This is a genomic window from Erwinia sp. 1181_3 (genome assembly GCF_052824965.1).
On the sequence record NZ_VTDE01000016.1, the window covers coordinates 1 to 57671 of the forward strand.

Consider the following 57671-nt stretch of genomic DNA (forward strand, 5'->3'; position numbering starts at 1 on the left):
GCGAAGCGCGTTTTTTTACTGCGATTTGTTCGGTAATTCAGCAAATTCATGGGCAAAACGGGCCACTTGTTGCCAGTCGGTATACTCCACTTCTTTACTGGCATCGGTTTCTCCCTTTGTCATACGCATAATCAACTGGATCATGATGCGATCGAAGAAACTGTAGCGCGGATACCGCAGCGCGCCCGCAAAGACAGCACAGCAGTCAGGCTCCCACGGCGACTGAATCAAAAACTTTCGAGTATAAGCATTGGTCTGCGGTGTACGCTTCTCAGGCTTACGTGCCGTCAGGTTTACCGAGAAAAAACCACTTGAACGCTGCTGCAGTGCATTAAGGTGTGTTTTCACAAATTTGGCCACCGCTGGATGGAAGTGACCATAACGAATAGAAGCACCAATCAACACCCGATCGTACTGCGCCCAGTCAATCTCGTTAATAAGCTGGATGTTGAACACATCACACTCCCGAACCTCCTTTAGCTGGTTAGCTATATAGAAGGCAATCTCGCGGGTCTGCCCATCACGGCTGGAAAACAGGATTAACGCTTTCATTATTCCACTCTCACTTATTCACGCCAGAATGTCGGCGTAAACAGAACTAATAAGGTGAAGACTTCAAGACGCCCGAACAGCATCGTCAAAATCAGTATCCATTTGGCGGTATCATTCATTGAGGTAAAGTTGTCCGCCACCACACCAAGGCCCGGGCCAAGATTATTCAGCGTTGCTGCCACCGCCGCAAATGCAGAGAAGTCATCAACACCAGTAGCGATGATCGCCAGCATGCTGAGGATGAATACTAATGCATAGGCAGAGAAGAACCCCCACACCGCTTCAAGAATGCGTTCAGGCAGCGCACGGCTACCCAATTTAATGGTGTATACCGCATTAGGGTGTACCAGCCTTTTCAGTTCTCGCGACCCTTGCTTAAACAACAGCAGAATACGGATCACCTTCAGGCCACCGCCCGTCGAACCCGCACAGCCACCAATAAAAGCAGAACAGAGTAACAATACGGGTAAAAAGAGAGGCCAGCGCGCAATGCTGTCCGTCGTGAAACCTGCGGTGGTTGCCATCGATACCACCTGGAAGAAAGCCTGATTAATGGTCTGCATTCCTGTCTGATAGACATTATGAAACCACAGCACCAGAGTACAGATAATCACCAGTGTAATCTGTACGCCGATAAACATACGAAATTCAGGGTCACGCCAGTACACGCGTAAGTTGCGCCCGCTCAGTAACGAGAAGTGCAGGCCGTAGTTACAGCCAGAAATCAGCAGGAAGACGGCGATGATGGTATTAATAGTCGGACTATTAAAGTAGCCAATGCTGGCATCATGGGTAGAGAACCCCCCAATGGCGATAGTTGAGAAACTGTGCCCAATGGCATCAAACAACGACATACCCGCCATCCACAGCGACACTGCACAGGCAATCGTCAGCAGCACATAAATCAGCCAGAGCGTTTTCGCTGTTTCAGCAATACGCGGCCGCATTTTATTGTCTTTCAACGGGCCAGGCATTTCGGCACGGTAGAGCTGCATTCCCCCCACCCCAAGAATAGGCAGGATCGCTACGGCGAGTACGATGATCCCCATCCCCCCCAGCCACTGCAGCATCTGGCGATAAAACAAAATCGCCTTCGGCAATGCATCCAGCCCCACCAACGTGGTGGCTCCGGTGGTCGTCAGAGCGGAGAACGATTCGAAAAAGGCATCGGTCAGCGACAGATTAGGCTGCTCTGCGAAGATAAAGGGCATAGCACCCACACTACCCAGCACCGTCCAGAACAATACGACGATCAGAAACCCTTCCCGTGGCTTCAGCTCGCTCTTCTTTTTACGGTTGGGCCACCACAGTAACGTCCCAATCATCAGCGCCATGAAAAACGTCTGAGTGAATGCTCGCCCTGCCCCATCGCGGTAAATTAACGCCACCAGCCCGGGCACAATCATGGTGCCTGAGAACAAAATGACCAGTAAACCCACTATGCGGGTAATGGCGCGAAAATGCATTCTGCCGTTCCTTTCCTGACATGAAGTGTTATGTGAGCGAGGCTAAGTGCAAAGCGCCCCGGCTAAAGTCTGACAGATTTTGCCTGAAGCCCGCCACCTGCGCATGAGGCAGAGCCAGGTGAAGAGTAATGTTATGTTGGAACTCAGTATGAATCAGCTGGCCATCAAAGCGTGCGACCATCCGTTCAATATCACCCAGTTGGGCATAATCGCAAATCAGGCTGAACTGCATCATGGGAACCTTGACCTTGCGGGGCAGTAATCGCAACGCCTGCTGCACGCCACCGCCATAGGCCTTGACCAGCCCCCCCGTTCCCAGCTGGATGCCGCCATAATAACGCACAACCACCGCCGTAATTTCGCCAATATTGTTACCCATTAACTGGGCCAGCATCGGTTTTCCGGCGGTACCGGACGGCTCCCCGTCGTCGGAGAATCCCAACTGTTGCGAATCATCGGGTGCCCCGGCAACGAACGCCCAGCAGTGATGCCGGGCCGTTGGGTGCTGCTGCTTGATCTGCTGTACGAATCCCCGCGCCGCCTCCACACCTTCGGTATGTGCCAGTAGCGTGATAAAGCGGCTTTTCTTGATCTCTTCGCTAAAGCTGAATAGTTCAGCCGGGATATCGTAAGCGTCCATCAGGCCAGATGCAGATCGCGAGTCATATTTTCTACGCCGTTGGTATGAATCACGACATTATCTTCAATACGAATACCGCCGTAAGGCTTCAGCGCATCAATTTTCGCCCAGTCAAAATGCTGGCTGAACTTACCGGCACGCCACGGCGCCAGCAGCGAGTCGATAAAGTAGATGCCCGGTTCAATCGTCAGCACCATTCCAGGCTCCAGCATGCGGGTACAACGCAGGTAAGGATACTGCGCAGGGGCGGCCAGATGTGTCCCCTGGTCATCCTGCATAAAACCTGCAACGTCATGCACCTGTAAGCCCAGCGGATGGCCGATGCCATGAGGCATAAAGGGCCCCGTAAGATCCTCTTTCACCATGGCTTCCGCGCTGATGCCATTCACCAGTTGGTGTTTCAACAACAGACTGGCGATACGGTAATGCATCTGCTGATGGTATTCGGTATAGCGCACGCCCGCTTTCATCGTGGCAATCAACGCCAGCTCTTCAGCGTTCATATCCCGGATCAACTGCGCATAGTCGCTCTTCTCATTAGCCGCATAGCTGCGGGTCAGGTCTGCCGCGTAGCCGTTATACTCGGCACCTGCATCGATCAGGAAACTGCGGCGCTGTTCAGGGAGCTGATGTTCGAGTTTAGTGTAGTGCAGCACCGCTGCATGTTCGTTAAGGGCAATGATATTGCCATAAGGAACATCGGTATCGCGGTGGCCGGTCGCGCTGAGATAGGCGACATTAATGTCGAACTCGCTCATACCCGACAGAAACGCTTCTTTCGCCGCACGATGACCGGTCACGGCTGTTTTCTGCGCCTGACGCAGGCAGTGCAGCTCATAACCCGTTTTATAAGCACGGTGATAATGCAGGAAGTCGATCACGCCCTGAGGATTAATCGCTTCGGCACTGAATCCAAGCTGAGTCGCTCGTGCAGGCACCGGGCCAATGTAGGCCACATTCTGGCGCTGCACAGGCAACTGCTGACCAATGTCATCCGCGCTTTTCAGGCCGACGATGTCAATTTCGCTCGTCCAAAAACTGTGCGGTAAAGGCTCAACGTTGTGCCAGTAATCAACAGGGGAATAGAACCACAGTTTCGGTTTGTTCACACCGTCGATCCACAGCCAGCAGTTTGGCACCTGAGTGACCGGCACCCAGGCTTTGAACTGAGGATTAACCTTAAAGGGATACGTGTGATCGTCGAGAAATACCGTCAGTAATTCCCCGGAATGAATCAGCATGGCATCAAGATTGTGCCGCGCCAGTACCTGCTGTGCGCGCTGCTGTAACGTTTTAACATGCTGCTGATAAAGCGTAACCAGTGACTCCATCTTCCTGTCTCCGTTATTACGAAATTGTCGGCATCTTACCACAGCCAGCAGGGGTATGGCGTTTTGCCGCAGTTGTGATCTTGTTTGCAAATCGACAACGTATCGTTTGCAAATAAGCAACACCAATCCCACACTCACGATCATCTGGTATGACCAGATCCCCTTATCGCGGCACAGGAGACACACATGCTCTACCAAGGCGAAACCCTATCCCTCGACTGGCTGGAAGACGGCATAGCCGAACTGGTTTTTGATGCGCCCGGCTCGGTGAACAAGCTGGATACACAGACGGTTGCCAGCCTCGGTGAAGCTATCTCGGTGCTGGAACAGCAACCCACCCTGCGCGGCGTTCTACTAACCTCGCGCAAAACGGCCTTTATCGTCGGTGCCGATATCACGGAATTCCTCTCACTGTTTATCGCCCCGGAAGAAAAACTGACAGCATGGCTGGGCTTTGCTAATAGCATCTTTAATCGGCTGGAAGATTTGCCTGTCCCCACCGTTTCGGCCATCCGTGGTTATGCATTGGGTGGCGGATGCGAATGCGTGCTGGCAACGGATTTCCGTATCGCGACTGCCGATACCCGCATTGGCCTGCCGGAAACGAAGCTTGGCATCATGCCAGGTTTCGGCGGTTCCGTGCGCCTGCCACGTCTGCTGGGAGCTGACAGTGCGCTGGAGATTATTGCCGCAGGTAAAGATATTGATGGCGCTCAGGCGCTGAAAGTGGGTCTGGTAGATGCTGTCGTGGCTGCGGATAAACTGGATGCCGCCGCATTATCCGTGTTGAAAGAAGCTATCTCCGGCCGACAGCCGTGGCGGGAACGCCGCCAGTGCAAGCTGGAAGCGCTAAAACTGAATAAAATCGAAGCCGCAATGAGTTTCACCACGGCCAAAGCTATGGTGATGCAAACCGCCGGGAAACACTATCCGGCCCCACTGACCGCCGTGAAAACCATTGAAGCCGCCGCACGTCTGGGACGTGATGAAGCACTGAAACTGGAAACGGCTGCGTTTGTTCCCCTGGCACGATCGAATGAAGCCCGTGCCCTGGTCGGGATTTTCCTTAACGATCAGGCGGTGAAAGCCAAAGCGAAGAAACTGACCCGCGACGTCGAAACGCCAAAACAGGCCGCCGTGCTGGGTGCCGGCATCATGGGCGGCGGCATCGCTTATCAGTCCGCCTGGAAAGGCGTGCCGGTTATCATGAAAGATATCAGCGACACATCGCTGACGCTGGGGATGAATGAAGCCGCAAAACTGCTGAATAAGCAGCTGGTACGCGGCAAGATTGATGGTCTGACGCTCGCAGGAGTCATCAGCACCATTCAACCCACGCTTCACTATACGGGGTTCGATCGGGTTGATGTGGTAGTAGAAGCGGTAGTAGAAAATCCGCAGGTGAAAGCGGCCGTACTGGCCGAAACAGAAAGTCACATTCGCCCGGATACGATTCTGGCATCGAACACCTCGACCATTCCCATCAGCCAGCTTGCTAAAGCACTCACCCGCCCGGAAAATTTCTGCGGTATGCACTTCTTCAACCCGGTGCCCCGTATGCCACTCGTTGAGGTTATCCGGGGAGAAAAAACCGCTGAAAGCACCATCGCCAAAGTGGTGGCCTGGGCCAGCAAAATGGGCAAGACACCGATTGTCGTCAATGACTGTCCAGGATTCTTTGTGAACCGCGTGCTGTTCCCCTACTTCGCTGGCTTCAGTCTGCTGCTGCGCGACGGCGCCGACTTCCGTCAGGTTGATAAGGTGATGGAAAAACAGTTCGGCTGGCCAATGGGCCCCTCGTGGCTGCTGGATGTGGTAGGCATCGATACAGCGCATCATGCGCAACGCGTTATGGCAGAGGGCTTCCCGCAACGTATGAAGAAAGAGTACCGGGATGCCATCGATATCCTGTTTGAAGCAAAACGCTACGGCCAGAAAAACCAGCAAGGATTCTGGCGCTGGGAAACCGACAATAAAGGTAAAGCGAAAAAGGTGACGGATGCCGAAACCGATCGTTTGTTGCAGACCGTGTGCCAGCCTAAACGCGTGTTCAGCGATGAGGAAATTATCGCGCGCATGATGATCCCCATGATTAACGAAGTGGTTCGCTGTCTGGAAGAAGGCATTATTGCCAGTCCGGCGGAAGCCGATATGGCGCTGGTGTACGGCCTTGGCTTCCCACCGTTCCACGGCGGCGCGTTCCGCTATCTGGACACCCTTGGCAGCGATCAGTTTGTTGCTCAGGCTGAACCGCTCACTGTACTCGGTCCGCTTTATCATCTGCCGGACGGGTTACGGGATAAGGCAGCGCAGGGCGGAAGCTGGTATCCGCTGGCGGTTCCCCTGAATGATCTCTCTTTGAAAACGGCGTGAGGAAATCAAAATGGAAAAAGTTGTGATCGTTGATGCCATTCGCACGCCAATGGGACGTTCGAAAGGTGGCGCATTTCGCCATGTACGTGCCGAAGACCTTTCAGCTCATCTGATGCGTAGCCTGCTCAGCCGCAATTCTGCGCTGGACGCCGCGTTGCTGGATGACATCTATTGGGGTTGCGTTCAGCAGACGCTGGAACAGGGATTTAATATTGCGCGTAATGCGGCTCTGCTGGCGGAAATCCCTCATAGCGTGCCCGCGACCACCGTCAACCGCCTGTGTGGCTCGTCGATGCAGGCACTGCACGATGCCGCACGCGCCATTATGGTGGGCGATGCCCGCGCCTGCCTGATTGGCGGCGTAGAACACATGGGTCACGTACCGATGAATCACGGCGTCGACTTCCATCCCGGGCTGAGCCGCAATGTCGCGAAAGCGGCGGGAATGATGGGCCTGACGGCTGAAATGCTGGCAAAAATTCACGGTATCAGTCGTGAGATGCAGGATCAGTTTGCAGCGCGATCCCATCAGCGCGCCTGGGCAGCAACGGAAGCCGGGCATTTCGCCAGTGAAATTGTGTCTGTATCCGGGCATGACGCCGATGGTGTATTAAAACGCTATGACACCGATGAAGTTATTCGCCCGGATACCACCGTGGAAAATCTGGCAGCATTGCGCCCGGCATTTGATCCAGTGAACGGTACCGTGACGGCGGGCAGCAGTTCAGCACTCTCCGACGGCGCAGCCGCCATGCTGGTGATGAGCGAGTCACTCGCACGGGAGTCTGGCCTCACACCGCGAGCCCGGATCCGCGCAATGGCCGTTGTCGGCTGTGACCCGTCAATTATGGGGTACGGTCCTGTTCCGGCATCACAGCTGGCGCTGAAACGTGCCGGGCTGAACGCCAGCGATATCGGTGTGTTTGAATTGAATGAAGCCTTTGCGGCACAAACCCTGCCCTGTATTAAGGATCTGGGGTTAATGGATCAGCTCGACGAGAAGGTGAATCTGAATGGCGGCGCGATTGCATTAGGCCACCCACTGGGATGCTCAGGAGCGCGTATCAGCACCACACTGCTTAATCTGATGGAACGACGGGATGCGCAATTTGGCCTTGCCACCATGTGCATCGGGTTGGGACAGGGGATCGCAACGGTGTTCGAACGCGTTTAGCTTTCAACACGGGTAAAAACAAGGGGCAGCCAGGCTGCCCCTTACTATCAGATAAAGGCAAAAGCATCGCCAAACATGCGCGATTCCTGTGCACCACGTTCAGCACAGAAGCGTTCACGGGCGATTTTAGCCATCTCAAAACGACCAGCTATGTAGATATCGTGATCGGCAAGAGAGCCATAATCCTGCATGACAGCGGTCAGAACGGTGCCATTACGGCCGGTAAAGCCCTCTTCAGGTTGCTCGACCACCGGAATAACGCTCAGGTTCGGGTGCTTAATCGCCAGGGCGTTCAGTTCATCCAGATCGTACAGGTGTTTCAGCTCGCGCCCACCCCAGTAGATCGCAATATGGCGATCCGGCTGCTGCGACAATGCTGTCAGCAAAATGGAACGCGCATAGGAGAAACCTGTGCCGCCAGCAATCAATACCAGCGGACGTTCGCCCTCTTGTAGCCATGCATCACCATGAGGAATATCAACGGTGATCTGACGCTGCTGTTGGATACGTTCCATTACGGCCATCGCATAGAGGTTCAGCTCAGAGGCACCAATATGCAGCTCAATAATGTCTTTTTCCATCGGCGTTGATGCCAGTGAGAACGGACGTTTGTCGTTTTCATCCATCACCACCATCAAATACTGACCCGCCTGGAAGCTAAAATCAGCTTCAGGGATCATTCGTACGCGGTACACGGTATCGGTAATAGCCTCTACTGAGGTCACTTTACAGCTTAAGGTTGTCATGCGTTCCCTCTGTCGGGTCGTCATTATCATTTGACCGCCAGCGCTTCATCGCGCTGGTGTATCACTCAAGATGCCTAACTCATCCCAGATCGCATCAATACGTGCAGTAACGGCAGGGTCCTTACGGATTGGCGTACCCCACTCGCGCTGGGTTTCACCCGGCCATTTATTGGTCGCATCAAGCCCCATTTTTGACCCCAGACCCGAAACAGGCGAGGCAAAATCGAGGTAGTCGATCGGTGTATTTTCAATCAGCACGGTATCACGGGCCGGATCCATACGCGTGGTGATCGCCCATATGACATCATTCCAGTCTCGGGCATTAATGTCATCATCGCAGACGATAACAAATTTGGTATACATAAACTGACGCAAGAAAGACCAGACACCCATCATGACGCGTTTGGCGTGTCCGGCATACTGTTTCTTAATCGTCACCACGGCAAGACGGTATGAACACCCTTCCGGTGGTAAATAGAAATCCACAATCTCCGGAAACTGTTTTTGCAGGATCGGCACAAACACTTCATTCAGCGCGACACCCAGTACCGCAGGTTCATCCGGCGGACGCCCGGTAAAGGTAGAATGATAAATCGCATCACGGCGCTGCGTAATATGCGTGATGGTGAACACCGGGAAGTTATCCACTTCATTATAGTAACCAGTGTGGTCACCGTATGGACCTTCCGGTGCCATTTCACCCGGTTCAATGTACCCCTCCAACACAATTTCTGCACTGGCAGGGACTTCCAGATCGTTGGAAACGCACTTAACCACTTCGGTTTTCGTGCCGCGTAACAGCCCGGCAAAAGCATATTCCGACAGAGTATCCGGCACTGGCGTGACGGCCGCGAGAATGGTGGCCGGATCGGCACCCAGCGCAACAGAGACGGGAAAACGTTCGCCCGGATGCTGCTGGCACCAATCCTGGAAATCCAGTGCGCCGCCACGGTGTGAGAGCCAACGCATGATCAGTTTGTTTTTACCAATCACCTGCTGACGATAGATGCCTAAATTCTGGCGTTCTTTCAGCGGGCCGCGCGTCACGGTCAGACCCCAGGTCACCAGCGGTGCTGCGTCGTCTGGCCAGCATTTCATCACCGGAATACGGCTGAGATCGACATCATCGCCCTGCCAGATTTGTTCCTGGCAAGGTGCACTGCGCAGCCGTTTGGTCGGCATGTTCAGGACCTGCTTCCACTGCGGCATTTTATCGAAGAAGTCGCGGAAACCACGCGGCGGCTCAGGCTCCTTAAGGAAGGCCAGCAGGCGGCCAACGTCACGCAGTGCTTTAACATCCTCCTGGCCCATGCCCAGCGCCACGCGGTCCGGGGTACCAAAGAGATTGCAAAGGACTGGCATGCTGTAACCTTTCGGGTTTTCAAACAGCAGAGCAGGACCACCGGCACGCAGTGTGCGATCGGCAATTTCAGTCATTTCCAGATCGGGATCGATCTCATGTTTGATGCGTTTTAATTCCCCACGCTGTTCAAGCAGAGAAAGGAAGTCGCGTAAGTCGTGGTATTTCATGACTTTCCATCAGTACGGTCAGTGAGTCGGCCATTATAGTGCCGATCCATCGCTCAGGGTAAATTTTGTTGCAACGTTTAGCCTCTTGCGCACGGCAAAACACAGCGGACTCGCTTATTAGAATAAGGCTGATCTACCGTGCATAATAAGGATACGACACAGGTGTAAGGCGACAAGTTGATTCGATAATAACGGCGAATTCAGCGTTATCGTATGACGGAGTACCCTGTGAGCCAGGGGGATGAAACAGACTGATGCCGCCAATCTCGCTATATCTCTCAGAGCGATTTTGCTATTCTTATCGGACAGATAATTGGAAAGTGATGTTATGGAATCCTGGTATTTACTTTACTGCAAACGAGGTCAGTTACTGCGCGCAAAAGAACACCTTGAGCGCCAGGCCGTGCATTGCCTCAGCCCGATGATTGCTTTAGAGAAAACAGTGCGCGGTAAACGTACCCAGGTGAATGAACCGTTATTCCCTAATTATCTGTTTATTGAGTTCGATCCTGAATCCATTCACACCACAACCATCAGCGCAACGCGTGGGGTCAGCCATTTTGTCCGTTTTGGTACCCAGCCCGCCACCGTCCCGCTGGATGTGATTGTCGCGTTGCAAAGCCCTATCGAAACCGTCGTAGAAAGTGAGCTGCCGCAGCCAGGCGATACGGTAATTATTACCGAGGGTGCATTTGAAGGGTTGCAGGCGATATTCACTGAACCTGACGGTGAAGCCCGATCTATGCTGCTACTGAACCTGTTAAATAAACAGGTGGTACGCAGTGTGGGCAACCGCCAGTTTCAGAAGCTGTAATACGCATCATTCAGAGGCAAAAATAGCCCCAGGGCGTCTCACAGACCAAACAGTTTTCGTGCGTTTAACGCCGTTTGCTCTGCCAGTTCACCCGCATCTTCCCCACGCAGTAGTGCCACCTGTTGAACAATATGCGGTAAAAAACAGGGTTCATTGCGGCGCGATGCCGGACGTGGGTGCATATCACGCGGGAGCAACCAGGGCGCATCCGTTTCCAGCAACAGACGTTCTGCCGGGATCAACGGCATCAACTCGCGCAGCGCCTGTCCTCTTCGCTCATCGCACACCCATCCGGTAATTCCGATAGATAATCCCACTGCCAGACAGGCTTCCAGCTCTTCACGTGTCCCGGTAAAGCAGTGCAATACAGCCGCTGGTAGCTTAGGTAACCACGGCGTCAGGATCGCAATAAACCGCTCATGGGCTTCCCGGCAGTGCAGAAACACAGGCAGTGATAATTCGGCGGCCAAAGCGAGCTGGGCTTCAAAGGCGTAAGCCTGCTGTTCCGGCTCAGAAAAGTTACGGTTAAAATCGAGGCCACACTCCCCAATAGCGACAACCCGCTCGTTTTCTGCCAGTCGACGCAGCGTAGCCGCCGTTTCTCCCGACCACTCGCTGGCATGATGGGGATGAACGCCAGCGGTTGACCAGCAATACTTCGGATGCTGCTGTGCAAGGCTGCAAGCCTGCTGACTTTCCAGCGCATTGGTGCCCGTAATCAACATGCCGGTGACACCCGCTTCACGCGCACGTTTAACGACTTTTTCGCGATCTTTCGCGAACTGCGTGCTGGTCAGGTTTACACCAATATCAAACATAGTCTCTTCCATACAGTAACCGCCCTGACGGGCGGTTAATTTATTCAGATTGTTCTGCCGGTGGCAGCCGTTCGCGCATCGTTACTCCGATTCCGCGTCCTGTACTTCGTCTTCATCATCTCGACGGTTTTTACCCACGTAGAAGCGGGAAACAAAAACACCGACTTCAAACAGGCAGTACATCGGAATGGCCAGCAACGTCTGGGAGAAGATATCCGGCGGCGTCAGTAACATGCCCACGACAAATGCACCTACCAGCACATACGGGCGCTTCGCACGCAAATCTTCTGGCGTTGTTACCCCGGTCCAGCACAGCAGAACGATAGCAATCGGTACTTCGAACGACACACCAAATGCCATAAATAACGTCATCACAAAATCGAGATAGTTATTAATGTCGGTGGCAATCGTCACTCCCTGGGGCGCGGTCTTGGCAAAGAAACTAAACGCCAGCGGGAAGACAATAAAGTAGGCGAAAGCCATCCCCAGGTAGAATAGGAATGAACTGGAAAACAGCAGGGGCATAACCAGCCTGCGTTCATGGCGATACAACGCGGGCGCCACAAAAGCCCACACCTGGTAGAGGATAACCGGCACTGACAGGAACAAAGAGACAATGATTGTCAGCTTAATCGGTGCCAGAAAAGGAGAGGCGACATCCGTAGCGATCATACTGGCCCCGGCGGGCAATTGCTTGATCAATGGCGCCGAGACAAGTTGATAAATATCGTTGGAAAAATACACCAGGCACAGAAAAATGGCCAGAACAGCAATAATGCTGTTCAACAGGCGCTTACGTAGCTCAATCAGATGACTGATAAGCGGTTGGGTATCATCAACAGCCATATTTAACGTTCATCGCCTGGTTGTAGGGGTGGCACGGGTGCACGCGGAGCGGAAGACGCTGGCGGCTGTTTCGATTCAGATGGCATTGACGAGGCAGATTGCGTCACCGTGACAGGTGCCTGTGCAGGCGCACTTGCCTGGTGATCCGCTGCCGCTGGCGTGGCACCATCATGCGATTCTTGCGGATCTTTCACCAACGGATTATGGATAGTATGAGCTTCGTCATCCGCTTTTTCATTTTCGCCCAAGTAGGAGCGCTTCATTGAATCAGCCGTCTGTTTCAGCTCATCGACCGTCGCTTTCAGTTCAGGGGAGAGACTGTCTTTGCTGGCCTGTTCAATTTTTTTCAGGCCGTCCTGCAGTTCCTGAATTTTCAGTTCCTGGGCCAGCTCATTCTGAACGCTGGTTGCCAGAGAACGCATTGCGCGAATCCAGCCCATCACCGTTCTGACTGCAACAGGTAAACGCTGCGGACCCAATACCACCAGGCCAATAACGAATACCAGTACCAGTTCACCAAAGCCTATGTCGAACACGGATTACACCTTGTCGTTCTTGACGTCTTCTTTCTTCGCTTCAGTCTGCTGCGGTTCAGCCAGTTTGGCATTGAAGTCAGCATCATCATGAGCATGGTTTTTTTCTTTGTCGTCTTCATCGCTCATGGCTTTTTTAAAGCCTTTGATCGACGAACCGAGGTCAGAACCCAGTGAGCGCAGTTTTTTGGTGCCAAACAACAGAATCACCAGTACCGCGATGATCAACAAGTGTGGAAGTGTAATACCCATGATTACCTCTGATAACAATAAGTGATGCGGATTTCGAGTATATAACAGCTTATGTCTTACTTACGATGCGCAAACCTTGCCCCTTGCGCAATAAACTGCCTATTTACCTTTCATGACAATCAGTTTGTTCTGCGCCAGCCCACCAGCCAGGCAACAACGCCTGCGGCCATCAGCCCGGCAGAGAACATATCCCATTCAGGACGTGACAGCAGGATTGCCGTCCCACTGAGCAGCAATGTAGCACCGACACCAAACAGATAGCGCGACTGATGCTGCTTTGCACGCTCTCCTTTCAGATCGTTAGCCAGGCGATCAACACTGTGGCGCAAATGCTTATGCTGACGCAGGCTGTCATAAAATAGCTCTGGCAGCTCAGGCAATTTTTCTGCCCAGAACGGCGCTTTTTCTTTCAACGCACGCACAATGGCAGGAATCCCTACCTGGTCTTTAATCCAGTCTTCCAGGAAAGGCTTGGCCGTTTTCCACAAATCCAGCTGTGGATAGAGCTGGCGACCCACCCCTTCAACGTACAGCAAGGTTTTTTGCAGCAGAACCAGCTGAGGCTGCACTTCCATATTAAAGCGACGTGCCGTGTTGAACAGGTTAAGTAGCACATGTCCGAACGAAATTTCGGCCAGCGGTTTCTCAAAAATCGGTTCGCACACTGTGCGAATGGCGAATTCGAAATCTTCCACATTGGTATCGGGCGGCACCCAGCCGGAATCCACGTGCAGCTCGGCCACCTTACGGTAGTCGCGATTAAAGAAGGCAATGAAATTCTCTGCCAGATAGCGTTTATCTTCTTTGTTCAGAGAGCCAACAATACCGCAGTCAATGCCAATATATTGCGGATCTTCCGGATGTTCATAGCTGACGAAGATGTTACCGGGGTGCATATCCGCATGGAAAAAGCTGTCACGGAACACCTGGGTAAAGAAGACCTGTACGCCACGCTCGGCCAGCAGCTTCATGTTGACGCCATGCTGCTCCAGCGTCACCACATCGGAGATGGGAATACCGTAAATACGCTCCATCACCATCATATTTTCACTGCAGTAATCTGAAAAGACTTCCGGTATGTACAGCATCTTGCTGCTATCAAAGTTACGTCGCAGCTGGATAGCATTGGCGGCTTCGCGCAGCAGGTTCAGCTCGTCGAGCAGTGTTTTTTCATAGTCCGCCACCACTTCGCGTGGACGCAGACGGCGACCATCAGGTAACAAACGCGGCACCCAGCGCGCCAGGCGGTAAATCAATCGCATATCCGCTTTAATCACCGGCAAAATGTCCGGGCGGATCACCTTGATCACCACTTCACGGCCGTTCTCTTTCAGGGTTGCAGTATGTACCTGGGCGATAGAGGCAGAAGCCAGCGGGACAATATTGAAATCATCGAACTGGGTGTCGATAGGCGCACCCAGCGACTGTTCGATCAGTTTAAGCGCTTTAGCCCCATCAAATGGCGCGACGCGATCCTGCAACATCGCTAGCTGATCAGCGATCAACGGCGGAAACAGGTCCCGACGGGTCGACATCATTTGCCCAAACTTAATCCACACCGGCCCTAACTGCTCCAGAGACAAGCGTAAACGCTCGCCCAATGGCTTGTCTTTATGGCGGTTAGGCATCCAGAACAGGCATTTACGCCCCAGCCGTAACGGCAGAGTCAGGCGCATTTTCGGGATCAGTTCATCAAGACCGTAGCTGAGGAACACACGAATAATCAGATAGAGACGACGCAGTTCACCGAAGGTCATTTGACCTCCAGCTGGCTAAGGCGAGCATCTAACGCATCCAGCGAACGGGACAGCGCATCCACTTCTTCAGCAAACCACACCAGCTCAAGCGAACCCGGTGCCAGACGCCACTCTTCCGTCACCGTTTGTGACAGATAACTCTGTTTACGCTGCACATCACGGCGGACCGCGTTGAAACCACGTCGGGCGAACTGCGTGATGCCCTGGGCGGCGATATCACCGATCCAGGGCGCAAGATACTCTGCCGGGTCCAGTTCTGCCAGGTCCAGCAGGGCCGAAAACTGCTGCACAACTTGAAGGTCACCTTCAACTTCCAGCTCACCGCTGCGAATAAGTGTCGTCAGTTGCTGCCGATCACGCAGTTTTGACAGCGTGGCAAAGCGCGTCTTCACCGTACAATCCGGTGTATCACTCCATTCGCCAATCACGTCCACCTGCTGTTCACTGAAAATGAAGATAATCGGCTGCTTGAGCTCGGCCAGCACGATCGCCAGGCTGCGACCATTGAGACGTTGACGCGCCGCCTTAAGGCCACGATCGCGGTACAGCAAATGGTTAAGTGCGGTCTCCAGACTGGCGGTTAATAGCGGCGTTAATGTCATTCGTTTCCCTGCTTAAAACTTAAATCCGCGGTGCAAGGCAACAATGCCGCCCGTCAGATTGTGATACGTGGTGTTTTCAAAGCCAACGTCATTCATCATCTGTTTCAGAGTGTCCTGATCGGGATGCATACGGATGGACTCTGCCAGATAGCGATAGCTGCCTGCGTCTTTCGCGACCATTTCACCAATGCGCGGCAAAATATGGAATGAATAGGCATCGTACGCTTTGCTCAACGGTGCGAACTGCGGCTTGGAAAACTCCAGTACCAGCAAACGCCCACCCGGCTTCAGCACACGGAACATGGACGCCAGCGCTTTTTCTTTTTCAGTCACATTACGCAGACCGAAAGCGATAGTGATGCAGTCAAAATAGTTATCAGGAAACGGCAGTGCTTCGGCGTTGGCCTGCACATAATTCACGTTGCCGATAATGCCTTTATTGCGCAGCTTTTCACGGCCCACTTTCAGCATTGAGCTGTTGATATCGGCCAGCACGACTTCACCGGTTTCACCCACCAGGCGCGAGAATTTCGCCGTGAGGTCACCCGTGCCACCCGCCAGATCGAGAACGCGTTGCCCACGGCGCACGCCGCTGGAATCAATGGTAAAACGCTTCCAGATGCGGTGAATGCCGAATGACATCAGGTCATTCATCAGATCATATTTGGCCGCAACGGAATGGAAAACATCAGCAACCATATCGGCCTTTTCGTCTTTCGCAACGGTGCGGTAGCCGAAGTGGGTTGTGTCCTTTGATTCATCTGCCATTTGTTTTGCCTGCTCTACAATCAAATATTTGCCAAGTGTACCAGAGTCACGCAGGCCAGGCACTGGCCGCACGCTTATTCATTGATACGGCGTGATACTGCATCCGGCGAATATTCCGCCTTTTCTACAGGCGGCATATCATCATCGTCATCCACATCGTCATCAGCTTCTGGTAATGCCTGTTCCACCAGCCTTGGGTTAATCGGACGCTTCACTTCAACCCCCATCTGGCGGAACCCTTCTGTCTGAGCAATCAGATTGCCCCGACCTTCGGACAATTTTTTCATTGCCTGTCGATAGCTATCCTGAGCCTTATCAAGGTTCTGGCCGATGGCACTCATATCATCGACAAAAAGACGCATTTTGTCATAGAGCCGGGCGGCACGATCGGCAATACGCTGGGCGTGACGACTCTGGTGCTCATAGCGCCACAGATTATTGATGGTGCGCAGCGCCACCAGCAAGGTGGTCGGGCTGACCAGCATGATGTTCTGGTTCAACGCCTCGTTGATCAGCTCTGGCTGTCTGTCGATGGCCAGCAGGAAAGCGGGTTCCACCGGGATAAACATCAACACATAATCCAGCGAGCGTAAACCCGGTAATTGTTGGTAATCTTTTCGGCTTAGCAGGCGTAAGTGCCCACGGATCGCAGCGATATGCTCAGTGATTGCCAGTTCACGCGCTGCGTCATCATCACCGTTAAAATAGCGCTCATAGGCCACCAGCGTCATTTTGGCGTCAATCACCACATCCTTGCCCTGCGGCAGGCGTACGATCACGTCAGGCTGCATTCGCCCATTTTGCTCAAGCTGGATGTTAACCTGCGTTTCGTATTCATGGCCTTCACGCAAACCGGAAGCTTCCAGCACCCGGCTGAGGATCACTTCTCCCCAGTTACCCTGCGTTTTGTTATCTCCCTTGAGCGCCTTGGTCAGGTTGATCGCTTCCTGGGCCATCTGCGCATTCAGCTGTTGCAGGTTCCGTATTTCATGCGCGAGGGTGTGCCGTTCACGCGCCTCCTGGCCAAATCCTTCCTGAACCTGGCGGCGAAAGCCCTCAAGCTGTTCCCGCAGCGGCGTAATCAGGCCATGCAGGCTCTGACGATTTTGTTCATCCACCCGGCGGCCACTGTTTTCAAAGATGCGGTTCGCCAGATTTTCAAACTGCGCGTTAAGGCGCTGCTCACTGTTCACCAGCAGCCGCTGCTTCTCTTCCGCCGCCATGCGCGTCTCTTCCAGGCGGATGGTAACTTCGCGCAGTTCAGCCTCCTGCGAGGCATTGATCTCCAGCTGATTGCGCAGCTCACGATTGAGCTGCTCAGTTTCACCACGCCAGTGATCAAGCTGGTGCAGCTTCTCTCCGGCCGCTGCCAGTGAACCGTGCAGCTGACGCAATTCCTGCTCATTCTGTTTTTGCGTCAGGAGCTGGGCATCCAGCTGCTGCTGCTGACGCTGGCGTCCAGATTCCGCCAGTTCCACCGACTGCTGAAGCAAACGCCGCTCAGTTTCGCCGTTGGCCAGCTGCTGCTGGCTGCGGATCCCGGCGATTAACCAGCCCGCCAGCAACCCAACCAGACCAATACCGGCACCATATACGATTGTTGCATCCACCCTGCTTCTCCTGCTGAAACCCTGACAGGGGAAAAATAGAGGTGCACTGTATGAATGTCCAGATAAAAAGCAGTGAACGGGCAGCTTAGGGAGGGAATATCGAGGAGGATCTGAATTTTTTCACGGCGGAAAAGGCATTGCAGGCCGTGCGTGAGCACGGCCGAAGAAAAACGATTAGATCAGACGGCGGGCAGCCTCAACCACAATCTTCACCGCATCGCTCTCGGTGCGTTTCATGGTTTCTGCATCCGGGATTTCCTGCTGGGTGCGGTTGACGATGACCCCTGCCACCATCCCGGCACGCAGCCCCTGGCTGGCACACATGGTGAGCAGCGTGGCAGATTCCATTTCGTAGTTCAGTACGCCCATCTGCTGCCACTCTTTCATCGAGTTCTGGAAGCGGCTGACCACCCGTCCGGAGAAGGTGTCATAACGCTCCTGGCCCGGATAGAAGGTGTCTGACGAGGCGGTAATGCCAATATGGGTGGTCGCACCAGCCGCTTTAGCCGCGTCGACCAGCGCCGTGGTGCAGGTAAAGTCCGCCACAGCCGGGAACTCCAGCGGAGCAAAGTGCAGGCTGGCGCCATCAAGACGCACAGACCCCGTGGTCACCAGCACGTCACCGACGTTGATATCAGGCTGGATCGCGCCGGTGGTTCCCACGCGCAGGAAAGTACGTACTCCAAGCTGAGCCAGTTCTTCCACGGCAATCGAGGTGGACGGGCCACCAATACCTGTTGAGCAGACAATCACGGGTTTACCGGATAACTCGGCACGCCAGGTGGTGAATTCACGATGCGATGCCAGATGAACCGGATTGTCCATCAGGGCGGCAATTTTCTTCACGCGCTCCGGGTCGCCCGGCACGATGGCCAGTGTGGCGCCCTGAAGATCGGCTTTCGTTAAGCCAAGATGGAAAACGTCAGACTGTGCCATTTCAAACTCCTTTCACGGGAAGAGGGATAGTTAACGGGATGCTACTGTAAGGAAATCCGGCGAACATTTATGTGATTAACATCGATAATACAAATGAAAATTGCATTGATTACATTGTAAAAAGTGATGGATATCACATTATTAAATCCGATCATGGCACTTTCACACATCCGGGCCTGTGGTTCAGGGCTATCTGGTGATAGAGATAGCCCGTAGTGAAACCTGATCCCATCGCATTACGGGCTATAGTTAAACCCTGAATGCCGATCGTACTTGTGCATGCACGGAGAGGATAATGAAAACCGACGATAACACGACGCAAGAATCGAGCAATAAAGGGTTTGCACCCGCAACAGGTCCTGCCGCAGCCACCACGATTATCACTGACAGTACCGATATTATTTCAGGTGAGACGTCCATTCCTACTCAGGGTGAGAACATGCCGGCTTTCCATGCGAAACCGCGCCATGCCGAAGGGCTGTTGCCGGTAGTGCTGGTGGTCCAGGAGATCTTTGGCGTACATGAACATATCCGGGATATTTGTCGTCGTCTGGCCAGTGAAGGCTATCTGGCGGTGGCGCCAGAACTCTATTTCCGCCAGGGTGATCCTGCGGATTACACCGACATCTCCACCCTGTTCAATGACCTCGTCAGCAAGGTCCCGGACAGCCAGGTACTGGCCGATCTCGACCACGTGGCAAACTGGGCGTCCCGTCATGGCGGGGATATGCGCAACATGGCTGCCACCGGTTTTTGCTGGGGCGGACGTATCACCTGGCTGTATGCCGCGCACAATCCGCAGCTAAAAGCCGCGGTCGCCTGGTATGGCAAGCTGGTGGGTGAAAAAACCATGAAGCAGCAGAAGCATCCGGTGGATATTGCCGTGGATCTGAATTCGCCGGTCCTGGGCCTTTACGGCGGCAAAGATGACGGTATCCCGCTGGAGAGCGTGGAGACCATGCGCCAGGCGCTGCGTGCGGCGAATGCTGACGCTGAGATTATCGTTTACCCCGATGCCGGGCACGCCTTTAATGCGGATTATCGTCCCAGCTATCACGCGGAGTCTGCTCAGGATGGCTGGCAACGGATGCTGGCATGGTTTAAACAGCATGGCGTGGCGCCAAAAGCATAAAAAAGGGGCGCCTCTTGGCGCCCCTTTATGATCAGCAACAACATCGTCATCAGGCTTTTTGCGTGCTGCGCAGGTTCTGGGCCGCTTTCACCATGTTTGCCAGCGCCTGACGTGTTTCTGTCCAGCCACGCGTTTTCAGACCACAATCCGGGTTAACCCACAGACGTTCAGTCGGGATCCGTTGTGCCGCTTTCAGCAGCAGTGCTTCCATCCACTCCACGCTCGGAACGTTTGGCGAGTGAATATCGTAAACGCCGGGACCGATTTCATTCGGGTAGTCGAACTCTTCAAACGACTCCAGCAGTTCCATATCCGAGCGTGAGGTTTCGATGGTGATCACATCGGCATCCAGTGCAGCGATCGAATCCATGATGTCGTTGAACTCGCAGTAACACATGTGGGTGTGAATCTGAGTGTCATCCTGCGCCACGGCGGCGTTTAAACGGAAGGCATCCACAGCCCACTTCAGATAGGCAGCCCAGTCGGAGCGATGCAGCGGTAAACCTTCGCGCAGTGCAGGTTCGTCAATCTGGATGATACCGATACCGGCTTTTTCCAGATCTTCCACTTCGTCACGCAGTGCCAGGGCAATCTGTTTTGCGATGGTTTCGCGAGACACATCTTCACGTGGGAATGACCAGCACAGGATCGTCACTGGCCCGGTCAGCATGCCTTTGACCGGCTTGTCGGTCAGAGACTGCGCATACTTCGCCCACTCAACGGTAATGGCTTGCGGGCGGCTGACGTCACCGATAATCACCGGCGGTTTCACACAGCGCGAACCGTAGCTCTGTACCCAGCCATTCTGCGTAAAGATAAAGCCATCCAGGTTTTCACCGAAATATTCCACCATGTCATTACGTTCCGCTTCGCCGTGCACCAGCACGTCCAGACCTAAACGCTCTTGCTCAGCAATGGCCTGCTTAATATGTTCAGCGATGCCGGTACGGTAGTGATTGCCGTCCAGACGCCCTTGTTTGAAATCAAGGCGCAGGCCACGAATTTCGGTGGTTTGCGGGAAAGAGCCGATAGTGGTGGTGGGCCAGGCGGGCAACTGGAAACGCTGACGTTGTGCTTCAGCACGCACCAGGTAGCTGCTGTTACGCTGGCTGTCTTTGGCAGTAATCCCGGCCAGACGCTCGCCAACGGCCGCATTGTGAACACGGGTGGAGTGTTTACGGGCGCGAATGGGCGCACTCCAGGCCTCCAGTGACGCCGGATCGTTGTTGTTCAGCGCATTGCTCAGCAGTGACAGTTCAGCACACTTTTGCAGGGCAAAGGCGAACCAACTTTTTACTTCATCATCCAGACGGGTTTCCACGCTCAGGTCGATCGGGCTGTGCAGCAGTGAGCAGGAAGAACCGATCCACAGCTGTTTACGGGCAGCGCTCAGCGGCTGCAGACGCTCAAACCAGCGGCTCAGATCCGCACGCCAGACGTTACGACCGTTAATCACCCCGACTGACAGCAACCAGCTTGCCGGTACTTTGCTGTTGAGCACAGAGATATCATCGTTACCGTGGACCAGGTCCACATGCAGCCCCTGAACCGGTAGTGCCGTAATGATGTCAATGTTCTGGCCGATACTGTCGAAATAGGTGGTCAGCAACAGCTTGCTGTGCCCCTGCAATGCAGCATAGGCGGATTTGAAAGCAGCTAACCACTCGGCAGGCAGTTCCAGCGCCAGCGCGGGCTCGTCAATCTGCACCCATTCGATATCGCGTTTAGCCAGTTCGGCCAGCACCTGCTGGTAAACTGGCAGGATGTCTTTCAACAGGCTCAGGCGATCAAACTGATCCCCTTTCACTTTGCCCAGCCAAAGATAAGTTACCGGGCCCAGTAAGACAGGTTTAATTTTGTGGCCCAGCGCCAGCGCTTCGTCGACTTCGTCCAGCAGTTGGGTCCAGGTCAGTTTGAACTGCTGACCCTGAACAAATTCAGGCACCATGTAGTGATAGTTGGTGTTAAACCATTTGGTCATTTCTGCGGCGGCGGCGGGTTCACCGGTCGGAGCGCGGCCACGACCAAGACGGAACAACGTATCGAGGTCAACTGAGCCCTCTTTATTCTGGTGGCGCGCGGGTACGTTACCCAGCATCAGGCTGGTGGTCAGCACGTGATCGTACCAGGCGAAGTCACCGACCGGCAGCAGATTCACACCTGCGTCTTTCTGCTGTTGCCAGTGGCGTGCACGAAGTTCACGGCCAGTCGTCAGCAGATCGTCCTGGCTGGTGGTGCCCGCCCAGTAGCTTTCCTGCGCTTTTTTCAGTTCGCGACGCAGACCAACGCGGGGAAATCCGAGAATGTGGTTCAGAATAGTCATCAGTTGTGCCTCGTTAAATTGTTCTTTACCGGGACCATCAAAATTGGCTGATGTCAGTGTGCACACAGCCAGCGCGCAAGAACCGGAGCGTACTGAAGTACGTGAGGATTCTGAGCACTGCCCGGGATGTAAAATGACAAGTAAACTCATCAGCGAATCATTTAGACGTCCAGATGTTTACACCGCTATATTGTGCAGGTACTGTATCAACCACAAGCGCAAAATATTCACTGTCGATGTGAAGGACTCTCATGATCGAACTTAAACACCTGCGGACGCTGCAAGCGTTGCGAACGACAGGTTCACTGGCGGCGGCGGCGGCCCAGCTTCATCAAACGCAGTCAGCGTTATCTCATCAGTTCAGCGACCTGGAGCAACGTCTGGGGTTCCGGCTGTTTGTACGTAAAAGCCAGCCGCTGCGTTTCACGCCACAGGGAGAACTTTTGCTGCAACTGGCGGAACAGGTGCTGCCGCAAATCCAGCAGGCATTGCAGGCCTGCCATGAACCGCACCAGACCACATTGCGCATCGCTATTGAATGCCACAGTTGTATTCAGTGGCTGACCCCGGCGCTGAACAATTTCCGCAAGAGCTGGCCGCAGGTGGTGATGGATTTCAAATCGGGGATGACATTTGACCCGCAGCCCGCCCTGCAACAGGGAGAGCTGGATGTGGTACTGACCTCCGATATTCTGCCGCGCAGTGGGCTGTTTTATTCACCTATGTTTGATTTCGAAGTCCGCCTGGTGCTGGCACCGGATCATCCCCTGGCGCAAAAGGCGCATATTTCACCGGAAGACCTGGCCAGTGAGGTGCTGATGATTTATCCGGTTCAGCGCCAACGCCTGGATATCTGGCGTCATTTCTTACAGCCGGCCGATGTCAGCCCAACGTTGAAAAGCGTAGACAACACGCTACTGCTGATTCAGATGGTGTCTGCACAGATGGGGATTGCTGCGCTGCCACACTGGGTAGTGGAGAGTTTTGAGCATCAGGGACTGGTGGTAACGAAAACGCTGGGAGAGGGCCTTTGGAGCCGCCTGTATGCGGCAGTGCGCGACGGTGAACAGCGTCAGCCTGTAGTCGAAGCCTTTATTCGTTCCGCCCGCCAGCACGCCTGCGATCATCTGCCTCGGGTTCGTGATGCATCCCGTCCTGGCGTGCCACATCCTTCCATCAGCCATCCTTAGCATGCACGGCAGCCAGTCGACTACTGGCGTTACACGCTGACCCGCGCTCGTGACTCAGGGCAGCGCACGCCGCTAACGCAGATGCACCCTGAGGGACGACGAGTTATACTGCACTCACTGCAATTGTTTCACTACAGAGAGTCCCTATGACCAATAACGATGTCCTGCGCAGCGTGCGTTACATGCTGAATTTAAGCGATGCTAAAGTTGTGAGCATTCTGGCGCTGGCAGAGAGCGAAGTAACAGAAGCCGAAGTGCACAGCTTCCTGAAAAAAGAGGATGAAGCCGGCTATCGCCCCTGCCCTGATGTCATCATGGGTTACTTTCTGAATGGTTTGATTTTTGAACGCCGTGGCAAAAGTGAAGACGCACCTGCGCCTTCTATCGAACGCAAGATGACCAATAACATCCTGATGAAGAAGCTGCGTGTGGCCTTCGACCTGAAAACCACCGACATTCTGGAACTACTGAAAAGTGCCGATTTTGCGGTAGGACAGTCAGAAATTGGGGCGATCTTCCGTAAACCTGGGCATAAAAATTACCGCGAATGCGGCGATCAAATTCTGCGTAACTTCCTCAAAGGTCTGACGATGAAAATCCGTCCGGTGAAGAAAGCCTAAGCGATTGACTGACTGATTAACGCCACCTGCTGGCGTTAATCTTTGTTCTTCTGCCAGATCAAAACCTTCCTTTTAGAACAAAATCACTCACCAAACGAAACCCACAGCCTTTATCTGGGTTTGTATATGTGACTATCCTCACACTTTATAGTTTCATTATGAAAATAAAACACCGATTTGTGATGTAGATATAGCCATCTCGTCATAAAACTGTAACATTTGCGCCATTCTTCACAGTCAGTTGTTCTGATTACGACTACGCTATGCGCGAAATGGAACATTTATTCCTGTTTTAACAGGATCCTGTTCCTCTACTCTGCGCATTCGAAGCCGGATGTCAGTCTTTCGAGCCATGGGAGGCCAAAATGTTACGTTTTTTCAAACCTGCTGCACATCAGCCCCGCGTTGATGACAGCCGCGTTGACCCGTTATACCGCAAGCTACGCTGGCAGATCTTTCTGGGGATATTCTTCGGTTATGCTGCCTACTACCTGGTGCGTAAGAACTTTGCCCTCGCGATGCCCTACCTGGTTGAACAGGGTTTCTCACGTGGTGACCTCGGCTTTGCGCTCTCCGGCATCTCTATCGCCTACGGTTTCTCAAAATTCATTATGGGGTCGGTCTCTGACCGCTCCAACCCGCGCGTCTTCTTACCTGCTGGCCTGATACTTGCCGCGGCAGTCATGTTGTTTATGGGCTTTGTCCCCTGGGCAACGTCCAGCATCATGGTGATGTTTGTACTGCTGTTCCTGTGTGGATGGTTCCAGGGGATGGGCTGGCCGCCGTGCGGTCGTACAATGGTGCACTGGTGGTCACAGAAAGAGCGCGGCGGCATTGTTTCCGTCTGGAACTGTGCGCATAACGTCGGTGGTGGTATCCCTCCACTGCTGTTCCTGCTCGGTATGGCCTGGTTTAACGACTGGAAAGCGGCGCTGTATATGCCTGCTTTTGGTGCCATTGTTATCGCCATCATTGCTTTTGCGCTGATGCGTGATACCCCGCAGTCTTGCGGCCTGCCGCCGATTGAGGAGTACAAAAACGACTATCCACCGAACTATGATGAGAAACATGAAGATGAGCTAACGGCTAAGCAGATCTTTATGCAGTACATCCTGCCGAACAAACTGCTGTGGTATATCGCGCTGGCTAACGTGTTTGTTTACCTGCTGCGTTACGGCATCCTCGACTGGTCACCGACCTACCTGAAAGAAGTGAAACACTTCACGCTGGATAAATCATCGTGGGCTTACTTCTTCTACGAGTACGCCGGTATCCCGGGTACGCTGCTGTGCGGCTGGATGTCGGATAAAGTCTTTAAAGGTAACCGTGGTGCAACAGGCGTGTTCTTTATGGTGTTGGTGACCATTGCCACCGTTGTGTACTGGATGAACCCGGCCGGTAATCCTGGTGTGGATATGGCCTGTATGATGATTATTGGCTTCCTGATTTATGGCCCGGTGATGCTGATTGGTCTGCATGCCCTGGAGCTGGCACCGAAGAAAGCGGCGGGTACCGCAGCAGGCTTTACCGGTCTGTTTGGCTACCTCGGTGGGTCCGTTGCCGCCAGTGCTATCGTCGGCTATACCGTTGATTACTTCGGCTGGGATGGCGGCTTTATCATTATGATCGGCGGCTGTGTGCTGGCGGTGATCCTGCTGACGATGACGATGTTCAGCGAGAAGAAACACAAACAGGGCCTGAACTCACTCTGATTGAAGGGAACATTATGTTGAAAAACGTTATCGCTACCTTAGTTCTCACCACCTCTCTCGCGGCGACAGCCGCGAGTTCTTCGCCTGTCGTGATTGCGCATCGTGGGGCCAGCGGTTATCTGCCGGAACACAGCCTGCCGGCAAAAGCGATGGCCTATGCTCAGGGAGCGGATTACCTTGAGCAGGATCTGGTGATGACCAAAGACGATCATCTGGTGGTGCTGCATGACCACTATCTGGATCGGGTGACGGATGTTGCCACGCGTTTCCCCCATCGCGCACGGGCTGACGGACGTTATTACGCTATCGACTTTACCCTTGCCGAGATCAAGAGCCTGGCGTTTACCGAAGGCTTTACGCTTGAAAACGGCAAAAAGGTGCAGACCTTTCCAGGCCGCTTCCCGATGGGGAAATCTGATTTCCGTGTTCATACCTTTGAGGAAGAACTGGAGTTTATTCAGGGCCTGAACCACTCCACCGGCAAAGACATCGGGATTTATACCGAAATTAAAGCCCCGTGGTTCCACCGCAAAGAAGGCAAGGATATCTCTGCCAAAGTTCTGGACGTCCTGAAGCAGTATGGTTACAGCAGTAAGACCGATAAGGTTTATGTGCAGTGCTTTGACTATAACGAAGTGAAGCGCATCAAGACCGAACTGGAACCTCAGCGGGGAATGAATCTGAAGCTGGTGCAGCTGATCGCCTATACCAAATGGGATGAAACTCAGGAGCAGCGCGACGGTAAGTGGGTGAACTACGATTACGATTGGATGTTCGCGCCGGGTGCGATGAAAACCATCGCCCAATACGCCGACGGTATTGGCCCGGATTACCATATGCTGGTGGCGCCAGGCGCAAAAACCGGCAATGTGGCGCTGAACGATATGGTCAAAGAGGCACACCAGAATCATCTGGTGGTGCATCCGTACACGGTACGCGCCGATCAGCTACCGCCTTATGTCAGCAACGTCGATCAGCTGTACGACCTGCTGTACAACAAAGCGGAGGTTGATGGTCTGTTTACTGATTTCCCGGATAAAGCCGTTCGTTTCTTAGGTCGATAACTATCGGATGACTAAAGGGCCGATCGAACAGTTGATCGGCCCTGCAGACTTACACGTGATACAGCTGACGCAGGAAGTTCGGCACGGCCTGATCGGCATTCGACCCGATCACTTCCAGCTCCGGTAAGATATCTTTCAGGCGCTGATGAGAGTTGCTCATGATGCAGCCTTTGCCCGCCATACTCAGCATCTCTTTATCATTCATACCGTCACCAAAGGCAATGCACTCCTGTAACGAGAAGCCCAGTGATTTTGATACCGCATCCAGCGCGTGCCCTTTCGACACACCGCCCGCCATCACTTCCAGGCAGGTTGGCAGCGAGAAGCTGACGTTAACCCGATCACCCCAGCGCGCAATCAGCGCCAACTCCAGTGGGACCAGCAGTTCCGGGATCGCGCAGGTGAAGAACACCTTGCTGATGCCGTCGGTCGACAGCTGGCCCGGCTCATAGATCTGATAGTTGAAGTCAGACTCGCGGAAGAAATCCATCTCTTCAGGACGGTGGCGGTTCAGGAACCACTCTTCATCCCGATACACGTTGGTGTAGATATCAGGGTTGGCGTGCTGCATGGCGAACAGTTCAAGCGCGATATCTTCATCCAGGTTGTGACTGAAAACCAGCTCACCGGCGGTGTTATGCACCCGCGCCCCATTTGAGGTGATCATGTAAGCATCGATGCCCAGGCTGTCACGCATCTGCGCCACGTCGATGTAATGGCGGCCCGTTGCAAAGACAAAATGGATGCCTTTACGTGTCAGCAACTGTAACGTTTCGCGGGCATAAGGGGAAAGCGTGTGGTCCGGTGACAGCAGCGTGCCATCCAGATCTGAAGCAACAATACGGTACATAACACCTCTGATTAATATTTCTGGCGGGCTGTCAGTACCCACCGGCAAAGTCATTCTGTCCACTCAGCAGTGGCGGAAAAAAAAGGCCAGGATGGCCTCCAGCGCTTCGCTGCGCATGCTGTCTTTCTCAAACAGGATCTCGTGGCGGGCACCGTCGATAATCATCGGCTTACCCCCTTCGCAGGGCTGGCCGGCGGCCACCATCGTCTGGCAAAACAGATCCTGAGCGCGGTTATCCACCACTTTATCGTCAGCGGCCTGGAGCAGCAGCAGCGGCGTCGATATCTTCGCCGCCTGGCTTAAAATACTGTGCCCGGCGCGTACCCCTTCTCTCACCCAGTGATAAGTGGGGCCACCCACACGCAAGCCCGGGTCGTCGGCATAAAAGCGCAGGTTACGGCGATAGCGTTCACGGCTGTGTGTCAGTTCGTTAATGGCGAACGGGCGCGCATGCCATTTTCCGGTCCCCAGTGCATAACCCTCGCGTACCGTCGGATATTTTTCCGCCCAATTAAGGATAGAGTTGGCCATCCATAACGGCATCGGCAGGAAGATGCCAAACATCGGCGATGCCAGCGCCACTGCATCAAACGCCGCAGGCTGGCGAGCCAGCATCAGCGCCAGTATCGCCCCGCCCATCGAATGGGCCAGTGCATAACGGCGGCGATAGTGACGTGTGACAATCTCTTTCAAATACAGGGTTTCGAGGTCGTCGACATAATCTTCGAATTCAACCACATGGCCACGGTGAGAATCCTGCAATAACCGCCCGGATCGTCCCTGCCCGCGATGATCGATAATGATGACATCATAACCGCTATGGAACAGGTCATAGGCCAGCTCCGGGTATTTCACATAGCTTTCAATGCGCCCCGGGCACAGCAGTATCACCTTATCGTGTTGCGGTGAGATGAAACGGACGTAGCGGATCGGGATGTTTTCAACACCGAAAAACTCATCCTCTTCACGCAATTTCCAGAAATCCAGCAACGGGCCTGTAGCAAATGCCGCAAAGGCTTTTTCCCGCGTCGTCCAGTTGTGTTTACGATGTTCCATCAGGCTCATTTCCAGAAAGGACTCTTCCTTAAAAAAGGGGCAGGGTTCCCCGTAGCGCCGCATTCAACAATAACGTATTGTGTCACAAATGAGCGTTTTTCGGGAGTTTTACGCATGACCATCGAGTGGTGGCTGACCTATCTGTTAACAACCAGCATCTTAAGTCTGTCGCCAGGTTCTGGCGCAATCAATACCATGAGCACCGGTATCAGCCACGGTTATCGGGGTGCGGTCGCCTCAATCTCCGGCCTTCAGGTTGGGCTGTCACTGCATATTGTGCTGGTTGGCATCGGGCTGGGTGCACTGTTTTCCCAGTCGTTACTGGCCTTTGAAATTCTTAAATGGGCCGGGGCGGGCTACCTGGTCTGGCTGGGTATTCAACAGTGGCGATCGGCCGGGGCGATCGATCTGAATGCGGTTGCCAAAGCGATGCCGCGTCGTAGGCTGTTTAAACGCGCCGTGCTGGTGAATCTGACCAATCCAAAAAGTATTGTGTTCCTGGCTGCCCTCTTCCCGCAGTTCATTCTGCCACATCAGCCGCAGGCGATGCAGTATCTGGTCTTGGGCGTCACGACCGTAGTGGTGGATATTATCGTGATGATTGGCTATGCCACGCTGGCCACACGCATCTCCGCGTGGATCAAAGGACCGCATCAGATGAAATTGCTAAACCGGATTTTTGGGGGCTTGTTTATTGCGGTAGGTGCACTGCTGGCCTCGGCACGAAGAATCGCCTAACAGAACCCGGGTCGGGCATGCCTGCCCCCTACAAAACCTGTCGCGGCCGATAATTTATCGATCGGCCCACATCAAACATTACTCGTCGTCTTCACCGTCGACATGTTCTTTGATCATCACCATAAACGGCCTGCCAAAACGCTCCAGCTTCTTATGCCCGACGCCATTCACACTCAACATCTCGGATGCTGTCAGCGGCATTTGCTCCGCCATTTCAATCAGCGTTGCATCGTTAAACACCACATATGGCGGAACATTGGCTTCATCGGCGATGGATTTACGCAGCTTGCGCAGTTTGGCAAACAGCTTGCGGTCATAACTTCCGCCATAGGATTTCTGGCTGCTGTTACGCGGTTTAATACTCACCAGGCGAGGAACCGCCAGCATCAGCGGCACTTCACCACGTAAGGTGGGGCGTGCGGCTTCCGTCAGCTGTAATGCTGAGTGCATGGCGATGTTTTGCGTCACCAGCCCAAGGTGAATCAACTGGCGTAACACGCTGGTCCAGTGCTCATGGCTCTGCTCACGGCCGATGCCATACACCGGTAATTTGTCGTGCTGCATATCGCGGATGCGCTGGTTATTGGCGCCGCGCAGGATCTCGACGATATACCCCATCCCGAAACGCTGCCCAACGCGATAAATACAGGAGAGTGCTTTTTGCGCCTCGACCAGGCCATCATAGCGGCGCGGTGGATCAAGGCAGATATCGCAGTTGTCGCAAGGCTGCTGACGCCCCTCACCAAAATAGTTCAGCAAGACCAGACGACGGCAGGTCTGCGCTTCGGCAAACGCACCCATCGCATTCAGCTTATGGCGTTCAATATCCTGTAGCGGCCCCGGTGTTTTCTCTTCCAGACACTTACGCAACCAGGCCATATCGGCCGGATCGTACAGCAGCAGCGCCTCGGCTGGCAGGCCATCACGCCCCGCACGCCCGGTTTCCTGATAGTAGGATTCGATATTGCGCGGGATATCAAAGTGCACCACAAAACGCACGTTGGGTTTGTTAATGCCCATACCAAAAGCCACGGTCGCCACCACAATTTGCAGGTCATCACGCTGGAAGGCTTCCTGCACATGAGCACGGTGTGCGTTATCCATCCCCGCATGATAGGCACCAACACTCAGGCCACGGCTTTGCAGACGGGCTGCGGTGTCTTCCACTTTGGCCCGGCTGTTACAGTAAATGATGCCGCACTTGCCGCGCTGATCCTGCACATAGCGCAGCAGCTGTTCGGTAGGTTTGAATTTTTCCACCAGCGTATAGCGGATATTGGGGCGGTCAAAGCTACTGACCTGGATGAGCGGGTCATCAAGCTGCAGCAGACGGGCAATGTCGTTACGCGTGGTTTCATCGGCGGTGGCGGTCAGCGCCATCACCGGGACATCCGGCAGGCGATGACGTAGCTGGCCCAGCGCACCGTATTCCGGGCGGAAGTCGTGGCCCCACTGGGAAATACAGTGGGCTTCATCCACCGCCAGCATCGCCGGATTCCAGTGCGTCAGCTGCTCGAGGAAGTTGTCCATCATCAGACGTTCAGGGGCAATGTACAGTAGACGGATGCGACCGGTACGGCAGCCTGCCATCACTTCCTGCTGCTCTTCACGGTTCTGCGTCGAATTGAGGCAGGCCGCCGCAACGCCGTTTGCAAGCAGTTGGTCGACCTGGTCTTTCATCAACGAGATCAACGGCGACACCACCAGCGTCAGCCCCTCACGCACCAGTGCAGGGATCTGATAACAGAGTGATTTTCCGCCGCCGGTTGGCATAACGACCAGACAGTCACGCCCGTTGAGCGACTCCTGAATGATGGTTTGTTGCCCCGGACGAAACTGCTGATAGCCGAAGGTATCGCGTAATACCTGCTCTGCCAGCGTTTCTTTATTGATGACTGCTGCCGTAGACACGTTGTCCCCACATCTGAAATAACAAGAATTCTGGCCGGGTTGATTGCTCAACCCGGTCACGACGACCTTAGAACAGGTCGTTGAGCGTCACGCCCACACCGACGCGCGTTTGACGGTGGTTATAGTCGATTAACGATTCGCCATAACCACTAAACACCTGCGTATAGAAACGCACATGATCGGTCATCGGGTAGCTCCAGCCCAGTTCAGCGCCGCCGTAGCCGCTGTTCCAGTTGTAGTTGCTCCTCACGCTGAAGATGCTCTCGCCCCACTGGTAGCCCACCGTCAGGCGATAATAACCCATGTACTTAGTGATATCCGGGTTATCGTCATTATTTTCACTTTCTGGAAGACGGTACCAGGGTTTGACCTCAACCATCCAATTGCCGTTTTCTGCCATCAGTCGGGCATAGACACGGTTCCAGCTGCGCGATGTCGGATCGGATCGGCCGTTAGACTCATGATTCAGGCCCGTTTCCACATCGCGTAACGTCCAGCCAGCGAAAGAGTAATCCGTGGCCCAGCCAAGAAAGATCTGCGGCTGGTAGTTGGTTTCACGAAACGGTGAAGAGGCACCACGATTAGATAACTGCCACCAGGACCGTTGAGTATAGGACGCCGCCAGCACCGAGTTATCGCCGAGAATGCCACGCCATAACGGGAAGGCCAGGCTTAACTGGAACTTCACTTCATCATGTTTGGCTTTATTTCCCCAGTCGTAAGACTCGATCGCTTCCTTGTTGATATTGCTGGTATCCGTGTAAAGCAGATAGTTGTTTTCGTAAGGGAACAAGATAAACGGGTTATCGTGCTTCTCCAGCAAATTGGCAATAATGCTGCCGCGAACCGCAGGCTGATCGTGGACATCTTTTACGGTAGCGGTCTGTGCCAGCACCAACGTCGGAAACAGAATTGCTGACGCCAGCAATCCTTTCAGCAGAGCCATAGGATTCTCCCAGAGAGGCGGATAAGTGAATAAAAAGCACGCCATTCTACACAGAAACATCCTGGGGGATTAGTGCTCATTTCCGAAAGTGGAAAGCACCGTCAACGAAGCATATTATACACACTCCGTTAACCTGATTTTTCATTCAGACCGCATTACAGGAAGACCCGCTAATGTCAGCAGTACCTATGGATCAGGCTGCCGCTCGCCGCCTGATTGGCGAGATTTTTGTCTACCACATGCCGTTCAATCGCGCACTGGGGCTGGAGCTGGACCGACTGGAGTCGGATTACGCAGAGATAAGCCTGGCGAACCAGACCATGCTGGTCGGTAACTCTGCTCAGAAAATATTGCACGGTGGCGTGATCGCTTCCGTACTGGATGTCGCTGCCGGTCTGGTGTGTGTCACCAGCGCGCTGACACGCCAGGAAAGCATCACTGAAGAGGAGCTACGCCAGCGCCTGTCGCGCATGGGAACCATCGACCTGCGGGTGGATTATCTGCGTCCCGGCCGTGGTGAACGCTTTACGGCCAGCAGCAGTCTGTTACGTGGTGGTAATAAAGTGTCGGTTGCCAGGGTCGAGTTACATAACGATGTCGGTGTTCATATTGCCAGCGCCACTGCTACCTATCTGATCGGTTAACTTCATGAATCCACAGCACACTCGCCAGGGCATTTTCTTTGCTCTGGGCGCTTATTTTATCTGGGGCATTGCTCCGGTTTACTTCAAGCTCATCCAGCAAGTTGCCCCCGGGGAAATTATGACCCACCGGGTGATCTGGTCATTTTTCTTTATGCTGGTGCTGCTCACCGCCAGCCGACACTGGCGCAATGTCCGTACGGTTATCCAGCACCCCAAAAAGGTGCTGCTGCTGGCGCTCTCCGCCGTTGTGATTTGCGGTAACTGGCTGCTGTATATCTGGGCGGTGAATAATCACCATTTGCTGGAGGCCAGTCTGGGTTACTTTATTAACCCGTTGCTGAACGTTCTGGTGGGGATGGTGTTTCTCGGGGAACGCTTCCGGCGCCTGCAATGGCTGGCAGTGGCACTCGCGGCCTGCGGCGTACTGATACAGGTGTGGCAGTTTGGTTCCGTGCCGGTGATCGCTCTCAGTCTCGCCATCAGCTTTTCATTCTATGGCTTGCTGCGTAAAAAAATAGCCGTTGATGCCCAAAGCGGAATGCTGATTGAAACCAGCTGGCTGTTAATCCCTGCGGCTATCTATCTGTTCGCGATAGCCGACAGCCCCACCAGCCATCTGGGAAGCAACCCACTGAGCCTCAACTTGATGCTGGCCGCTGCCGGGGTGATCACCACGGTTCCGCTGATGCTGTTTACTGCCGCTTGTACACGTTTGAAACTGTCCACCGTCGGCTTTTTCCAGTATATGGCACCCACGCTGATGTTCCTGCTAGCCGTATTATTTTACGGAGAGCAAATGACACCCGATAAAGTCGTGACCTTTGGCTTTATCTGGACAGCGCTGGCGCTCTTTATTGCCGATGCTCTGTTGGCATTACGCCGATCGTCGGCCGTATAGCGCGATAAGCAGAAATAAAAAAATCGCCTCTCAGGCGATTTTTTTTATCGAGCGGCTTACAGCCAGTTCTTACGCTTAAAGTAGGCGTAAGGTGCCAGACCGGCGAGGATCATCAGGCTAATCGCCCCTGGATAGCCAAAGCTCCATTTCAGCTCAGGCATAAACTCGAAGTTCATCCCGTAGCTGGAGGCCACCAGGGTAGGCGGCAGGAAGACCACCGATACCACCGAGAAGATCTTGATGATGCGGTTCTGTTCGATGTTGATAAAGCCCATCGCCGCCTGCATCAGGAAGTTAACTTTCTGGAACAGGGATTCATTGTGCGGCAGCAGGGATTCGATATCGCGCAGGATCTCGCGAGCCTGCTCCAGCTGATTGCCTGGCAGACGCGCCTTACGTACCAGGAAGTTAAGTGCACGCTGGGTATCCATCAGACACAGGCGCACCTTCCAGCCGATATCTTCCAGCTCTGCCAGCGTCGACAGTGCTTCATCAAACGCATCGCCCTGCTGTCCTTCCATAATCACGCGGCTCAGTTTTTCCAGATCGCTGTAGATATTCTCGATCTCATCCGCCAGCTGTTCGATTTTTGTCTCAAACAGATCGAGCAGCAGCTCGTAAGCATTTCCGTCGCTCAGAACCTGATTACGGGCACGCATACGGTAAAGACGAAACGCCGGGAGTTCACGTTCGCGCAGGGTATACAGGCGCCCTTCACGAATGGTGAAGGCCACCGTCGAGTTACCCGCGTGATCGTCAGCATCTTCATAGAAGAAAAATGAGTGAATATGCAGACCATCTTCATCTTCGAAGAAACGTGCGGAGGCTTCGATATCTTCCAGTTCAGGGCGGGTCGCAAGGCTCTGGCCCAGTTCGGTTTGTACCCGATCTCGTTCAGCTTCTTCCGGTTCGATCAAATCGACCCAGACGGAACCGATCAGCTCGTCCCTGGCATCAGCATCATCCAGTTCAAGGCGGGTCAGACGGTTTTGGTCGAGTTTAAATGCGCTCAACATTAGCTGTACTCCCAATTCACAGTAACAAAATGGGACAGAGCGCTTGAACACGGGAAACAGATGTTTCAGTCAGCGAGCAAAACTGACTCAGAGCGACGGGACATGCGGTCGCCAACAACCACGAAGGCTATCGGCAAAAGAGGATAGCCTTAGGAGTTGTACCTGAAATGCAGGTCAGTGAGCCAGTATGTACTGGGTGTGTCCAAGGCGAATGTCCTCTTAGGGTAATGGTGGGCGCATGTTACGCTGAGACTAAAAAGGCGTCAAGCGGGGCCATGCGCCCTTCTGGGCGTCACATCGCTTCCAGTTTGGCATAAGCAGCCACCAGCCACTTAATGCCCTGTCCCTGGAACGCCACCTGGAGTCGGCTATGCTCGCCACTGCCTTCCAGATTAACGATAGTCCCTTCGCCAAACTTGGCATGATGCACCCGCTGGCCGAGGGCGAAACCACTGTCATTTTTCGCGATCGGCGTCCCCATGCGCTGATGGTTGGCAGGGCGGCTGACGCTGGCACGCAGACGAACCTCCTCCACGCACTCTTCAGGCAACTCTCCGATAAAGCGCGATGGGCGGTGATACACTTCCTTACCATAAAGCCGTCGGGTTTCGGCATAGGTCAGGGTCAGTTTCTGCATCGCACGCGTCACACCAACGTAGGCCAGGCGACGTTCTTCTTCCAGGCGGCCACCTTCATCCAGCGACATCTGGCTGGGGAACATGCCCTCTTCCATGCCGACAATAAACACCTGCATAAACTCCAGCCCTTTGGCGGAGTGCAGGGTCATTAACTGCACGGCATCCTGCCACTTGTCGGCCTGCCCTTCACCGGCCTCAAGAGCGGCATGGGAGAGAAACGCCTGCAGCGGCATCAGGTCCTGGTCTTCATCCTGATAGCTGTACTGCCGTGTGGCATTAACCAGCTCCTCAAGGTTTTCGATACGTGCCTGGCCCTTCTCGCCTTTTTCCTGCTCATACATCAGCCACAAACCGGAATCTTTGATCACCCGGTCCGTCTGCACATGCAGCGGCATCTCAGCGGTTTCCTGCGCCAGTGAATCGACCAGCTCGGTAAAGCGCTGTAAGGCTGATGCGGCACGCCCGGCCAGCGCTTTTTCCTGCAACAGCACGCGCGTGGTTTGCCACAGCGTGAGCTGACGTTCACGTGACGTCTGGCGGATGACATCCAGCGTCCGGTCGCCTATGCCTCGGGTCGGCGTGTTGATCACGCGCTCAAAGGCGGCATCGTCATTACGGTTGGAGATCAAACGCAGATAGGCCAGCGCATCCTTGATTTCCTGGCGCTCGAAGAAGCGCATACCGCCATAGATCCGGTACGGCATACTGGTTTGCAACAGGGCTTCTTCCAGCACGCGCGACTGGGCGTTACTGCGATAGAGGATCGCGCAGTCATTCAGCGCGCCGCCATTCTCCATCCACACCTTAATGCGGTTGACCACAAAGCGCGCTTCATCGAGTTCATTGAAGGCACAGTAAACCGCAATTTGCTCGCCATCGCTGTCTTCGGTCCACAGCTCTTTACCCAGGCGGCCACTGTTATTAGCAATCAGGGTGTTCGCTGCTTTCAGAATATTGTTGGTCGAGCGGTAGTTTTGCTCAAGACGGATGGTTTCCGCACCGGGGAAATCTTTGAGGAAGCGCTGGATGTTTTCCACCTGCGCACCACGCCAGCCATAGATAGACTGATCGTCATCCCCCACGATGATCACTTTACCGGTGTCACCCGCCAGCATACGGATCCACGCATACTGGATGTTGTTGGTATCCTGGAATTCGTCCACCAGGATATTGGTAAACCGTTCGCGGTAGTGATTGAGGATATGCGGTTTGTTCAGCCACAGCTCATGAGCACGCAGCAGCAGCTCGGCAAAGTCCACCAGACCGGCGCGATCGCAGGCTTCCTGATAGGCCTGGTAAATACGCAGCCAGGTCTGTTCAATCGGGTTACCGTAACTTTCGATATGTTTCGGACGCAGCCCTTCGTCTTTTTTGCCATTGATGTACCACATCCCCTGACGGGCAGGCCACTGCTTCTCATCCAGATTCATCGCTTTGATCAGGCGCTTCAGCAGACGCAGCTGATCTTCACTGTCGAGGATTTGGAAGTCCTGCGGCAGGTTGGCATCGAGATGGTGCGCGCGCAGCAGACGGTGCGCCAGCCCGTGGAACGTCCCGATCCACATACCGCCCTGGCTGGTACCGATGAGCTGTTCGATACGGTGGCGCATCTCGGCCGCCGCTTTGTTGGTGAAGGTCACCGCCATAATCGAATAGGGGGAGCAGTTTTCCACTGCCATCAGCCAGGCAATGCGATGCACCAGCACGCGGGTTTTACCACTGCCCGCACCCGCCAGCACCAGCAGGTTGCTGCGCGGCGCGGCAACGGCTTCGCGTTGTTTGTCATTCAAGCTGTCGAGCAGTTCAGAAACGTCCATAGGCACCGTCGGGGATCGGGGGCAGCATCAGGCCGCCCACTGGATATTTAACCAGCTTATTATATCAGCGCGGTCAGCGATGCCAACCGGGAAATTTCCAGCGTGGGAAGCAGGCGGGTGTCGTTAATATGCATCAGGTTGCCTTCACGCAGGTTAATCCAGCATGACTGCATGCCGTAACGGATAGCCCCGGCGACATCCGTGGTGAGATCGTCACCCACATGCAGGATATTTTCAGCAGACAGATTTAACCGCTCTGCCGCCAGCTGATACATATCATGGAAAGGTTTAGCGCGGCCATCCGGCCCGGCACGCAGGGTAAACTGGAAGTACTTATCCAGGCCACAAAGGTGGGGTTCCGCATTACCATTGGTGATCGCCACCAGCGGTATGCGCTGAGCCAGAGCCGCCAGCGTGGCGTGCGTCTCTTCAGGCATCTCAATCTCGCTGCGCCAGCGGGCAAAGACAGCCATGACGTCATGCGAACCTCTCAGCGCCTGCGTTGACGGCAGCCCCACATCCAGCATCACTTGCTCGACTGCGCGGCGACGCCACTCGCTGACATCATGATAAATTTCAGGCTCGGCAGCCAGCAGGCGGTCACGCACCTGTTGATACTGCGCCACGCTGTAGTCCTTCAACGCGGGATGATACGCCTGTAGCGCGCTGTGAGATTCCCGCGTGGTACGCAGGATCACCGGGTGGTTGTCATACAGCGTGTCATCAAGATCGAAGGTCATTGCCGCAACAGGGCGTAGAGGCCGGTAAAAGTGCATCAGGATTTTCCTCGTTTCGCACGGGGATGGGCAGCATCGTAAACCGACGCCAGGTGTTGAAAGTCGAGATGGGTATAGATTTGCGTAGTGGTCAGATTGGCATGCCCGAGCAGCTCCTGCACGGCACGCAAATCACCACTGGATTCCAGCATATGCGTTGCAAATGAATGACGCAGTTTATGCGGATGAACATGGCTGGACAGCCCCTGTTTAACGCCCCACTCAGCAAAACGCTTTTGTACGTTACGCGCTGAAATGCGCTTGCCCTGCTTCGACAGGAATAACGCAGTGTCCTCTGGTGCAAACAGCTCACGCATCACCATCCAGTGCTCAACCCAATGGACGGCGGTCCGGCCAATCGGCAGACGGCGCTCTTTGCTGCCTTTACCGATCACCCACACTTCACCGGAAGCGAGGTCAAGATGACTCAGGTCAATACCCACCAGTTCGGACAAACGCAAGCCGGCACCGTACATCACCTCCAGCATCGCGCGATCGCGAACGGCCAGCGGGTCATTGAGGTCAATGTCCAGCAGCTTGTCGACTTCATCGACATCAATATTTTTGGGAAGATGCCGTGCAGCGCGCGGCGTGGCAACGCCTTTCGCCGGGTTAGCGTTGATGACGCCCTGGCTGATCAGCCAGTCGAGGAAGCTACGTAATGCGGAAAGCCTCAGCGCCAGGCTCGCGGGCTTCAGCCCGCTGCGACTGCTGCGGGCCGCCAGTGAGCGCACCAGGGCAGCATCCAGCCGTGGCCAGTCACTCACGTTCAGTTCATCCAGCAGGGCTATGACAGCACTGAGCTGGCGCTGATAGCTCTCCTGAGTGAGAGGACTGAGCTGACGCTCCACTTTCAGATAACGCAGGAAGCCCTCTACGGCTGGCAGCAGGGGCGACTCGCTATTCACGCGCGTTCTATCCAGCGTGACAGCAGCTGGGGCAACATCAGCGACAGATGCTGTAACAACACCGTACCCATGCCCGACTGGTAATGCTGATTGTCGCGGCTGCTGAAGATCAGTACGCCGAGGTCACCCTCTTCACCCAGCAGCGACATCGCGACCGAACCAATGGCTTTTGCCTGTGGCAACAGTAACAGTAACTCCGGGCCATTAAGACTGCCAAGATAGTGATTCTGTTTACCCAAACGCTGAATGCGCACAGATTCAAATGCCTGACGCGGCAGCGCCAGCTGCGTAAAGTCGGAAGGGGCACCGATGCGCCATTTCTCAGCGAACAGCCGAATATTTGCCCCCGCAAGGCCAAATTCACGCGCCCAGCGATGGAGGCGGTTAAGCATGTCATGCAGACTGGTGGCCGAGGCGAGACGCCCCTGCAGGGCGAACAGCCGATCAAACAGCTGCTGATTTGCGCTGGCCTGCTCCATCAACAGCGTAATGTCTTCTTCCAGCTGGTGAATATGATTGCGCTGACGCGCCAGCTGCCACTCCACCAGCGAGACGGTGCCGCGGATCGGATGCGGCACGATCATCTGTTCAACCTGGCGGGCATTGCGGATAAAGAAGTCTGGATTTTGCATCAGGAACTCACTGACCGTACGATCGTCTAGTAAGATTTCGCCAGCGTCCTGTTGTTCCCCGACATTTTTCATAAATGAATAAACCCGTCATATACGTGAGTGGCAGGACCGGTCATATACAGGGGATGCCCCGGACCTTTCCATGCGATATTGAGCGTGCCGCCAGGCAGGTCAACCCGCACTTTTTCCGCCAGCAACGTCTGCTGTATCCCGATCGCGACGGCGGCGCATGCACCGCTGCCACAGGCCTGGGTTTCACCCGCACCGCGTTCATACACGCGCAGACGGATATGTTCGCGGCTGACCACTTCCATAAAACCAACGTTGACCCGCTCAGGAAAACGTTCGTGGCTTTCCAGCACCGGCCCCAGTATTTCCACCGTGGCGGTTTTTACACTCTCAACCTGTAAGACGCAGTGTGGATTACCCATCGACACCACACCACACATCACAGTTTGCTCAGCAGCGCGCATCAGGTAGATATTTTCCGCTTTGTTGGCACGGAAAGGCACCTGCTGCGGTTCGAAATTGGGTTCGCCCATGTTCACGCACACCAGTTCATCCTGGTTGACGCTTAACACCATGCGGCCGGTTTGGGTGCTGACGCGGATATCATTTTTATTGGTCAGCCCTTTCAGGCGGACAAAGCGGGCAAAACAGCGTGCGCCGTTGCCGCACTGTGCCACTTCGCTACCGTCGGCGTTAAAGATACGGTAATGAAAGTCCAGATCAGGATCGTAAGGCGGCTCAACGATCAGTAGCTGATCGAAGCCGATCCCCAGATGACGATCGGCCAGACGGCGGATCAACTCAGGTGAGAAATAGACATTCTGCGTGACGGCATCAACCACCATAAAGTCGTTGCCTAGGCCGTGCATTTTTGAAAACTGCATTTTCTGCTCCGCCGGGTGCGTCATAGTTTACTGAGCCGGTTGCACACTCTGTCCGCGGGTCGTGGCAGGCGTCTGCTCTGACGTGGCGGATGGCGTCGTTGGGGTAGCCTGCTGGACCTGCGGTTTAGCAGTCTCATCTTTGGGGAAATAGAGCGGGCCTTTCAGGCCACATCCCGTGAGGCTGACCGCAGCCAGTACCAGAGCCAGCGGGAATCGTATTTTCTTCATTCTTGTTCTGCTCGTTAAAGATACCTTTTGCCGTCTATCATCGCAGGTGAAGTTCGAAAAGCAACAGGAAAAGCGCAATCCCTGTTGCCGCATTCGACATCAGAAGCCCCGGTGACGCAGAGGTATAAGAGGGAACGGAGTGGGAGAGAAAAGATGTTAGCCAAACACCGCCCACGGCCGCAGGCGGTTTCTCTTTACCCGTTACGCTTTAGTGGCAATAGTAAAGGTCAGCACATCGCTGTAGTCACCCTTTTTAATCCCCTTCGGCGCGAAGGTACGGAACGTGGGTAGAAAACAGGTTTTCCCACCGGGCAGCAGTGGCAGTGTGGATAATGGCCCGTTAGGGAGGTCAACCTTGTTGCTACCACTGTCAAGCGTCAACTGGTAGGGAATAATCTGCGTATTATCTTGCAGGCCTATCAGCTGATACTGATTATTCACTGCGCCGTTCTGACTGCTGGCATTAATGACAAATTTCTTACCGGTCGCATAGGCTTGATCATACTCCAGACAAAACTGGCTTTGACTGCTGCTAAAGGGAATGATCTGCTCGCCGCTTTTTATTTCACCCAGGTCCCAATCGGGTGCCGTTGCCGTCATTGATACATCGGGTTCGGGTGGGTTTTCAGGGTCGGCAATGATGCGGCAACTTCCTTCGCTGCCAAAGGTAATATAGGCACTCTTATTATCGTTATAATGAGTACCGAGAGTATCAACACCCGAACTGATGGCGACCGCCGCCCAGTTTTCTATATCATCATTATAAAAATAGACTGATGTTTCTCCGATAAACGCCCCCGCCTCACCCCATGGATAAGTAATCGGAACCCCCCAGACATTCTGCGCAAATATTCGCACATAACCATTTTCTCTCATCGAACCAATAAGAGTCGTATCTGAAGAATTTATTTGCACTCTCAAAGGGTACGACCTGACTGGAAGACCTTCCTTAGAATACGTGTAGAATAAAATCGCACGTGACCTCAACTTATCACTTCCAATTATTCCTTCCACGGCGTTAAATGAAATGGTGAGCCTCGCATAAGTACCATATTGTGTTTTTTGCAATGAGCAGCCACTGTATCTTTTAGCAACATCTGCTTTAACAATATTTGCGGAATAAGCCGAACTCACAGCAAGACAATGAATTAAAATCACCAACACACCTGAAATAATAACTCGCATTCCTTTTATCCTTATTGACGATTGCACCAATATTTTCCATCCATGTCTATCTTTTCACCGGGTATCATCTGTGGTGTGCCGGGATAGACATTAAAATCATCCACTATTCTGCTATCAATTTTAATGTTTTTTGCCTGATAACGCGTGGTGCCCGTCGCCGTCAGCGTAATGGTATTCGCGCGGCATACGGCGCTCAGGGTGCTGATCTTTTTTTCTGGCAGCTGGCGTACCAACGCACTAAAACTCAGGTTAACCGCCACGCCAGCAGCAAGATTTGCTATCCCGTTGCCGGATATTTCAGTGGACGGCTTTACATCCAGTCGGTAAACGGTTTCCTGCGTAACAGCGGCCAGCGGCTTGAGATTAATTGTTTTTGACTGACCGCGTGCAAGGGACAGTTTGAACGGATAGGCATAGAGCTGCGGGTTGCGCGCCATCCCCACCGGCTCAAGTATTTCTTTGTCATACGGCACACCGGGGTTGATCAGTTTTGAAAGGGTGACGGTAACGTATTCTACATGGTCACTTTTGTTGACGAGGATCATTTTGGCAATATTGTCCCCGTCAACATCAATCATTTTTGGTACCAAATCAATCACTGCACAGACAGGAAAACCGAAGAGTAATATCAACGTTGCTAATAGCGATCTAAACATTATTCCACCACTGGCTCAAAGAGTAATGACAGCACGCCGCTGTAAGTTCCCCCCACGGACTTAAAGTCTCCGGCAGGCGGGTAACCTGAAATATTGATCAGATAGTGCCCAATGGTATCTTCATCGTTTACCGGTGGGGGATTGGAAAAGGTCACTTTAGTCGTTGCCGTCAGCTCCTGTACCGGAGAATCCATCGCCCCCATAACGACTTTTATATTACGGAACAACAGTTCAGGCTTATTTTTGTTTTGTAACGTCAGCGGCAGCGCCAGACTGGCCTGAAAGGTTCCACTACTGGACGTAATTCGCAGCGGCGCTGCAACCGAATAAGGCGTGTCAAACGCCCCAAGCTGCTCAAGCTGTAGACCCTGATCGTACCAAGTCCCTTTTTCATCGGTAACAAACAGATTATTCTCTTTGATCACATGAGCGCTAATTTTACTGGTAAATTTTCCTTTGAGCTCTATGTCTGCCCCCTGGCTCAGGCCCGGCAACAAACAAAGCAGCAGTGGCGCTATCTTCATTTTTGATATCATTCCGTTTCCCCTGCGTTATTTGTTACCCACTGAAGCACCCAGTTGATAAATCACCACCCCATAACCGATACTGACCGCCAAAGGCACCAGGGTATTCTCCGTCGTCACCCCCTGTACGCTGATATTTTCACGCGGACGAAAAGTCACGCGCCAAATTTTTCGCTGTGCAGGCTTACGGAGTTCTTTCACATTGATTTCCCTCTCTTGCTGGGGCCCCAGCGCCAGACGCATCGGGCTAATCAACAGCGAGGGAGCGGCAACGTTGCCCACAGGTATACGTACTTCAGGGTCTGTCAGAGGCGTTTGCACCTGCTCCTGGGTGACATCAAGATACAGCGGAGAATCACCCGTATTTTTCACCATCAGTTTTCCCACACGGTCTGGCCCGCCCAGGGTCATCTCGCTGAGTGAAATGCGCAGCACACCCGCTGCCTGCGACGTATTGTTCAACAGGCATAAACCGAGTAGTACGCTCAACAGCAAACGCATCACGGGCAGCTCAGGGTTGTCGGTTCATCGTCAACATTCATGACAATCTGACTGGCGGTAAATGACTGCGGTACGCCTGGGAAAAGACCGACAGTGGCCGGATTTTTCTTATTTGCTGGGGTGAATTTCATATCCGACAAGCGGACCCGGATATTTCCACTGTTGGTCAGGATGATTTGTTTGCCTTCGCAGCGGTGTGTCCAGCTGCTTTTCTGATTTCGTGGCACAGGCATATGGCGCACCAGCACGCCATATCCAATAGCGACACTCATGGGTGCGGTGATTTTATCCTGTGGCGCATCTTTCACCTGGAGCGAATGTACCGGGGTGATATACAGGCGGTATACGCCTTCCTGCGTGGGCTCTTCAAGCGACGTCAGGCGAATATCGCGGCTCTGATTAGGTCCCAGGGTCAGCTTTTCTGGCGTTGCCAGCACGCCCGGATGAGGCAGGTCGCGCATCATGATTTTCTTTTCAGGATACATGCCAGGATTCATCACTTTCTCCAGTCTTACGGAGAGATAGAGCGGAGAATCGCCGACATTACGTACTTTGATCATCTGCGGATGGGCGTTAAACAGACGTGTACTGACCGGGAGAACCATCAGTTCTCCGTCGGCGAGTGCCGCTGGGGCTGAAAACAGTAACCCACCGACCATCGCGGGTATCGCCAGCATGGTCAGCAATAATTTTTTAGGCATAAATATTCTCACTCATTAAAATTTAAGGCCGCAACGGCACACAGGGGTAATCATTGCCTCTGGGTTTGGTTAAGTCGCAGCGGAAACTCCCCTGCTTGCCATCGACCGTCACTTGTTGCAGTACGCCTTTACTGGCAATAGAGAACAGACCGTTCTGATAAACGTTATCCCCGGTTTCAGAAATGACGCCGCTGACGGGAAGCCCCTGTACGGTTTTCATAAAGCCGTTGTACAACAGGTTGATATCGACCGTTGCTTTAGCGTTATAAACCTGTCCTGGGTGCGAACGCACAATGTTGGCCGGGATTTCAATGTTCATATCCATATCGTTGCTGCGGGTCATGACCTGTGCATACGGGATATCGGTATACTGTTTCAGCGGAATGGCATAGCGATGCCCGCCGGCAACAGGTGCACCTTCAACGCTAAAGCCATAATCCAGCGCGTCAATTTTTGGTGTCTCCAGCATCATGGCCGCGCCGCTATAGCTGTAGCGCCCCAGAGCAATGCCCTGAGCATTCGCCGCGATCATGCCGCTATAGTTGAAATCACCATTGGTACTGTTTTTGTCATGCCCGACGTTAAGTGAAGCATCACCACGGGTACCGGAACGACTGGCATAGAGATTAACGTTGGTTTCATTACCGATGCGGTTGACGGTGGTGCCCGCAGTGGTTTCGCCGAAATCATCGTCGAAGGTTTTACGGTAATCGCCACTCAACTGCGTTTGTCCGCCAGACCGAGCAGCGCTGAAGCTGGCCTGTGAGTTGTTCAGCGTCCAACTGGTATTCAGGTAAACACCATAATTCCCCGATGACTGCTGGTAACCGCCCTTCTGTATGCCCAAGGCAAAGTTGGCCCACAGTCCGTTCGGACGATAGTTCCAGCGCACTTCAGCCTGCTGCTGTTCGCTATTCGAATAGCGCCTATAGCTGTAACTTAACATCGCCCCTTTCAGCAGATAGCTGTAAGAAAGGCTGGTACTACTGGACCCGGCATAAAAATGGGATACCTGATTATTCTGGTAACGGCTTAGGGACAGCGTGCCAAGTTTCTCGCTGGTGGCACTCATGCTGACGTAACCCCCGGTTTTCTTTTCACCGCTCAACACCCCTAACGTTGGGATCACCTGGAACAGTCCCGTTACAATGGAGCGCGTAAGATTCAGCTCTGCCGCCCATTTGCCTTTATCACCATGTATCATGGAGGTATTCACAAAGAACCAGCGCATATCCTGGCTCCAGGATGCCTGCAACATCGACAGATTGGTCTGTGCTTCGCGGCCAGCGGTCAGGCTCCAGGCATTCCGCCCGCTGCCAAAGTTAACGTTATTAACTTCTCGCTCTTCTTTTTTTATCAGCCGGCCATTATGGTCAACCAATCTGATCTCCAGTGGGTAATAACCGCCAGGTAGATCGGAAAAATCGATCTCATTTCGCCCCAGGACTGCCGGGCGCTTAAGCAACATACGGCCGTTACGATAAAACTCGTAGTTACCTTCCGAGGTGGCATACAGCACCAGTGACCCCTTATTCGGGTTACTTAACAGGTGAGCTTGACTTCCCACAGTAAAAAACTGGTTAAAACCGCTGGTCAGCAGCGTACTGATCGAACCGGATGAGTAATCAACGCTGTTTTGTTTACCCGTTCGAACATAGATGTCAGCGAAATTTTTCTGCATATACCAGGATGAAACACCCTGCGTATCAGCGCTCTGATTCTCTCTTTCTGTACGGCTGGCATACCAACTAAGAAAACCAAAGGACTGAGAGGGCAGCCCAAGCCAGGCATTACCGTTAATGTTCATTGCGCGATAACTCTCAGAAGAGGCACGCAGGTCAACCGACTGATTATGGACCAGACCAAAATTTGTGGCCGGCACAATATAATCACTATTCGCATCACGAATGGTTATGGTGCGTTTAACTTTATCGACAGAGACACGATAGCCTTCCAGCGTTAAATCACAGCCGTTATGACATTTTTGGTAGTCAAAATTCTCAAATATTTTCCTCAGCGTAGCAATATCTTCAACCCCCACGCCATTACTGAGATATTTTCGTTGATTAAATGTTAATTTACCGTCCTGCCGGGAAATAATAATAAAGTCCGGCAATGTATTGCCGTTAAACGTTGCTAAATAACGCGCATCATCCTCTAAATCTGAAGCACTAAACCCAGCAGGTACATTATAAGAGATCTTCATCTGGGCGAACGAACCCGGGGAGTTCATTGCAAAAAAAACAAAGACCCACCCTTTATAAAGTAAGCTTTTTATTTTTCGGTGAGTCATATCCATATTCCTCTACCAGGTAGTCAATGCAAAAAAAACCCCGGTCTAACCGGGGTTAAACTAAGCTATCGCTGATTCTTACGAACCCGTTGATGGCTCAAAAAGCATAACCAGATCACCGCTGTAGCTACCATTCAGGCTTGGTTTGCCATCAGCAGGAGTAGCAGGTGCATCAACAGTGACGGTCAGGTTGTAAATAGCGTCAAAGCCATCAGCAGTCTGTACGGTTTGGGTCACTTTCTGTGCCGTGCCATATTTTACTGCAAGGTCACCCTGAGCAGAGCCAAGAGTTACCACTGGGTTCAACATTTCATAATTAGGGCCGGCCAATTTCAGGTCCTGAGCCAGGGAAATATTAAAGTCAGCATTCTTAGTCCACACACGAATAGGCAGCACTTTAGAGAATTTCTTCTGTTTGTAATCAGTCGGTTCCAGCTCTTCGGTGTTATACCAAGAAGAACCATCTGGCTTGGATACAAACATGCCATCGTTAATCTGTGCGGTCAGCGTAATTTTCTTAGAAACTGAATCAGTTTTAGTCGCAGCGTGTGCAGCACCGGCGAAAGAAAGAGTCATTGCCATTGCAAGTGCAATATTGCTGAGTTTCATGATATTCATCCATAATATATTTAACTAAGTCACCTTCATGATGACCATCCCCCCAAGGTGTAAAGCACCTTGCCTGTAATATAAATTACAGGCAAAACGCCTCTCGCTTGTTAGTAGTTGAAATATAGCCAACACATCCAAAATTGATGGACGTATTATGACAAACCCTACTACATAAAAACAAATAAATGAAAAAAATAATTACATATATAATTAAAAGTATCGCTAAATTTTAAAATAATAGAATTGCGACCATTAATATCGCACATTACAAATTTCTAAAAATAATATGTCGCACAATTAAATAAATCAATTAATAACAAGTTGATAGATGACAAACATAAGATGCTTAAATTAAACATCATGATAGGTGGAAATAAAATAAAGCACGACAAATCATAGCGTTACGAAATAATATGCAGGGGAGGTGACGGCATGGAGTGAAAAATGATCAACAATACTACGGGGACTCAATCATCGCAAAGGGGATCGGCAGCATAAAAATCTATCGCATCTTAGTGCATCTGATAGCGTCGTGCGTTCTCTTCGCTGGCGCTATCATTCGGTACGGCAGCACAGAGCTGCGTCAGAGTCTGACTGCGAAACGGGATCACCTGGAAGCGCTCTTCCACCTTCACAATCTGATAGAACTGCGGCAGGTTGAAGTTGATGAAACTGGAACCGTAGGTGAATCGATCGTGTGAGGACGAGTAGAAGCGGCTGACATCACGCACCAGCTCCTCTTTACTGCCTTCACAATGGTGATACACCTCAACGCGGTTTGTTTCGTCAAGGATATAGATATTGAAGCCGTGATCGTCCAGGGTATCTTCAAAGAAGAACTGAATGATGCCTTCACTGGCATAGCCATTCACCACGGCAGGCAGGCGTACCTCATCCGTTTCCACCTTAAGCGACAGGCCGTGCAGTTTATTATTGGAAATGGCACCGTAGAATTCGACCGCATTTTCCAGCTTTTGTACCGAAACACTGAGGCGCTCAAAGAACAGTCCCCATGTCTGTCCCGCTACACGTACGGCTTTGAATCGGCCTGGCTCCTGACGAGTGCTGGAAAGGCGCAGTTCAATGCATTCAGACACCAACTGCTGCACACGGGTACGAATCAATCCGCGCAAGTGCTGGCTATAGCAGAAGACTTCCACAGAATCTGGCGGTGAGGCGTCCTGGTGCATTTTGCCCAGAATGGTTTTCAACGCTTCAATCATTGCCTGCTCGCCGTTGAAATGCAGCGTACGCACTTCATTCCACGAGTTGCGGTACAGCAGATCGACACTGCCAACCAGGCACTGCTGCTGCTGACCAAAACTGAACACATCCAGCTTACGGAAGTCGAAATGCACCACCTGATTGCGGAATGCCGCCGTCGGGTCATATTCAAGATTGACGATAATCGCCAGATGACGGATCTCGCACGGGCTGTAAAGGGCTTTCGGCGTAGGCGAAGGCAGACGCAACGGGAAGTGATGCGAAACATCGGACACCAGTTCCTGCAAACGGGCCAGATCGCAGATCTCGTTGCCTTTAATATGCAGCCGCGTTTTGCTGGTCAGCAGGCCGTTAAACCATGCCCATGCCACCAGCTTGTTAAGGTAGCGATTATATTCCAGCGGCTGATGGCTGATAATCGAACTCATGTCTGGTGACTGGTTATACAGATACCAGCCTGCACGGTTAGCGCGGCCGTTTGGCACATGAATAAAGGTCAGGTGTGATTCTGACAGGTCAGGGGAAATCTGCGGATTAAGCAGAGTGACTTTCCCTGGCAGAGCTTCAAAGGCCGCGTACAGCTTACGCGTCAGCACGCCAATATCCTGCGGGCTGGCGCTGACGCTTAAGTTGTTACGGCGCGCAAAACGAATCAGGTTGCGATAGCTCTGCATCATCGCATCCAGTAATTCATTATGGGCTTCTCGAACCTGGCTTATTTTCCAGTCGGCACGGCTGTCGAGCATCGCCAGGCGGGCATTATCCCAGCCCCACTCTTTAACCAGCTGGCCAAGAATTTCGCGGCGCCAGCCCGTGTCTTCTGCTGAAATCGACAGTTTTTCACAGACTTTGAGATAGAAGCAACGTCGCACCAGGTCAAGGCGAGCATGATCGTCAATACTGGTGAGGTAGTGAGTCACCCGCTCCAGCATCATGCAGTAGGGGTCGAGCCCATAAGAGACAATTTCACCGTCGTGCAGGCGTTGTTTAATATCCATCGCCAGCAGACGCGTGGCAGGGTATTCCCAGGAATAGGCCTCCAGCAGCAGCGTTTTGAGCACCGCCTTGTAGGGCGAATCGATGCTTTTATACAACTGCCACAGGCTGGCACCGAAATACTCTTCGGCCGACAGCGTACCCAGACCACCGAGGTCCAGCCATTCGTTAGGGGTTAACACGCCCTGTTGATACAACGACATAACATAGTCGTCGTAATGTTCTTCTTCTTCGCGTGGCACCATATTCCACAGAATACGTTTACCCGCCATGCGCACCGCCGTGCGATAGAACTCATCCAGCAACAGGATATGCTGAGTAGAGCCGCAATCTTCACCACCGAGGCTGCCGCTTTCGTTGTGCCGGAAACGGTTTTCATCAATAAGGAAGAAACTCACCTCAACGCCCATGGCCGCACACCACTTTTGCAGCTGGGTGCATTTTTTCTGCAAGCTCAGGCGCTCGTCATTGTCCAGCCATGACTGATGGCAGACCCAGATATCGAGATCGGAGGTATCATTTTGACCGACGGATGAGGTACTGCCCATCGAGTAGACGCCGGTGATCGGCATTTCACCCTCGGGAGGGATCGCCGCGGCAGAACCGGATTTTCCTTCTAAATCATCCAGATAGAACTTTTGACTTTCATCAGGCGTGTAAAAGCTGATGCCATGTGGAACGTTACCTTCGAAGTAACCCGGCATCAGCGGATGATGATAATGTAATAAGGTCGGCAGCAGACTGTAAACCTGTTGGAACGCAGGCCCCATGGCCGCCAGCGCACGATCAACGCGCAGCTGGTTAATGGCATCCAGTCTCTGTTTCAGTGTCTCAATGTAGAGGTACAAGACGTCTCGCCTGATTATCCCAGTGCCTATACCCTTATTGGACTAACAAGGGTATATAAAAGTTCGGTTTCCGAAATCTGCCGCTTGCTTTAAAAATAGTCGTGCAGATTATTGCTGGAAACGTGATCAATCTAACACCTGGCAGATTGACCGTAAAGAAAGTTGCGCTACTTAACAGTTTAGCACATTTTGCGACCAACCTGATGCAATACCTCCGTGTACCGCCGTTTAACTGACAGCCTTCCCGGTTCAATGATAGGATAATCAGTGAACGATCAAAACGGTATCAAGCATGTTAGACAAAATTTTAAGAATTGCCACCCGACAAAGTCCACTCGCGCTATGGCAGGCAGAGTATGTTCAGCAACGTTTAATCGCCGCCCATCCAGGCCTGCGCGTTGAGCTGGTGCCTATGGTTACACGCGGGGATGTGATCCTCGATACTCCTCTGGCGAAAGTCGGCGGTAAAGGCCTGTTCGTTAAAGAACTGGAACAGGCCATGCTGTCCGATCGTGCCGACATCGCCGTGCATTCGATGAAAGACGTGCCGGTCGATTTTCCGCCGGGTCTGGGATTAACCACGATCTGCGAGCGTGAAGACCCGCATGATGCCTTTGTTTCTCATCATTATGCGTCTGTCGATGATTTACCGCAGGGCGCGATTGTCGGCACGTCCAGCCTGCGCCGCCAGTGTCAGATCAGTGCACGTCGCCCGGATCTGATTATCCGTTCGCTGCGCGGGAATGTTGGCACGCGCCTGGGCAAGCTGGATGCTGGTGAATATGATGCCATTATCCTTGCCGTGGCTGGGCTGAAACGTCTGGGCCTTGGCGATCGCATTCGTCAGATCATGCCGGCTGAAGAATCTCTTCCGGCGGTGGGTCAGGGCGCGGTGGGCATTGAATGCCGCCTCGATGATGTCTGGGTTATTGGGCTATTGTCTGCGCTGAATCACGACGACACCGCCTGCCGGGTTCGTGCAGAGCGTGCGATGAATACCCGACTGGAAGGGGGTTGCCAGGTGCCCATCGGCAGCTATGCGCTGCTGGAAGGCGATCAACTCTGGCTACGGGGGCTGGTCGGTGCGCCAGACGGAAGCCTGATGGTTCGCGGTGAACGTCGCGGCCCACGTACAGATGCAGAAAAAATGGGTATTTCGCTGGCGGAGGAACTGCTGGATAACGGCGCGCGCGACATCCTCGCTGAGGTCTACCAGGGAAATCCCCCGGCATGACGATTCTGGTCACCCGCCCATCACCGGCCGCCGACGAGCTGGTCAGCCGTCTGCGCACGCGTGGTCAGGTGGCCTGGGCATTCCCGTTGATTGAGTTTACGCCGGGAACCCAGCTGGATACCCTGCCCGGGCGACTTCGATCGCTGGCGGCAGGCGATCTGGTCTTTATCTTGTCACAACACGCAATCCATTATGCCCAGCCCGCACTCTCTGCTACTGGAACTACATGGCCTGCCAACCTGAACTATTATGCTATAGGCCGCACGACAGCGCTGGCACTGCATGCGGTCAGTGGCCATAACGTTGTCTGGCCTCACGAGCAGGAAATCAGCGAAGTACTGATCCAGCTTCCGGCCCTGCAAGCGGTTGTCGGCAAACGCGCCCTTATTCTGCGCGGCAACGGTGGTCGGGAATTACTGGCAGAAACTTTGCTTGCCCGTGGCGCTCAGGTAGAGTTCATTGAGTGCTACCAGCGTTGTGAAAAGCCTTATCACGGAGCGGAAGAAGGCCGACGCTGGCGTAATTGCGGCATTGATACCCTGGTCGTGACCAGTGGTGAAATGCTGCAACAGCTTTACCAGCTGTTCCCCGATGTTGATCGGGATGAATGGCTCCTGCACTGCCGGCTGGTTGTCGTCAGTGAACGTTTGGCTACTCTGGCCCGGGAACTGGGCTGGGCGAACATTTGTGTCGCCGGGGGTGCCGATAATGACGCGCTATTGCGCGCGCTATACCTTTAAAAGGTCGTACGGATATTGCGCGAGCAATGAAACGTCAATGCTAAGGTATAAAACACACTTAAATATGGGATGAGCCATTATGACGGAACACAAAGATTCCTCCGCCATGGTTGAAGAGACTACCCCAGCGGTTGATAACTCAACATCTGAATCACAATCACCACGTAAAGTGAAAAACAGCGGTGTGGTGCTGGGTGCTGTCGCCATCGCGATTGCACTGGCTGTGGGTGCGGGTCTCTCTCTGTATGGAAACCATCAAATACAGCAGCAGGCCGCCGCCAGTCAGGCGCTTGCCTTACAGCTATCCGACCTGCAACAGTCAGCGCTCAGTGACAAAAAGTCACTGGAACAGCAGTTGGCAACGCAAACCAGCGCACTGGATACCGCCCGTCAGCAGCAGGCAGCCACCAGCCAACAGTTGGATGAGCTGAAACAAAAAGTCGCCACCATCTCAGGCAGCGATGCCCAGACATGGATGCTGGCGCAGGCTGATTACCTGGTCAAAATGGCCGGACGTAAGCTGTGGAGCGATCAAGACGTCACCACCGCAGCAGCGCTGCTGAAAAGTGCGGATGCCAGCCTGGCCGACATGAACGATCCGAGCCTGATCGATGCCCGCCGCGCGCTCACGCATGACATCAGTACCCTGTCCGCTCTCAGCCAGGTCGACTACGATGGCGTGATCCTCAAATTAAACCAATTATCTAACGATGTTGATAATCTGCGCATCGCCGATAATGACAGTGATAATGAGCCAATGGATGCCGACAGCAATGAGCTTTCCTCTTCGCTGCGTGAATGGCGTCAGAATCTGGTCAAGAGCTGGCATAACTTTATGGACGATTTCATCACCATCCGTCGTCGTGACGCAACCGCAGAGCCACTGATGGCCCCGGATCAGGATATTTATTTACGTGAAAATATCCGTTCACGCCTGCTCATTGCGGCTCAGGCAGTACCGCGTCATCAAGATGAAATCTTCAAACAGTCTATCGACACGGTTTCCGCCTGGACACGTGCCTGGTTTGACAGCAACGATCCGAATACAAAAGCCTTCCTTAGCCAGTTGGATGAGCTGAGCCAGCAGAGCGTATCAATGGATGTTCCGGAAGCTCTGCAAAGTCAGCCACTGCTCGATAAATTGATGGAGACACGCGTGCGTAATCTGCTGGCACAGCCAGCCGCACCATCCGCTTCATCTCAGCAGCAGGGAGAATAATGATGTTGAAAGTACTTCTGCTGTTCCTGCTGCTAATCGCCGGTATTGTGCTGGGTCCCGTGATTGCGGGTCATCAGGGCTTTGTACTGATCCAGACCGACAACTGGGATATTAAAACCAGTGTGACTGCACTGGTGATCATGCTGATCCTGACGCTGATAGTGATTTTGGCTATCGAATGGCTGCTCCGCCGTCTCTTCCGTACGGGGGCACGCACCCGCGGCTGGTTTAGCGGCCGCAAACGCCGCAGTGCACATAAACATACCAATGCTGCGTTGATCAAACTGGCGGAGGGTGATTACCAGCAGGTTGAAAAACTGCTGTCACGTAATGCCGACCATGCTGAACAACCGATGGTTAACTATCTGCTGGCCGCCGAAGCCGCACAACAACGCGGTGACGAGATACGTGCCAATCAGCATCTGGAACGTGCTACCGAATTAAATAACAGTGACCCGCTGCCCGTAGAGATCACCCGTGTACGTATTCAACTGGCACGTAATGAAGATCACGCCGCACGCCACGGTATTGATCGTCTGCTGGAGATTGCGCCACGCCACCCTGAAGTCCTGCGTCTGGCTGAACAGGCTTATCTGCGTACCCATGCCTGGGGCGCATTGCTGGATATTCTGCCTGCAATGGAGAAGATTCAGTTGGGTGATGAAGCCCATCGCCTCGATCTGCAACAGCAGGCATGGCTGGGGCTGATGAGCCAGGCCATGGCCGATCAGGGCAGTGATGGTCTGAAGCGTTGGTGGCAGAACCAGAGCCGCAAAACGCGTCATGACCCCGCTTTACAGGTGGCAATGGCGGACCATCTTATCGTTTGTAATGACCACGACACCGCACAGCAAATCGTGTTGGATGGCCTGAAGCGTCAGTACGATGAGCGCCTGGTATTGTTGATGCCACGGCTGAAAACCGGTAACCCGGAGCAACTCGAGAAAGCGCTTCGTCAGCAGATCAAGCAGCATGGCGCAACACCGCTGTTGCACAGTACGCTGGGTCAACTCTTGATGCAGCACGGTGAATGGGAACAGGCTGCCGAGTCCTTCCGTGCGGCGCTGCAACAGCGCCCGGATGCTTTCGACTACGCCTGGCTGGCTGATACGCTGGATCGTCAGCACAAGCCGGAAGAAGCGGCCACCATGCGCCGTGATGGCTTGCTGCTGACGCTGAAAAATAATTCTTAATCTGCATCTGCATCTGCAAAAAGACACGAAAGCCGGGCAATGCCCGGCTTTTTTATGCCTGTAACTGCGCAGCCAACGCATCTGCGGCACGAAAGATGACGGGCATCAGGGCAAAAAAAAACACCTGTCCGGGGACAGGTGCAAATTTTCAGGTCGGTTAAGACAACCGATTGGTACCTGACTCAACGTATTGCCCGATAGATCCAATAAGGCGTTAGCGATATTGGCTGGCTGGACAACAGGTACCGTAAAATGGCTCTGCGTCATTCCCAGGTTTATGAAGCATCTGCAAACATAAGAGGTGGAATGAGCATCTACGAGGGTATTCTTGCACAGCGCGTGCCAGAATAGAAATTCATTCACCATGAATTTAATATCTCACTGATAGTTAACATATTAATTCATGCTTAGCCGACTTTACTGCCCTTCTCTGATGTCACCTCAAGCCGACACGATTGCCCGAGGTGCGTCTCCATTTAGAGACAGGCAGCGCATACTTAAGTAAACACCTTATTAAACATAGCGTTATATGTCTCAATGTAGCGACAAACGGATATTATGTTCTTACGCTGCGTTCGACCAGTGCCATAATCACCGCGTACAACTCATCCCGCGCCTGTTGTTCGGTGATTTCATGACGGGTGGATGCGTAAGCCACCGCTTCCGCAGCCCCCAACATGGCCCACAAACCGGCGTTCGATAATGCTTTACCCCCGGTAAAAGGCGTCAGCGTTTCGCGACACTTCTCGATAAAGGCCACTTCGTAGGCCCGCTTGATCTGCTCAAGCTCGGGTGAGCCGACCAGCGCAGCAATAATGCCCGGTATCTCCCGTCCCTGTTTCTGAACACAATTCACATAAGATTCTGCCATCACCTGCGCCCTGGCCGACAAAGTGGCTTCACTTTGCGCTAATGCCGCATCAAACAGCGCATTTTGGCGGGCATCGAACTCCTGATAGAGCACCGCAAACAGGCCTGAACGTGTGCCGAAATGATCATACACCACGGGCTTAGTGACGTCTGACTGCTCGGCCAGTCGGCCCAGCGTTAACGCCTCCGTTCCCTCGGTACGAATGAGCTGCCATGCAGCTTCAATGAGCTGCTGGTAACGCGCCTCACGCGATAAACGTCGCCGGGGCAGCGGTGAAGAGTTTTTGTCCGTTGACATGCTTATATACCAAAGGTAACTTACCAATAGTATATTAGCGTAACTTTTCTCAGTTCAACCTGCAAGCCGGAGGCTGCTCATGCATACCCTTATTGTCGTTTCTCATCCCGATCGCCAGTCATTGACACATCTCGTCGCCAGACAACTCGCAGAGGGCATCGAGTCAACAGGTGGCAGCATTGAGATCGCCGATCTTGCCGCCGAAGGATTTGACCCGCGTTTTACCGCCGATGATGTAGCCGCGTTCCGCCAGCAGGGATCGGTAACAGAGGAGATCGTTGCGCAACACGCCAGGATCGACCGCGCGGACACCCTTGTACTGGTTTATCCGATTTACTGGTGGTCGATGCCTGCACAGCTAAAAGGCTGGATTGACCGCGTATTTACTCAAGGCTGGGCTTATGACGCCGATGACGATGGCCGCCTGGTAAAAAAACTGCAACACCTTAAGGTGCATCTGGTCGCCATTGGCGCGGGCGATATGCGTACTTACGCCCGTCACGGTTACTTTGCCGCCATGAGAACGCAGATCGATCACGGGATTTTCGATTTCTGTGGTGCGGAGGTGCTGACCTCTGAACTGTTGTTACAAATGCCCGGAGATGCGCTAAGCGCTGAACTGCAAAATGTGAGCGAGCTGGGAAGGAAAATGGGGCTGGTGTAAACGAAATAAAAGACGAAAAAAAACCTGCTTTTTCAAGCAGGTTTCTTAAATTGGTAGCGAGTAGGATTACGGCTCTTCGAGCCGCCCTGCGGGCCGTTGCTGAAGCAACGTTGTCTCGCTTCGCTCGGCTCAAACCTCCTTCGGAGGTTCTCATCCTCATTATGTACAGACGAAAAAAACCTGCTTTTTCAAGCAGGTTTCTTAAATTGGTCGGCGAGAGAGGATTACGGCTCTTCGAGCCGCCCTGCGGGCCGTTGCTGAAGCAACGTTGTCTCGCTTCGCTCGGCTCAAACCTCCTTCGGAGGTTCTCATCCTCATTATGTACAGACGAAAAAAAACCTGCTTTTTCAAGCAGGTTTCTTAAATTGGTCGGCGAGAGAGGATTCGAACCTCCGACCCACTGGTCCCAAACCAGTTGCGCTACCAAGCTGCGCTACTCGCCGAATACTTCTGTAATGCCACTACTTTTCTTTTTTTTATCGCTCAAAACTCTCAGGTTTTAAGCAAAAACCCCGCCACAGCAGGGTTTTCTAAATTGGTCGGCGAGAGAGGATTCGAACCTCCGACCCACTGGTCCCAAACCAGTTGCGCTACCAAGCTGCGCTACTCGCCGAATACTACGGCACTGCTTTACTGCTTAGATTTTGTGGTGCGAAGAGAGGGACTTGAACCCTCACGTCCGTTAAGACACTAACACCTGAAGCTAGCGCGTCTACCAATTCCGCCACCTTCGCATACGACAAAATCTTGTACTTAAAGTCTGGGGTGGCTAATGGGACTCGAACCCACGACAACTGGAATCACAATCCAGGGCTCTACCAACTGAGCTATAGCCACCATACCTGACTTCTTTACTGCTTCTTTCTACTACTGACTAACGCGGTAAATGTTACCACCGCCGCTCATATGCGCACAAAATAAATGGTGCGCCCGACAGGATTCGAACCTGAGACCTCTGCCTCCGGAGGGCAGCGCTCTATCCAGCTGAGCTACGGGCGCGTAGCGCCGTTGCGGATGTGCATACTACGGAGGAGAGCCCTGACTGTCCAGTGCTTTTTTCACAAAAAAACGCGTTTGATTACGCTTTGTGCATTACGTCTAAAGTAGCAGCGTTTTTCGGCCTTTTCACCCGGTTAAATCGCACAAAAGGCCTTTCAGTGACAACAATGACTT

The 57671-nt window shown here is 53.3% G+C and carries 53 protein-coding genes, 5 tRNA genes and 2 other RNA genes; 16 read left to right on the top strand and 44 right to left on the bottom strand.

Features of this window, described 5'->3' with window-relative positions; all coding sequences use genetic code 11:
* Positions 1-15 precede the first annotated feature (15 nt).
* The 4 genes from hemG to pepQ are packed head-to-tail and all read right to left on the bottom strand — an operon-like array spanning position 16 to position 3989.
* Positions 16-552 (bottom strand): menaquinone-dependent protoporphyrinogen IX dehydrogenase, encoded by a 537-nt coding sequence (gene hemG, locus FY046_RS22510; protein WP_159338551.1) that lies wholly within the window; start codon positions 550-552, stop codon positions 16-18.
* 14 nt (positions 553-566) lie between these two features.
* Positions 567-2018, bottom strand: a complete 1452-nt coding sequence (gene trkH / locus FY046_RS22515) for a Trk system potassium transporter TrkH (protein WP_133846812.1) — start codon at positions 2016-2018, stop codon at positions 567-569.
* 28 nt (positions 2019-2046) lie between these two features.
* Positions 2047-2658 (bottom strand): IMPACT family protein, encoded by a 612-nt coding sequence (locus FY046_RS22520; protein WP_446186507.1) that lies wholly within the window; start codon positions 2656-2658, stop codon positions 2047-2049.
* A complete protein-coding gene (gene pepQ, locus FY046_RS22525; protein WP_133846814.1) occupies positions 2658-3989 on the bottom strand; it encodes a Xaa-Pro dipeptidase in 1332 nt (443 codons plus the stop codon). Before pepQ ends, FY046_RS22520 begins: the two co-directional genes overlap by 1 nt.
* Before the next feature lie 186 nt (positions 3990-4175).
* Here pepQ and fadB point away from each other — a divergent pair, with 186 nt between their 5' ends.
* A complete protein-coding gene (gene fadB, locus FY046_RS22530) occupies positions 4176-6362 on the top strand; it encodes a fatty acid oxidation complex subunit alpha FadB (RefSeq protein ID WP_159338549.1) in 2187 nt (728 codons plus the stop codon).
* 10 nt (positions 6363-6372) lie between these two features.
* A complete protein-coding gene (gene fadA / locus FY046_RS22535; protein WP_133846816.1) occupies positions 6373-7536 on the top strand; it encodes an acetyl-CoA C-acyltransferase FadA in 1164 nt (387 codons plus the stop codon).
* A gap of 47 nt (positions 7537-7583) precedes the next feature.
* Here fadA and fre read toward each other — a convergent pair whose 3' ends face one another.
* Both fre and ubiD read right to left on the bottom strand, forming a co-directional pair.
* Complete coding sequence (gene fre / locus FY046_RS22540) at positions 7584-8282, bottom strand: NAD(P)H-flavin reductase (RefSeq protein WP_133846817.1); 699 nt, start codon at positions 8280-8282, stop codon at positions 7584-7586.
* Between the two features lie 45 nt (positions 8283-8327).
* Positions 8328-9812, bottom strand: coding sequence for a 4-hydroxy-3-polyprenylbenzoate decarboxylase (ubiD, locus tag FY046_RS22545; RefSeq protein WP_133846818.1), 1485 nt, complete (start codon positions 9810-9812; stop codon positions 8328-8330).
* Between the two features lie 328 nt (positions 9813-10140).
* On the opposite strand from ubiD, the gene rfaH reads away from it, so the two are divergent.
* A complete protein-coding gene (gene rfaH, locus FY046_RS22550; RefSeq protein ID WP_167864787.1) occupies positions 10141-10626 on the top strand; it encodes a transcription/translation regulatory transformer protein RfaH in 486 nt (161 codons plus the stop codon).
* A gap of 38 nt (positions 10627-10664) precedes the next feature.
* Here the strand turns inward: rfaH and tatD are convergent, their stop codons facing one another.
* The 9 genes from tatD to udp all read right to left on the bottom strand — a co-directional run bounded on the left by tatD (position 10665) and on the right by udp (position 18748).
* The gene (tatD, locus tag FY046_RS22555; RefSeq protein ID WP_133846820.1) at positions 10665-11444 is read right to left on the bottom strand and encodes a 3'-5' ssDNA/RNA exonuclease TatD; all 780 of its coding nucleotides are present in this window, start codon (positions 11442-11444) and stop codon (positions 10665-10667) included.
* An 81-nt stretch (positions 11445-11525) separates the two neighbouring features.
* Positions 11526-12290: a Sec-independent protein translocase subunit TatC gene (gene tatC / locus FY046_RS22560; RefSeq protein ID WP_133846821.1), complete on the bottom strand. Its 765-nt coding sequence runs from the start codon at positions 12288-12290 to the stop codon at positions 11526-11528.
* A gap of 2 nt (positions 12291-12292) precedes the next feature.
* Complete coding sequence (gene tatB / locus FY046_RS22565; protein WP_133846822.1) at positions 12293-12826, bottom strand: Sec-independent protein translocase protein TatB; 534 nt, start codon at positions 12824-12826, stop codon at positions 12293-12295.
* 3 nt (positions 12827-12829) lie between these two features.
* Positions 12830-13078 carry a twin-arginine translocase TatA/TatE family subunit gene (tatA, locus tag FY046_RS22570; RefSeq protein ID WP_133846885.1) on the bottom strand — a complete coding sequence of 83 codons (249 nt, stop codon included), beginning with the start codon at positions 13076-13078 and terminating at the stop codon, positions 12830-12832.
* A 116-nt stretch (positions 13079-13194) separates the two neighbouring features.
* Positions 13195-14832 carry a ubiquinone biosynthesis regulatory protein kinase UbiB gene (ubiB, locus tag FY046_RS22575; protein ID WP_133846823.1) on the bottom strand — a complete coding sequence of 546 codons (1638 nt, stop codon included), beginning with the start codon at positions 14830-14832 and terminating at the stop codon, positions 13195-13197.
* The gene (ubiJ, locus tag FY046_RS22580) at positions 14829-15434 is read right to left on the bottom strand and encodes a ubiquinone biosynthesis protein UbiJ (protein ID WP_159338547.1); all 606 of its coding nucleotides are present in this window, start codon (positions 15432-15434) and stop codon (positions 14829-14831) included. The genes ubiB and ubiJ overlap by 4 nt, the downstream gene beginning before the upstream one ends.
* A gap of 12 nt (positions 15435-15446) precedes the next feature.
* Positions 15447-16202, bottom strand: a complete 756-nt coding sequence (ubiE, locus tag FY046_RS22585) for a bifunctional demethylmenaquinone methyltransferase/2-methoxy-6-polyprenyl-1,4-benzoquinol methylase UbiE (protein ID WP_133846825.1) — start codon at positions 16200-16202, stop codon at positions 15447-15449.
* 74 nt (positions 16203-16276) lie between these two features.
* Complete coding sequence (gene rmuC / locus FY046_RS22590) at positions 16277-17812, bottom strand: DNA recombination protein RmuC (RefSeq protein WP_446186508.1); 1536 nt, start codon at positions 17810-17812, stop codon at positions 16277-16279.
* A 174-nt stretch (positions 17813-17986) separates the two neighbouring features.
* Positions 17987-18748 carry a uridine phosphorylase gene (udp, locus tag FY046_RS22595; RefSeq protein ID WP_133846827.1) on the bottom strand — a complete coding sequence of 254 codons (762 nt, stop codon included), beginning with the start codon at positions 18746-18748 and terminating at the stop codon, positions 17987-17989.
* Between the two features lie 295 nt (positions 18749-19043).
* Between udp and FY046_RS22600 the strand changes: the two genes are divergently transcribed.
* Positions 19044-19880: a dienelactone hydrolase family protein gene (locus FY046_RS22600; RefSeq protein WP_133846828.1), complete on the top strand. Its 837-nt coding sequence runs from the start codon at positions 19044-19046 to the stop codon at positions 19878-19880.
* 49 nt (positions 19881-19929) lie between these two features.
* On the opposite strand, the gene metE is transcribed toward FY046_RS22600, so the two are convergent.
* Positions 19930-22203 carry a 5-methyltetrahydropteroyltriglutamate--homocysteine S-methyltransferase gene (metE, locus tag FY046_RS22605; protein WP_167864786.1) on the bottom strand — a complete coding sequence of 758 codons (2274 nt, stop codon included), beginning with the start codon at positions 22201-22203 and terminating at the stop codon, positions 19930-19932.
* A 251-nt stretch (positions 22204-22454) separates the two neighbouring features.
* Here metE and metR point away from each other — a divergent pair, with 251 nt between their 5' ends.
* From metR to glpQ, 4 genes are all read left to right on the top strand, one after another.
* On the top strand, positions 22455-23393 hold the full coding sequence (gene metR / locus FY046_RS22610; protein WP_167864785.1) for an HTH-type transcriptional regulator MetR: 939 nt from the start codon (positions 22455-22457) through the stop codon (positions 23391-23393).
* 146 nt (positions 23394-23539) lie between these two features.
* Positions 23540-24013 carry a DUF1456 family protein gene (locus tag FY046_RS22615; RefSeq protein WP_133846831.1) on the top strand — a complete coding sequence of 158 codons (474 nt, stop codon included), beginning with the start codon at positions 23540-23542 and terminating at the stop codon, positions 24011-24013.
* Positions 24014-24378: 365 nt separating this feature from the next.
* Positions 24379-25725 (top strand): glycerol-3-phosphate transporter, encoded by a 1347-nt coding sequence (gene glpT / locus FY046_RS22620; RefSeq protein ID WP_133846832.1) that lies wholly within the window; start codon positions 24379-24381, stop codon positions 25723-25725.
* A gap of 14 nt (positions 25726-25739) precedes the next feature.
* Entirely contained in the window at positions 25740-26789 is a 1050-nt protein-coding gene (gene glpQ / locus FY046_RS22625) for a glycerophosphodiester phosphodiesterase (RefSeq protein ID WP_446186509.1), read from the top strand.
* 49 nt (positions 26790-26838) lie between these two features.
* On the opposite strand, the gene yigL is transcribed toward glpQ, so the two are convergent.
* On the bottom strand, positions 26839-27639 hold the full coding sequence (gene yigL, locus FY046_RS22630) for a sugar/pyridoxal phosphate phosphatase YigL (protein ID WP_133846834.1): 801 nt from the start codon (positions 27637-27639) through the stop codon (positions 26839-26841).
* Between the two features lie 63 nt (positions 27640-27702).
* On the bottom strand, positions 27703-28695 hold the full coding sequence (gene pldB, locus FY046_RS22635; protein WP_446186510.1) for a lysophospholipase L2: 993 nt from the start codon (positions 28693-28695) through the stop codon (positions 27703-27705).
* 114 nt (positions 28696-28809) lie between these two features.
* Here pldB and rhtB point away from each other — a divergent pair, with 114 nt between their 5' ends.
* Positions 28810-29433, top strand: a complete 624-nt coding sequence (gene rhtB / locus FY046_RS22640) for a homoserine/homoserine lactone efflux protein (RefSeq protein ID WP_133846836.1) — start codon at positions 28810-28812, stop codon at positions 29431-29433.
* 78 nt (positions 29434-29511) lie between these two features.
* On the opposite strand, the gene recQ is transcribed toward rhtB, so the two are convergent.
* Together recQ and pldA are read right to left on the bottom strand one after the other, a co-directional pair.
* A complete protein-coding gene (recQ, locus tag FY046_RS22645; RefSeq protein WP_133846837.1) occupies positions 29512-31344 on the bottom strand; it encodes an ATP-dependent DNA helicase RecQ in 1833 nt (610 codons plus the stop codon).
* A gap of 67 nt (positions 31345-31411) precedes the next feature.
* Positions 31412-32290 carry a phospholipase A gene (pldA, locus tag FY046_RS22650; RefSeq protein WP_133846838.1) on the bottom strand — a complete coding sequence of 293 codons (879 nt, stop codon included), beginning with the start codon at positions 32288-32290 and terminating at the stop codon, positions 31412-31414.
* 173 nt (positions 32291-32463) lie between these two features.
* Between pldA and FY046_RS22655 the strand changes: the two genes are divergently transcribed.
* Together FY046_RS22655 and rarD are read left to right on the top strand one after the other, a co-directional pair.
* Complete coding sequence (locus FY046_RS22655; RefSeq protein ID WP_133846839.1) at positions 32464-32934, top strand: thioesterase family protein; 471 nt, start codon at positions 32464-32466, stop codon at positions 32932-32934.
* 4 nt (positions 32935-32938) lie between these two features.
* Positions 32939-33832 carry an EamA family transporter RarD gene (rarD, locus tag FY046_RS22660; protein WP_133846840.1) on the top strand — a complete coding sequence of 298 codons (894 nt, stop codon included), beginning with the start codon at positions 32939-32941 and terminating at the stop codon, positions 33830-33832.
* A gap of 56 nt (positions 33833-33888) precedes the next feature.
* On the opposite strand, the gene corA is transcribed toward rarD, so the two are convergent.
* The 16 genes from corA to FY046_RS22740 all read right to left on the bottom strand — a co-directional run bounded on the left by corA (position 33889) and on the right by FY046_RS22740 (position 50280).
* Positions 33889-34848: a magnesium/cobalt transporter CorA gene (corA, locus tag FY046_RS22665; RefSeq protein WP_133846841.1), complete on the bottom strand. Its 960-nt coding sequence runs from the start codon at positions 34846-34848 to the stop codon at positions 33889-33891.
* Positions 34849-34997: 149 nt separating this feature from the next.
* Positions 34998-35054, bottom strand: a complete 57-nt coding sequence (ysgD, locus tag FY046_RS22670; RefSeq protein WP_374760164.1) for a YsgD/CorL family protein — start codon at positions 35052-35054, stop codon at positions 34998-35000.
* 86 nt (positions 35055-35140) lie between these two features.
* On the bottom strand, positions 35141-37303 hold the full coding sequence (gene uvrD / locus FY046_RS22675; RefSeq protein ID WP_171149787.1) for a DNA helicase II: 2163 nt from the start codon (positions 37301-37303) through the stop codon (positions 35141-35143).
* Between the two features lie 59 nt (positions 37304-37362).
* Entirely contained in the window at positions 37363-38079 is a 717-nt protein-coding gene (yigB, locus tag FY046_RS22680; protein ID WP_167864782.1) for a 5-amino-6-(5-phospho-D-ribitylamino)uracil phosphatase YigB, read from the bottom strand.
* Positions 38079-38987 carry a tyrosine recombinase XerC gene (xerC, locus tag FY046_RS22685; protein WP_133846844.1) on the bottom strand — a complete coding sequence of 303 codons (909 nt, stop codon included), beginning with the start codon at positions 38985-38987 and terminating at the stop codon, positions 38079-38081. The genes yigB and xerC overlap by 1 nt, the downstream gene beginning before the upstream one ends.
* Complete coding sequence (locus tag FY046_RS22690) at positions 38984-39691, bottom strand: DUF484 domain-containing protein (protein ID WP_133846845.1); 708 nt, start codon at positions 39689-39691, stop codon at positions 38984-38986. The genes xerC and FY046_RS22690 overlap by 4 nt, the downstream gene beginning before the upstream one ends.
* Positions 39688-40512 carry a diaminopimelate epimerase gene (dapF, locus tag FY046_RS22695; protein WP_133846846.1) on the bottom strand — a complete coding sequence of 275 codons (825 nt, stop codon included), beginning with the start codon at positions 40510-40512 and terminating at the stop codon, positions 39688-39690. Before dapF ends, FY046_RS22690 begins: the two co-directional genes overlap by 4 nt.
* Positions 40513-40539: 27 nt before the next feature.
* Positions 40540-40740 (bottom strand): LPS translocon maturation chaperone LptM, encoded by a 201-nt coding sequence (lptM, locus tag FY046_RS22700; RefSeq protein WP_133846847.1) that lies wholly within the window; start codon positions 40738-40740, stop codon positions 40540-40542.
* 201 nt (positions 40741-40941) lie between these two features.
* Complete coding sequence (locus FY046_RS22705; protein WP_167864780.1) at positions 40942-41925, bottom strand: hypothetical protein; 984 nt, start codon at positions 41923-41925, stop codon at positions 40942-40944.
* Positions 41926-41936: 11 nt separating this feature from the next.
* Positions 41937-42581 carry a hypothetical protein gene (locus tag FY046_RS22710; protein ID WP_167864779.1) on the bottom strand — a complete coding sequence of 215 codons (645 nt, stop codon included), beginning with the start codon at positions 42579-42581 and terminating at the stop codon, positions 41937-41939.
* Entirely contained in the window at positions 42581-43105 is a 525-nt protein-coding gene (locus FY046_RS22715) for a hypothetical protein (protein ID WP_167864778.1), read from the bottom strand. Before FY046_RS22715 ends, FY046_RS22710 begins: the two co-directional genes overlap by 1 nt.
* A 27-nt stretch (positions 43106-43132) precedes the next feature.
* Positions 43133-43606, bottom strand: coding sequence for a hypothetical protein (locus tag FY046_RS22720; RefSeq protein ID WP_167864777.1), 474 nt, complete (start codon positions 43604-43606; stop codon positions 43133-43135).
* A complete protein-coding gene (locus FY046_RS22725; protein ID WP_197931316.1) occupies positions 43606-44307 on the bottom strand; it encodes a pilus assembly protein in 702 nt (233 codons plus the stop codon). Before FY046_RS22725 ends, FY046_RS22720 begins: the two co-directional genes overlap by 1 nt.
* A gap of 22 nt (positions 44308-44329) precedes the next feature.
* Complete coding sequence (locus FY046_RS22730) at positions 44330-46513, bottom strand: TcfC E-set like domain-containing protein (protein WP_446186511.1); 2184 nt, start codon at positions 46511-46513, stop codon at positions 44330-44332.
* A 165-nt stretch (positions 46514-46678) separates the two neighbouring features.
* Positions 46679-47209: a CS1 type fimbrial major subunit gene (locus FY046_RS22735; protein WP_197931315.1), complete on the bottom strand. Its 531-nt coding sequence runs from the start codon at positions 47207-47209 to the stop codon at positions 46679-46681.
* A 515-nt stretch (positions 47210-47724) separates the two neighbouring features.
* Positions 47725-50280, bottom strand: coding sequence for a class I adenylate cyclase (locus FY046_RS22740; protein ID WP_446186512.1), 2556 nt, complete (start codon positions 50278-50280; stop codon positions 47725-47727).
* Between the two features lie 292 nt (positions 50281-50572).
* Here FY046_RS22740 and hemC point away from each other — a divergent pair, with 292 nt between their 5' ends.
* The 4 genes from hemC (at position 50573) to hemY (ending at position 54666) form a co-directional block, all read left to right on the top strand.
* A complete protein-coding gene (gene hemC, locus FY046_RS22745; RefSeq protein ID WP_133846856.1) occupies positions 50573-51514 on the top strand; it encodes a hydroxymethylbilane synthase in 942 nt (313 codons plus the stop codon).
* Positions 51511-52254, top strand: a complete 744-nt coding sequence (gene hemD / locus FY046_RS22750; protein ID WP_133846857.1) for a uroporphyrinogen-III synthase — start codon at positions 51511-51513, stop codon at positions 52252-52254. The genes hemC and hemD overlap by 4 nt, the downstream gene beginning before the upstream one ends.
* A gap of 79 nt (positions 52255-52333) precedes the next feature.
* Positions 52334-53473: a uroporphyrinogen-III C-methyltransferase gene (gene hemX / locus FY046_RS22755; protein ID WP_133846858.1), complete on the top strand. Its 1140-nt coding sequence runs from the start codon at positions 52334-52336 to the stop codon at positions 53471-53473.
* A 2-nt stretch (positions 53474-53475) separates the two neighbouring features.
* The gene (hemY, locus tag FY046_RS22760) at positions 53476-54666 is read left to right on the top strand and encodes a protoheme IX biogenesis protein HemY (RefSeq protein ID WP_446186515.1); all 1191 of its coding nucleotides are present in this window, start codon (positions 53476-53478) and stop codon (positions 54664-54666) included.
* A 556-nt stretch (positions 54667-55222) separates the two neighbouring features.
* Here the strand turns inward: hemY and FY046_RS22765 are convergent.
* Positions 55223-55834: a TetR/AcrR family transcriptional regulator gene (locus tag FY046_RS22765; RefSeq protein WP_133846859.1), complete on the bottom strand. Its 612-nt coding sequence runs from the start codon at positions 55832-55834 to the stop codon at positions 55223-55225.
* Positions 55835-55913: 79 nt separating this feature from the next.
* On the opposite strand from FY046_RS22765, the gene FY046_RS22770 reads away from it, so the two are divergent.
* A complete protein-coding gene (locus FY046_RS22770) occupies positions 55914-56498 on the top strand; it encodes an NAD(P)H-dependent oxidoreductase (protein ID WP_133846860.1) in 585 nt (194 codons plus the stop codon).
* Between the two features lie 51 nt (positions 56499-56549).
* On the opposite strand, the gene FY046_RS22775 is transcribed toward FY046_RS22770, so the two are convergent.
* The 7 genes from FY046_RS22775 to FY046_RS22805 all read right to left on the bottom strand — a co-directional run bounded on the left by FY046_RS22775 (position 56550) and on the right by FY046_RS22805 (position 57497).
* Positions 56550-56670: non-coding RNA, RtT sRNA (locus tag FY046_RS22775), on the bottom strand.
* A gap of 35 nt (positions 56671-56705) precedes the next feature.
* A non-coding RNA gene (locus FY046_RS22780) (RtT sRNA) lies at positions 56706-56831 on the bottom strand.
* A 33-nt stretch (positions 56832-56864) separates the two neighbouring features.
* Positions 56865-56941 (bottom strand) — tRNA-Pro (locus tag FY046_RS22785).
* Between the two features lie 93 nt (positions 56942-57034).
* A tRNA-Pro gene (locus tag FY046_RS22790) sits at positions 57035-57111 on the bottom strand.
* A gap of 34 nt (positions 57112-57145) precedes the next feature.
* A tRNA-Leu gene (locus tag FY046_RS22795) sits at positions 57146-57232 on the bottom strand.
* Between the two features lie 27 nt (positions 57233-57259).
* Positions 57260-57335: transfer RNA gene (locus FY046_RS22800), tRNA-His, on the bottom strand.
* Between the two features lie 85 nt (positions 57336-57420).
* A tRNA-Arg gene (locus FY046_RS22805) sits at positions 57421-57497 on the bottom strand.
* Positions 57498-57671: the final 174 nt, after the last annotated feature.

Coding starts and splice junctions, on each gene's coding strand:
- hemG (WP_159338551.1), bottom strand. CDS start 552: ATGAAAGCGTTAATCCTGTTTTCCAGCCGTGATGGGCAGACCCGCGAG.
- trkH (WP_133846812.1), bottom strand. CDS start 2,018: ATGCATTTTCGCGCCATTACCCGCATAGTGGGTTTACTGGTCATTTTG.
- FY046_RS22520 (WP_446186507.1), bottom strand. CDS start 2,658: ATGGACGCTTACGATATCCCGGCTGAACTATTCAGCTTTAGCGAAGAG.
- pepQ (WP_133846814.1), bottom strand. CDS start 3,989: ATGGAGTCACTGGTTACGCTTTATCAGCAGCATGTTAAAACGTTACAG.
- fadB (WP_159338549.1), top strand. CDS start 4,176: ATGCTCTACCAAGGCGAAACCCTATCCCTCGACTGGCTGGAAGACGGC.
- fadA (WP_133846816.1), top strand. CDS start 6,373: ATGGAAAAAGTTGTGATCGTTGATGCCATTCGCACGCCAATGGGACGT.
- fre (WP_133846817.1), bottom strand. CDS start 8,282: ATGACAACCTTAAGCTGTAAAGTGACCTCAGTAGAGGCTATTACCGAT.
- ubiD (WP_133846818.1), bottom strand. CDS start 9,812: ATGAAATACCACGACTTACGCGACTTCCTTTCTCTGCTTGAACAGCGT.
- rfaH (WP_167864787.1), top strand. CDS start 10,141: ATGGAATCCTGGTATTTACTTTACTGCAAACGAGGTCAGTTACTGCGC.
- tatD (WP_133846820.1), bottom strand. CDS start 11,444: ATGTTTGATATTGGTGTAAACCTGACCAGCACGCAGTTCGCGAAAGAT.
- tatC (WP_133846821.1), bottom strand. CDS start 12,290: ATGGCTGTTGATGATACCCAACCGCTTATCAGTCATCTGATTGAGCTA.
- ubiB (WP_133846823.1), bottom strand. CDS start 14,832: ATGACCTTCGGTGAACTGCGTCGTCTCTATCTGATTATTCGTGTGTTC.
- ubiJ (WP_159338547.1), bottom strand. CDS start 15,434: ATGACATTAACGCCGCTATTAACCGCCAGTCTGGAGACCGCACTTAAC.
- ubiE (WP_133846825.1), bottom strand. CDS start 16,202: ATGGCAGATGAATCAAAGGACACAACCCACTTCGGCTACCGCACCGTT.
- udp (WP_133846827.1), bottom strand. CDS start 18,748: ATGGCACAGTCTGACGTTTTCCATCTTGGCTTAACGAAAGCCGATCTT.
- FY046_RS22600 (WP_133846828.1), top strand. CDS start 19,044: ATGAAAACCGACGATAACACGACGCAAGAATCGAGCAATAAAGGGTTT.
- metE (WP_167864786.1), bottom strand. CDS start 22,203: ATGACTATTCTGAACCACATTCTCGGATTTCCCCGCGTTGGTCTGCGT.
- metR (WP_167864785.1), top strand. CDS start 22,455: ATGATCGAACTTAAACACCTGCGGACGCTGCAAGCGTTGCGAACGACA.
- FY046_RS22615 (WP_133846831.1), top strand. CDS start 23,540: ATGACCAATAACGATGTCCTGCGCAGCGTGCGTTACATGCTGAATTTA.
- glpT (WP_133846832.1), top strand. CDS start 24,379: ATGTTACGTTTTTTCAAACCTGCTGCACATCAGCCCCGCGTTGATGAC.
- glpQ (WP_446186509.1), top strand. CDS start 25,740: ATGTTGAAAAACGTTATCGCTACCTTAGTTCTCACCACCTCTCTCGCG.
- yigL (WP_133846834.1), bottom strand. CDS start 27,639: ATGTACCGTATTGTTGCTTCAGATCTGGATGGCACGCTGCTGTCACCG.
- pldB (WP_446186510.1), bottom strand. CDS start 28,695: ATGGAACATCGTAAACACAACTGGACGACGCGGGAAAAAGCCTTTGCG.
- rhtB (WP_133846836.1), top strand. CDS start 28,810: ATGACCATCGAGTGGTGGCTGACCTATCTGTTAACAACCAGCATCTTA.
- pldA (WP_133846838.1), bottom strand. CDS start 32,290: ATGGCTCTGCTGAAAGGATTGCTGGCGTCAGCAATTCTGTTTCCGACG.
- FY046_RS22655 (WP_133846839.1), top strand. CDS start 32,464: ATGTCAGCAGTACCTATGGATCAGGCTGCCGCTCGCCGCCTGATTGGC.
- rarD (WP_133846840.1), top strand. CDS start 32,939: ATGAATCCACAGCACACTCGCCAGGGCATTTTCTTTGCTCTGGGCGCT.
- corA (WP_133846841.1), bottom strand. CDS start 34,848: ATGTTGAGCGCATTTAAACTCGACCAAAACCGTCTGACCCGCCTTGAA.
- uvrD (WP_171149787.1), bottom strand. CDS start 37,303: ATGGACGTTTCTGAACTGCTCGACAGCTTGAATGACAAACAACGCGAA.
- yigB (WP_167864782.1), bottom strand. CDS start 38,079: ATGCACTTTTACCGGCCTCTACGCCCTGTTGCGGCAATGACCTTCGAT.
- FY046_RS22690 (WP_133846845.1), bottom strand. CDS start 39,691: ATGAAAAATGTCGGGGAACAACAGGACGCTGGCGAAATCTTACTAGAC.
- dapF (WP_133846846.1), bottom strand. CDS start 40,512: ATGCAGTTTTCAAAAATGCACGGCCTAGGCAACGACTTTATGGTGGTT.
- lptM (WP_133846847.1), bottom strand. CDS start 40,740: ATGAAGAAAATACGATTCCCGCTGGCTCTGGTACTGGCTGCGGTCAGC.
- FY046_RS22705 (WP_167864780.1), bottom strand. CDS start 41,925: ATGCGAGTTATTATTTCAGGTGTGTTGGTGATTTTAATTCATTGTCTT.
- FY046_RS22710 (WP_167864779.1), bottom strand. CDS start 42,581: ATGTTTAGATCGCTATTAGCAACGTTGATATTACTCTTCGGTTTTCCT.
- FY046_RS22715 (WP_167864778.1), bottom strand. CDS start 43,105: ATGAAGATAGCGCCACTGCTGCTTTGTTTGTTGCCGGGCCTGAGCCAG.
- FY046_RS22720 (WP_167864777.1), bottom strand. CDS start 43,606: ATGCGTTTGCTGTTGAGCGTACTACTCGGTTTATGCCTGTTGAACAAT.
- FY046_RS22725 (WP_197931316.1), bottom strand. CDS start 44,307: ATGCCTAAAAAATTATTGCTGACCATGCTGGCGATACCCGCGATGGTC.
- FY046_RS22730 (WP_446186511.1), bottom strand. CDS start 46,513: ATGAAGATCTCTTATAATGTACCTGCTGGGTTTAGTGCTTCAGATTTA.
- FY046_RS22735 (WP_197931315.1), bottom strand. CDS start 47,209: ATGAAACTCAGCAATATTGCACTTGCAATGGCAATGACTCTTTCTTTC.
- hemC (WP_133846856.1), top strand. CDS start 50,573: ATGTTAGACAAAATTTTAAGAATTGCCACCCGACAAAGTCCACTCGCG.
- hemD (WP_133846857.1), top strand. CDS start 51,511: ATGACGATTCTGGTCACCCGCCCATCACCGGCCGCCGACGAGCTGGTC.
- hemX (WP_133846858.1), top strand. CDS start 52,334: ATGACGGAACACAAAGATTCCTCCGCCATGGTTGAAGAGACTACCCCA.
- hemY (WP_446186515.1), top strand. CDS start 53,476: ATGTTGAAAGTACTTCTGCTGTTCCTGCTGCTAATCGCCGGTATTGTG.
- FY046_RS22765 (WP_133846859.1), bottom strand. CDS start 55,834: ATGTCAACGGACAAAAACTCTTCACCGCTGCCCCGGCGACGTTTATCG.
- FY046_RS22770 (WP_133846860.1), top strand. CDS start 55,914: ATGCATACCCTTATTGTCGTTTCTCATCCCGATCGCCAGTCATTGACA.